42 protein-coding genes and 2 pseudogenes (1 of these 44 cut by a window edge) are annotated in these 45,639 nt (G+C 40.9%); 28 read left to right on the top strand and 16 right to left on the bottom strand.

The features are described 5' to 3' along the window. Positions 1 to 373: 373 nt before the first annotated feature. The 5 genes from V7L29_RS20490 to V7L29_RS20470 all read right to left on the bottom strand — a co-directional run bounded on the left by V7L29_RS20490 (position 374) and on the right by V7L29_RS20470 (position 5,141). A complete protein-coding gene (locus tag V7L29_RS20490) occupies positions 374 to 1,378 on the bottom strand; it encodes a zinc-dependent alcohol dehydrogenase family protein (protein WP_334736639.1) in 1,005 nt (334 codons plus the stop codon). Positions 1,379 to 1,682: 304 nt separating this feature from the next. Beyond that, a complete protein-coding gene (locus V7L29_RS20485; protein WP_334736638.1) occupies positions 1,683 to 1,847 on the bottom strand; it encodes a hypothetical protein in 165 nt (54 codons plus the stop codon). Between the two features lie 96 nt (positions 1,848 to 1,943). Continuing rightward, entirely contained in the window at positions 1,944 to 2,126 is a 183-nt protein-coding gene (locus V7L29_RS20480) for a hypothetical protein (protein ID WP_334692883.1), read from the bottom strand. A gap of 226 nt (positions 2,127 to 2,352) precedes the next feature. Continuing rightward, positions 2,353 to 3,030, bottom strand: coding sequence for a hypothetical protein (locus tag V7L29_RS20475; RefSeq protein WP_334736637.1), 678 nt, complete (start codon positions 3,028 to 3,030; stop codon positions 2,353 to 2,355). A 116-nt stretch (positions 3,031 to 3,146) separates the two neighbouring features. Beyond that, positions 3,147 to 5,141 carry a heavy metal translocating P-type ATPase gene (locus V7L29_RS20470; RefSeq protein WP_334736636.1) on the bottom strand — a complete coding sequence of 665 codons (1,995 nt, stop codon included), beginning with the start codon at positions 5,139 to 5,141 and terminating at the stop codon, positions 3,147 to 3,149. 224 nt (positions 5,142 to 5,365) lie between these two features. Between V7L29_RS20470 and V7L29_RS20465 the strand changes: the two genes are divergently transcribed. Continuing rightward, positions 5,366 to 6,727 (top strand): Nramp family divalent metal transporter, encoded by a 1,362-nt coding sequence (locus tag V7L29_RS20465; RefSeq protein ID WP_334736635.1) that lies wholly within the window; start codon positions 5,366 to 5,368, stop codon positions 6,725 to 6,727. 234 nt (positions 6,728 to 6,961) lie between these two features. Here the strand turns inward: V7L29_RS20465 and V7L29_RS20460 are convergent, their stop codons facing one another. Beyond that, positions 6,962 to 10,837, bottom strand: coding sequence for a PAS domain S-box protein (locus V7L29_RS20460; protein ID WP_334736634.1), 3,876 nt, complete (start codon positions 10,835 to 10,837; stop codon positions 6,962 to 6,964). 1,313 nt (positions 10,838 to 12,150) lie between these two features. Next, positions 12,151 to 12,372, bottom strand: a complete 222-nt coding sequence (locus V7L29_RS20455; protein WP_334689624.1) for a DUF4327 family protein — start codon at positions 12,370 to 12,372, stop codon at positions 12,151 to 12,153. A gap of 307 nt (positions 12,373 to 12,679) precedes the next feature. On the opposite strand from V7L29_RS20455, the gene V7L29_RS20450 reads away from it, so the two are divergent. Next, entirely contained in the window at positions 12,680 to 13,912 is a 1,233-nt protein-coding gene (locus V7L29_RS20450; protein ID WP_334736633.1) for a cysteine desulfurase-like protein, read from the top strand. Positions 13,913 to 13,964: 52 nt separating this feature from the next. On the opposite strand, the gene V7L29_RS20445 is transcribed toward V7L29_RS20450, so the two are convergent. Further along, positions 13,965 to 15,230, bottom strand: coding sequence for a molybdopterin molybdotransferase MoeA (locus V7L29_RS20445; protein WP_334736632.1), 1,266 nt, complete (start codon positions 15,228 to 15,230; stop codon positions 13,965 to 13,967). Between the two features lie 23 nt (positions 15,231 to 15,253). Continuing rightward, the gene (locus V7L29_RS20440; protein WP_334736631.1) at positions 15,254 to 15,880 is read right to left on the bottom strand and encodes a PEP-CTERM sorting domain-containing protein; all 627 of its coding nucleotides are present in this window, start codon (positions 15,878 to 15,880) and stop codon (positions 15,254 to 15,256) included. 310 nt (positions 15,881 to 16,190) lie between these two features. Between V7L29_RS20440 and V7L29_RS20435 the strand changes: the two genes are divergently transcribed. From V7L29_RS20435 to V7L29_RS20415, 5 genes are all read left to right on the top strand, one after another. Beyond that, positions 16,191 to 16,748 (top strand): RDD family protein, encoded by a 558-nt coding sequence (locus V7L29_RS20435; protein WP_334736630.1) that lies wholly within the window; start codon positions 16,191 to 16,193, stop codon positions 16,746 to 16,748. A 43-nt stretch (positions 16,749 to 16,791) separates the two neighbouring features. Then, positions 16,792 to 16,986: a 50S ribosomal protein L33 gene (rpmG, locus tag V7L29_RS20430; RefSeq protein WP_334689629.1), complete on the top strand. Its 195-nt coding sequence runs from the start codon at positions 16,792 to 16,794 to the stop codon at positions 16,984 to 16,986. 2 nt (positions 16,987 to 16,988) lie between these two features. Further along, a complete protein-coding gene (rpsR, locus tag V7L29_RS20425; protein WP_012411240.1) occupies positions 16,989 to 17,204 on the top strand; it encodes a 30S ribosomal protein S18 in 216 nt (71 codons plus the stop codon). Positions 17,205 to 17,321: 117 nt separating this feature from the next. Further along, complete coding sequence (locus tag V7L29_RS20420) at positions 17,322 to 19,382, top strand: ribonuclease catalytic domain-containing protein (protein WP_334736629.1); 2,061 nt, start codon at positions 17,322 to 17,324, stop codon at positions 19,380 to 19,382. Between the two features lie 261 nt (positions 19,383 to 19,643). Then, on the top strand, positions 19,644 to 19,928 hold the full coding sequence (locus tag V7L29_RS20415) for a type II toxin-antitoxin system ParD family antitoxin (protein ID WP_334736628.1): 285 nt from the start codon (positions 19,644 to 19,646) through the stop codon (positions 19,926 to 19,928). Between the two features lie 105 nt (positions 19,929 to 20,033). Here the strand turns inward: V7L29_RS20415 and V7L29_RS20410 are convergent, their stop codons facing one another. Continuing rightward, entirely contained in the window at positions 20,034 to 20,444 is a 411-nt protein-coding gene (locus V7L29_RS20410) for a GNAT family N-acetyltransferase (protein WP_334736627.1), read from the bottom strand. 233 nt (positions 20,445 to 20,677) lie between these two features. On the opposite strand from V7L29_RS20410, the gene V7L29_RS20405 reads away from it, so the two are divergent. The 3 genes from V7L29_RS20405 to V7L29_RS20400 all read left to right on the top strand — a co-directional run bounded on the left by V7L29_RS20405 (position 20,678) and on the right by V7L29_RS20400 (position 23,070). Continuing rightward, on the top strand, positions 20,678 to 21,736 hold the full coding sequence (locus V7L29_RS20405) for a hypothetical protein (RefSeq protein ID WP_334736626.1): 1,059 nt from the start codon (positions 20,678 to 20,680) through the stop codon (positions 21,734 to 21,736). Between the two features lie 251 nt (positions 21,737 to 21,987). Next, complete coding sequence (locus tag V7L29_RS35560) at positions 21,988 to 22,110, top strand: hypothetical protein (protein WP_442944226.1); 123 nt, start codon at positions 21,988 to 21,990, stop codon at positions 22,108 to 22,110. Between the two features lie 117 nt (positions 22,111 to 22,227). Continuing rightward, a complete protein-coding gene (locus tag V7L29_RS20400; RefSeq protein WP_334736625.1) occupies positions 22,228 to 23,070 on the top strand; it encodes a 2-isopropylmalate synthase in 843 nt (280 codons plus the stop codon). A 27-nt stretch (positions 23,071 to 23,097) separates the two neighbouring features. On the opposite strand, the gene V7L29_RS20395 is transcribed toward V7L29_RS20400, so the two are convergent. Next, positions 23,098 to 23,616, bottom strand: a complete 519-nt coding sequence (locus V7L29_RS20395) for a GrpB family protein (RefSeq protein ID WP_334736624.1) — start codon at positions 23,614 to 23,616, stop codon at positions 23,098 to 23,100. A gap of 115 nt (positions 23,617 to 23,731) precedes the next feature. Here V7L29_RS20395 and rpmI point away from each other — a divergent pair, with 115 nt between their 5' ends. The 9 genes from rpmI (at position 23,732) to V7L29_RS20350 (ending at position 31,707) form a co-directional block, all read left to right on the top strand. After that, the gene (gene rpmI / locus V7L29_RS20390) at positions 23,732 to 23,929 is read left to right on the top strand and encodes a 50S ribosomal protein L35 (RefSeq protein ID WP_334689636.1); all 198 of its coding nucleotides are present in this window, start codon (positions 23,732 to 23,734) and stop codon (positions 23,927 to 23,929) included. A gap of 19 nt (positions 23,930 to 23,948) precedes the next feature. Beyond that, complete coding sequence (gene rplT / locus V7L29_RS20385) at positions 23,949 to 24,305, top strand: 50S ribosomal protein L20 (RefSeq protein ID WP_229453438.1); 357 nt, start codon at positions 23,949 to 23,951, stop codon at positions 24,303 to 24,305. 12 nt (positions 24,306 to 24,317) lie between these two features. After that, positions 24,318 to 25,136, top strand: coding sequence for a transporter substrate-binding domain-containing protein (locus V7L29_RS20380; protein WP_334736623.1), 819 nt, complete (start codon positions 24,318 to 24,320; stop codon positions 25,134 to 25,136). A 137-nt stretch (positions 25,137 to 25,273) separates the two neighbouring features. Beyond that, positions 25,274 to 25,798 carry a tetratricopeptide repeat protein gene (locus tag V7L29_RS20375; protein ID WP_334689638.1) on the top strand — a complete coding sequence of 175 codons (525 nt, stop codon included), beginning with the start codon at positions 25,274 to 25,276 and terminating at the stop codon, positions 25,796 to 25,798. A 408-nt stretch (positions 25,799 to 26,206) separates the two neighbouring features. Beyond that, positions 26,207 to 28,213, top strand: coding sequence for a primary-amine oxidase (locus V7L29_RS20370; RefSeq protein WP_334736622.1), 2,007 nt, complete (start codon positions 26,207 to 26,209; stop codon positions 28,211 to 28,213). Between the two features lie 120 nt (positions 28,214 to 28,333). Further along, positions 28,334 to 28,903, top strand: a complete 570-nt coding sequence (locus V7L29_RS20365) for a peptidylprolyl isomerase (RefSeq protein WP_334689640.1) — start codon at positions 28,334 to 28,336, stop codon at positions 28,901 to 28,903. 521 nt (positions 28,904 to 29,424) lie between these two features. Beyond that, a complete protein-coding gene (bchB, locus tag V7L29_RS20360; RefSeq protein WP_334689641.1) occupies positions 29,425 to 30,951 on the top strand; it encodes a ferredoxin:protochlorophyllide reductase (ATP-dependent) subunit B in 1,527 nt (508 codons plus the stop codon). A 165-nt stretch (positions 30,952 to 31,116) separates the two neighbouring features. After that, positions 31,117 to 31,452, top strand: a complete 336-nt coding sequence (locus tag V7L29_RS20355; RefSeq protein ID WP_334736621.1) for a DUF6883 domain-containing protein — start codon at positions 31,117 to 31,119, stop codon at positions 31,450 to 31,452. A 3-nt stretch (positions 31,453 to 31,455) separates the two neighbouring features. Beyond that, positions 31,456 to 31,707, top strand: coding sequence for a DUF4926 domain-containing protein (locus V7L29_RS20350; protein ID WP_099101239.1), 252 nt, complete (start codon positions 31,456 to 31,458; stop codon positions 31,705 to 31,707). A 323-nt stretch (positions 31,708 to 32,030) separates the two neighbouring features. Here V7L29_RS20350 and V7L29_RS20345 read toward each other — a convergent pair whose 3' ends face one another. Continuing rightward, positions 32,031 to 32,312: a DUF2281 domain-containing protein gene (locus V7L29_RS20345; RefSeq protein WP_334736620.1), complete on the bottom strand. Its 282-nt coding sequence runs from the start codon at positions 32,310 to 32,312 to the stop codon at positions 32,031 to 32,033. 264 nt (positions 32,313 to 32,576) lie between these two features. Here V7L29_RS20345 and V7L29_RS20340 point away from each other — a divergent pair, with 264 nt between their 5' ends. Further along, positions 32,577 to 35,720, top strand: coding sequence for a plasmid replication protein, CyRepA1 family (locus tag V7L29_RS20340; RefSeq protein ID WP_334736619.1), 3,144 nt, complete (start codon positions 32,577 to 32,579; stop codon positions 35,718 to 35,720). A 37-nt stretch (positions 35,721 to 35,757) separates the two neighbouring features. On the opposite strand, the pseudogene V7L29_RS20335 reads toward V7L29_RS20340, so the two are convergent. Further along, positions 35,758 to 36,063 (bottom strand): annotated as a pseudogene (locus V7L29_RS20335) (DUF2470 domain-containing protein). Positions 36,064 to 36,316: 253 nt separating this feature from the next. On the opposite strand from V7L29_RS20335, the gene V7L29_RS20330 reads away from it, so the two are divergent. After that, complete coding sequence (locus tag V7L29_RS20330) at positions 36,317 to 37,072, top strand: metallophosphoesterase family protein (protein ID WP_334689644.1); 756 nt, start codon at positions 36,317 to 36,319, stop codon at positions 37,070 to 37,072. Positions 37,073 to 37,132: 60 nt separating this feature from the next. Here V7L29_RS20330 and V7L29_RS20325 read toward each other — a convergent pair whose 3' ends face one another. After that, a complete protein-coding gene (locus V7L29_RS20325) occupies positions 37,133 to 37,996 on the bottom strand; it encodes a M48 family metallopeptidase (RefSeq protein ID WP_334689645.1) in 864 nt (287 codons plus the stop codon). Between the two features lie 393 nt (positions 37,997 to 38,389). Here V7L29_RS20325 and V7L29_RS20320 point away from each other — a divergent pair, with 393 nt between their 5' ends. After that, a complete protein-coding gene (locus V7L29_RS20320; RefSeq protein WP_334689646.1) occupies positions 38,390 to 38,923 on the top strand; it encodes a DUF4330 domain-containing protein in 534 nt (177 codons plus the stop codon). Between the two features lie 93 nt (positions 38,924 to 39,016). Here V7L29_RS20320 and V7L29_RS20315 read toward each other — a convergent pair whose 3' ends face one another. Continuing rightward, positions 39,017 to 40,009: a metal ABC transporter solute-binding protein, Zn/Mn family gene (locus V7L29_RS20315; RefSeq protein ID WP_334689647.1), complete on the bottom strand. Its 993-nt coding sequence runs from the start codon at positions 40,007 to 40,009 to the stop codon at positions 39,017 to 39,019. A 772-nt stretch (positions 40,010 to 40,781) separates the two neighbouring features. On the opposite strand from V7L29_RS20315, the gene V7L29_RS20310 reads away from it, so the two are divergent. The 3 genes from V7L29_RS20310 (at position 40,782) to V7L29_RS20300 (ending at position 42,325) form a co-directional block, all read left to right on the top strand. Continuing rightward, the gene (locus V7L29_RS20310; protein WP_334689648.1) at positions 40,782 to 41,117 is read left to right on the top strand and encodes a hypothetical protein; all 336 of its coding nucleotides are present in this window, start codon (positions 40,782 to 40,784) and stop codon (positions 41,115 to 41,117) included. A gap of 309 nt (positions 41,118 to 41,426) precedes the next feature. Continuing rightward, positions 41,427 to 41,777, top strand: a complete 351-nt coding sequence (locus V7L29_RS20305) for a YtxH domain-containing protein (protein ID WP_334736618.1) — start codon at positions 41,427 to 41,429, stop codon at positions 41,775 to 41,777. A gap of 11 nt (positions 41,778 to 41,788) precedes the next feature. Continuing rightward, positions 41,789 to 42,325, top strand: coding sequence for a DUF948 domain-containing protein (locus V7L29_RS20300; RefSeq protein WP_334736617.1), 537 nt, complete (start codon positions 41,789 to 41,791; stop codon positions 42,323 to 42,325). Here the strand turns inward: V7L29_RS20300 and V7L29_RS20295 are convergent. After that, a pseudogene (locus tag V7L29_RS20295) lies at positions 42,291 to 42,470 on the bottom strand (hypothetical protein); the annotation flags it as partial. The gene V7L29_RS20300 and the pseudogene V7L29_RS20295 sit on opposite strands and share 35 nt — an antisense overlap. A 210-nt stretch (positions 42,471 to 42,680) precedes the next feature. Here V7L29_RS20295 and V7L29_RS20290 point away from each other — a divergent pair. The 3 genes from V7L29_RS20290 to V7L29_RS20280 all read left to right on the top strand — a co-directional run. Then, a complete protein-coding gene (locus V7L29_RS20290) occupies positions 42,681 to 43,490 on the top strand; it encodes a TPM domain-containing protein (RefSeq protein WP_334689651.1) in 810 nt (269 codons plus the stop codon). A gap of 112 nt (positions 43,491 to 43,602) precedes the next feature. Then, the gene (locus V7L29_RS20285; protein WP_334689652.1) at positions 43,603 to 44,232 is read left to right on the top strand and encodes a precorrin-8X methylmutase; all 630 of its coding nucleotides are present in this window, start codon (positions 43,603 to 43,605) and stop codon (positions 44,230 to 44,232) included. Positions 44,233 to 44,338: 106 nt separating this feature from the next. Next, on the top strand, positions 44,339 to 45,639 hold the 5' portion of the coding sequence (locus V7L29_RS20280; protein ID WP_334689653.1) for a right-handed parallel beta-helix repeat-containing protein. It continues 115 nt past the right edge of the window; only the first 1,301 of its 1,416 coding nucleotides appear in the window; it begins with the start codon at positions 44,339 to 44,341; the stop codon falls past the right edge of the window.

Here is a 45,639-nt window from a genome sequence, read left to right as displayed (position 1 = left end):
GGCATTCAAGTACTGTGGCGAGGTTGGTTAAAATTACACGATCTCTGTGAGGGTTGGCAGCTTGCAAAAGAGACTTAACGGGAAAAGTCAGGTTGCCACATATACCCAAGGTAATGCTGGGGTTGGATGCCCTTCTAGGCAACTACTAAACTTGCAAAGAGACATTAATTCGCTATCGTCAATTACTCCCGCCGCTCGATAAATTGAGTACAACAGCGGTGATGCGTGTCCTTGCACTCACATGCTAGTCAACACGAACGATTGTTTACTCTAACAAATGACAGAGTTAACAGGCAGAAATTTATCAACTATCAAGCTCTATGTTTAGGTATTTGCAAAGAAAAATATCTTTTCCCTACTTGCTGCCGATTTTTCAACTAGAACCTTTGCCATCAATGACCAATACTACCGAACCATCAAATAAGCCATTGCGAAGTGCATTCAAAGCCTCATTAGCTTCAGCTAAAGGGAAAAGACTTACTTGTGTCTGGATCGGAACTTTGGGTGCTAAAGCGAGAAATTCTTCTCCATCTTTGCGAGTCAGATTAGCAACAGACCGTAATACCCTTTCTTGCCAAAGAATTTCATAAGGAAAAGCAGGAATTTTGCTCATGTGAATCCCTGCACAAACTACAGTGCCGCCTTTGACAACTGCACGCAAAGCTGCAGGAACAAGCTGACCCATCGGGGCGAATATAATCGCTGCATCTAAAGGTTCTGGCGGTAATACATCTGAATCACCAGCCCAACTTGCACCTAATTGTCGAGCAAAATTTTGACCTTCAATATCCCCAGAACGTGTAAAAGCAAAAACCTGCCGCCCCTGATAGCGTGCCAGTTGAATTAAAATGTGGGCAGAGGAACCGAAGCCATAAAAACCAAGTTTTTGGGCATCACCAGTCATTCTATAAGCCCGGTAGCCAATTAAACCAGCACACAACAAAGGGGCAACTTGTAAGTCAGAATAACTAGGGTCTAAGGTCAAGCAAAAGCGATGGTCAGCGACAGTATACTCGGCATAACCGCCATCAAAATTGTAACCAGTAAACCCAGCATAATCACAAAGGTTTTCCTGATCAGAGAGACAGTAACGACAGTGAACGCCGCAAGTGTAGCCTAGCCAAGGAACACCAACACGTTGACCGATAGTAAATCCTTTAACACGTTCGCCAATATCCTCAATAGTACCCACAATTTGATGTCCAAGTACCAAAGGTAGTTTCGGCTCTATTAATTCTCCATCAACTATATGCAAATCTGTGCGACAAACAGCGCAAGCATGAACGCGAATTAGTACTTGTTCAGGATTGGGTTTTGGCAGTGGCAAGTCAATTAAACGTAAAGGCTGACGCGGTGCTGATAAAATCATTGCACGCATAATTTATTCAATATTTCAATATTTCAATATTTCAATATTAAGATTAGACTTTTTCTAAAAATCCACTCTTGGTAACTCTTGGTAATATTCAGAACTTTAGATATATACAATTAGATATAGGACTCCTATTTGATTTTTGAACAACTAAGCTGCCTAAAAGCTTGATATACAAAGCTTTCCTTCTCAGTACACTGAGCAAGATTCAAGTAGGATTCCTATATCGCTCTTCCATCACTCTCATAAAACAATAATTGAACTTTCCCAGAGGGAAAACAGCCGTCTACAGCCCCAGAATCCCAGTTGATTAGACCTTTTTCATCAGCGTAGGCGTAGCCTGCCGCAGGCATCCTAATATACGTGCTTCAACATTTCCCGTCATGATATTGGGGACATTTTGTACTACTAACCGATTCAACAACCAGCGTTGACCATAGTAAAGTGAACCGTGGATTAACTGAATCAGTCTCAATAAATCTCCGAAATGCTCACGTCTGCTCTCGATAACCCAATTTCAACAAAGCACAATACACTCATCACTAGATAAAGCTCGTTCCAGATCATCAAGCTATTGAGCCAATTCGTTTAGTTCAGTTTCCGTTTGTTCAATTTGCTTTTCTAATTGGAAGCGAATGAGAGTATCTGCTGCGATCGCATAATCGTGACGCAACCTTTTTAACTTCTCGGCTAGCAGGTCATAATGTTCCTGTAGTGCATGGCGTTTGTGCTGTAGATGCTGCTCGGAAGACATCCAGGTTTTTGAATCAATAATCTTTATTCAAGACGACTAGCCAGATTATCGATCTAGCAATCTGGTTTACTGTGTTTGGTTTCAATAGCTGAAACATCATTGTGACACGAGATGTCACTTATGTAATTTCTTCTGTCAGTAATTTACCAGTTCCAGACTTAGTATAAGAACGTCGTCTCCATAGTTCCTCTACGCCCTAGCAAGCAAACTGATGTTTAGCATACCACTACTCACTTGGATTCAGTACAACGATAATTTCTGCTAGCTTAATTCCCAAAGATTTCCAGTGGGGATTGGTGGAGGAAAAAGTACTATCCCCAGACACTGATTGGTAGTCATTGGGGAACTTTTCGTAAGCATTAGGAGCAGCGTCTACTCGGAAAATAAGTTTGCCTTGATAGCGGGATAATTTACTACTATCTAACAAAATTGTACCGCCGTAGTCCCAGGCTAATCCATACAGTTTAAAGTTACCTAATTTCTGGCGTAACTCGCTCAAGGGGGTTCCTACACCGATACCTTCACGGGTTTTCCAAGCTGAATCCAAGTTACGCACATCTAAAGGTTTGGTGCGGGTATTATCACTCCAGACTACCAACAGCGATCGCCCCTGATTTAGGTTTACCTGAGTAGCTGCAAAACTACCCATTCCTTCAGGGCCTGAAATGGTTTTATCAACGAGATGAGATGCACCAAACAGCTTGACTAAATCTTGCTTGGTGGTTGTACGTGTTATCGGCCCTACTCGTTCGCCAGGAACAATCAAGGTGTCTGTTAATGGTTGCGATTTAGCAACAGTAACTGGATGATTGGTTTTCTGGGGTAGTGCAAAGGCTGGGTTTGCTGAATAGTTTAGCAGTAAGGCTAAAGTAGCTGTAGCAATGCCTTTGATTGATGAATTCATGGGTTCTATTTTGGATAGCAGCTTATGAGTGAGAAGCGTTAAAAAAAACAACTTCTTACTTTTCAGTTTTAACTACTACAATTTCCCAATTACAGATTCCAGATTTTCCAATAATTTTATTTCATCGCTCTAGTTGCATTTAAAATTGCAAGCATTGCTACTCCGACATCAGCAAAGACAGCTTCCCACATTGTCGCTATACCTAAAATACCCAATCCAATAAATACACCTTTAATTGCTAAAGCAAACCCAATATTTTGCCAAACAATTTGCCTTGTTTTTCTGGCGATTTGTATTGCTTCTGCCACTTTTGATGGTGCATCTGTCATGATTACAATATCGGCAGTTTCTATGGCTGCATCTGAGCCTAACCCGCCCATTGCCATACCAACATCTGCTCTAGCAATCACTGGCGCATCATTAATGCCATCTCCAACAAAGGCAACTTTACCATGCTTACCGGCAGTGCTGAGTAACTTCTCAATGGCATTAACTTTTTGTTCAGGTAATAACTCTGCTTCATAGGTATCGATGCCGAGCTGTTGAGCAATCCGGGAAGCGATCGCTTGATTATCTCCTGTCAACATTACTGTTCTCTTTACACTCATTTGCTTGAGTGCTTGTATAGCAAGTCTTGCATCTTCTTTGAGTTCATCAGCAATGACAATATACCCAGCGTAAATATTATCCACTGCTAGATGAATAACTGTTCCTTCTAATTGGCAATTCTCATGAGCAATCTTCTCTCTATGCAAGAGGCGATCGCTTCCCGCTATTACTACCTTGTTTTCAACTTTGGCTCTAATTCCATAGCCTGCTATCTCTTCATAATCTCTCACCTCAAATTCATCGATTTTTCCACCATAAGCCTTGCGGATAGATTGAGCGATGGGATGATTTGAGTGCGATTCTACTTTGGCAGCTAATTGCAGCAATTCTTGTTCATTTAAGCCATTTAATGGTACTATTTTTGCTACTTTAAACACCCCTTGAGTTAACGTTCCGGTTTTATCAAAAACAACTGTTTTAACTGCATTTAAAGTATCTAAAAAAGTAGAACCTTTAATCAAAATACCGCGTTTAGCAGCACCTCCAATACCTCCAAAGTAACCTAATGGAATACTGATAACCAGTCCACACGGACAGGAAATAACTAATAAAATTAGGGCACGATAAAGCCATTCTGAATAAATTGCACCAGGAATGAATAAAGGAGGTAATAGTGCAACTGCTAGAGACGTAAAAACTACGATTGGTGTATAATATCGGGCAAATTTAGTAATAAACTTTTCTGTTTCTGCTTTTTTACTTTTGGCATTTTGCACTAAGTCTAAAATCTTAGCAATGGAAGATTCATCAAAGAGTTTTGTTACTTTAATGCTGATCACACCCATTTTATTAATCATCCCAGCCAAAACTGTTTTTCCCAGCCTCACCGTTCGCGGCACAGATTCTCCAGTTAATGCAGATGTATCAACTTGCGAATTACCATCTATAATTTCGCCATCTAAGGGAATTTTTTCTCCAGGCTTTACAACGATAATATCCCCAATCTTTACTGTTTCTGGCGATACTTTCTTGAGTTCTCCCTTTATTAAAATATTGGCATAATCTGGGCGGACTTCCAATAATGCTTTGATGGAATTACGTGAACGACTAACGGCAATATCCTGGAACAATTCCCCAATTTTATAAAATAACATGACTCCGACAGCTTCGGGTAATTTATGAATTGCGATCGCCCCTAATGTCGCTACTGTCATCAAAAAGGTTTCATCAAATACTCTACCTTTGAGTATATTGCGCCCAGCAGTTTTTAAAACACTCCATCCACTTAATAAATAGGCAGGGATGAAAAGCAGATATTCACCTATTGAGTAAAATGTATTGTGTAATTGATTTTCAAAAATTACACCAGGCGCATATAAACTTAAAATCATTACCAAAGGCAATATCTCATTTTTCAGATTGGATTCTCCACCGTGGTCGTGATTGTGGTCATGGTTATGACTCTGATCATGATTGTGATGATGATCATGGTTATGATTCTCATCATGATCATGTTCACAGTTGGAACAACCTGAAAATTCTGAATGTACTTTTCGCTTCATTTTTTTTGTTGAGGTTAGTAAGTTATTTGATATATGAGCCTTTTTTCAAATGTAATGAAAAAAAGAAGTTTTTACAAGTTGATAATTTAAGAACGAGAATCTATATCAATACAAAATTTAGGTTTGTTGTTGAATCTTTCTACTAATATTTAGTGAATATTAAGATTTGTAACCTGATAAAAGTAGCTATTCCTGTCAGTTTTTGAAAAAATTATGACAGAATTATGAAAAATTCCGAGTGTAAGCAAATGCCCTTTCCAGAAAAACCCATTAGGAAGCCCAGCCTACCTGAAGTCTACCGGAGCATTAAAATTCCTAACACCAAAAGCATCTGGCGTAAGATGCTGGCTTATGCAGGCCCAGGATATCTCATATCTGTAGGGTATATAGACCCTGGTAACTGGGCGACTGACTTAGCTGGCGGGGCTAAATTTGGTTATGCGTTGCTAACGGTAATTATGCTTTCCAACTTGATGGCGATTTTAATGCAATCTCTGTGTGTGCGGTTGGGAGTAGCAACGGGGCGAGATTTAGCGCAGGCTTGTCGAGACAACTTCAGTTGGCGTGTCAACTTCGGGTTATGGGTACTTTGTGAAATAGCGATCGCAGCTTGTGACTTAGCGGAAGTTTTGGGAAGTGCGATCGCGCTGCAACTGCTTTTTGGCATTCCCCTGAGTTGGGGCGTGTGCATAACAGCCCTAGATGTAATTGTATTGTTACTGCTACAAAACAAAGGCTTTCGCTATACAGAAGCCTTGGTAATTTTGTTGGTAGCAACTGTAGGCATTTGCTTTGCAGCAGAAATCATCTTTTCGCGTCCTGATTTAGGCGGAGTTTTATTAGGATATGTTCCCAAAATAGAAATTGTACAGAATCCAGAAATGCTCTACATTGCTATTGGCATTTTGGGGGCAACGGTGATGCCACACAATTTGTATCTGCACTCATCAATCGTGCAGACGCGAGATTGGGAATCAACATCTCAAAAGAAATGGGAAGCGATTAAGTTTAGCACAATCGATTCTACAGTTGCTTTATGTTTTGCCTTGTTTATCAACTCAGCAATTTTGATTATTGCTGCTGCCACTTTTCATTTTTCTGGTTATCAAGATGTTGCAGAAATTCAAGATGCTTATAAATTGCTCTCTCCCTTATTGGGTGTAAATGCCGCTAGTGCAATTTTTGGCTTGGCATTACTTGCTTCTGGACAAAGTTCAACTCTTACTGCAACCTTAGCAGGGCAAATTGTCATGGAAGGCTTTTTAAATCTGCGTCTAAAACCTTGGTTACGTAGGTTATTAACTAGATTAATTGCGATTATCCCAGCATTAATTTCAATTATGCTTTTGGGAGAAAAGAGTACAGGCGGCTTACTAATTTTCAGCCAAGTTGTTTTGAGTTTACAGCTATCATTTGCCGTAGTGCCGTTGGTGATGTTTACAAGTAATAAACGCTTAATGGGTGAATTTGTTAATCCTTTGTGGCTGAAAGTTTTATCGTGGTTAGTAGCGATTGTTATCAGTAGCTTAAATGCTTGGCTGTTATTGCAAACTATTTTAAGCTACCTGTTTGGGAGTCCTAGCTAGTAGTCTATCAAGTCAACTTTGCTGGGTGAGATCGTGGGATATAACCGCTCCATCTTTGTCCGTGCATCAGTGGTTTTGAAGCGCCAATTTACACTAGCAGATCCATCATTCCGTTGTTGTTCCCAAGTGGCAATAAAATACTAGTACGCCACGGCGTAAATAAGCAGACCATTGAAAAGCCCTAAAGAGCTTATTCCATAATACTTTTGAATGAGTGACTTTCGCCTTGCGGTACTAGCCTCTGAATAATTGGTGCAAACTTTTCAATAATTCTCTGGCTGTATAGGGTTTTGATAAAACTGCTTGCACATTAGCATCAGCAGCTTGAGCAAACATCTCCATTGAGTTCAGTCCGCTACAGGCAATAATTTGAACCTGCTGATTCATTTTTTGCAAGGTGCGAATAGCAGTGATTCCATCCATCTCCGGCATCATTATATTCATCAATACAGCATTGATTTGATGCTTGTGTTCGGCATAGAGTGCGATCGCTTCTATGCCATTACTAGCAGTAAGTATCTTATAGTTATGGTTTTCTAGAATGATTGTGGCAATCTCACGAATTTGGGCTTCATCATCTACAACTAAAATCAACTCTCCCTTTCCTGGGAGCAGATCCAGCTCTTCTATCCCGAACGCTTGGGTTGCTTCCACTGCTGGTAAAAACAGGTCAAATTTGCTGCCTCTACCAACATTGCTAGACACTTTGATAAAACCGTCGTGGCTTTTAATGATGCCAACCACTGTTGAAAGTCCGAGTCCCGTACCTGCATTGATCTCTTTTGTAGTAAAAAATGGCTCAAAAATTCTATCTAATATGTCTGGCGGTATGCCAATTCCGTTATCGGCAACAGTAATTACAATATAATGTCCAACTTTGGCATCGAGATTCATTCTGGTATAAGCTTGATCAATAAACTTATTTTCCGCAGAAATTTTGATCTTGCCGCCATCTGGTAAAGCATCGCGGGCATTTACTACCAGATTCATCAGCACTTGATGCAGTTGTGTGGTGTCCGCAGCGATCGCCCACAAATCTTCTGGGATAACCGTAGAAAATTCAATAGATTTGGGAAATGTCTGTTTACCAATTTGGATAATTTCTGCAATCAGGTGCTTGATTTGGATAATTGTCCGCTCTCCTTTAAATCCTCGCGCAAAAGACAAGACTTGCTTGACTAAAGCTGCTCCACGTTTGGCGTTGCTTTCTATGAGTGCCATCAATTGCCTAGAATGCTCCTCATCTTGGAAAAAGTTTCCCTGTAGCAATTGAGCTGCTGCCAAAATTGGTGTCAATATATTATTCAAGTCGTGGGCAATACCACTTGCAAGGGTACCAAGGTTTTCCAATCGCTGGGTACGAAAAAACTGCTCTTCGAGTTGTTTCTTTTCGGTGATGTCAGTGTCAACAGTCAGGATAGATTTGGGTTCTCCCTCAGGATCACGCATCAATGTCCAGCGGCTTTCCACAATAATTTTATTACCGGATTTTGTAACTTTAGATAACTCACCTTGCCAGGAGCCACTCTCAATTACGCTTTTTAGCGGTACTTGCAGTTGTTGAGTTTCTGCTGGGTACAAAATCTCCCGGAGGTCTTTTCCTATAACCTCTGTAGAAAGCCAACCGTACATCCGCTCTGCACCTTTATTCCAGAATAAGGTTTGAGACTGAAAATCTCGAACTAATATGGCGTCGGTGGCGATATCAAGTAGAGCGGCTTGTTCGGAGATTTTTTGTTCCGCTAGCTTGCGCTCAGTGATATCTCTATTTGTGCCGATCATCCTGATCACCTCACCGATTTCATTATAGTAGACCTGAGCTTTGCAGTTTAACCAGTGTAGGCTGCCGTCAGGCCAGATAACTCGATAATCTGTAGTTTCCCTTCCTTCGGCAATCATGCGAGGTATACTCGCAGCTACAGATTCGTGGTCTTCTGGATGGATTAAATTAACATAGCCTTCTATGGTTGGACACAAGGTACCGCTCGGCAGACCATAAAGTGGCCCCATATTGGCAGACCAAAAACTAGTATTGGTGATCAGGTTGCGATCCCATATACCCATTTCGCCAGCTTCCAGAGCTAAACTCAATCGCGCTTCACTTTCTTGCAGTGACTGTTCGGCCAGTTTGCGTTCGGTGATATCTTCGGTAATGCAACCATAGTAGTCAACTTCTCCTTGGTCATTATAGACAGCAAAGCCCCGATTGCAAATCCAGCGTAACGAGCCATCAGGTTGCAAAATCCGATATTCTACTGAACTAGATTTAGTACTAAGTAATTGCTCTACTGATTTGGTAGCACAATCGCGATCGTCTGGATGAATTGCGTCTAGCCAAGAGTGTGGCTGGTCGTAAAGACTTTGGCAAGAGCGACCCCAAATATTCTCATAAGCAGGACTAATGTACAAGGGATGGAATGAATCTGCGCTAGCAATACTGATGATGGCGTGGCTATTTTCGGCAAAATTGCGAAATTTCTCCTCGCTTTGGCGCAGTGCTGCTTCGGCAAGTTGGCGTTCGTGTAGGGCGGCTTGCTGTTCGGTAATATTTCTGCCTACCCCTTGGATTTCAACAACCTCTTTTTTGTCATTAAGAATGGCGATCACATTCCATTGAAACCAGCGGATACCATTGACTGTGAATGCACGTCGCTCACGATTAGTCAAGGGATGGAATGAAGATCCTAAAGTTGTCATATCTTCCATCACTTCAGCCAAGTCATCTGGATGAAGAAACTGGAAAAATGACTGACCACGAAACTCATCTTGTTTCCAGCCGAAGGTTTGACAAGCAGCCAGATTGGCAAAGGTAATCTGCCCTTGTAAATCAATGCGGATAATTATGTCAATTTGGCTTTCCACGACATGACGATAGAGGTTTTCGCTTTGCTGTAATGCTGCCTCGGCGCGTTGCCGTTCAATAATTTCTTGTTGTAACAGGACGTTGGACATGACAAGTTCTGCTGTCCGTTGCGTCACTCGTTTTTCTAACTCTTCGTTAGCTTGGCGCAGTGATTCCTTTGCCTGTTGGCGAGCGCTAATATCGCAGAGTAACCAGCGCCAACCAACTTGCTTCCCCTCTGAATCGTAGATGGCAGCAGCTCTGATGCTAGCCGCAAAAGTTTTACCTCCCCGGGGTTTTAGATAAACTTCCCACTCGTGTTCCTGCTGCTTATTATTTAGTCGAATCGTAAAAGTCTGGCGGTCTTGTTGAGCAATAAATAAAATTAATGGTTTATTTACCAAATATTTTTGGTGAACAGCCAGCAAGGTTGCTGCTGCTCGGTTAGCCTCTTGAATAGTACCTCCTGCATCAGTTACCAAGTAACCATCTGGAGCGAACTCAAACAAATCCTGGTAACGCTGGCGCTCCAATTCTACTAGCTCACGGGCAACGGACAACTCTTGGTTTTGTTCGCGTAGTTCTTCTTCCACTACCTGGAGTTCTTCGAGGGCTTGCTGAAGTTCGTGATTAACTTGCATGATTTCAGCCGATTGTGCTTCAACCCATAGTTTTAAGTTATTTTGAGTTTGGCAGCGTACTTGCTCGATCTCAATTGGCTGATTAACCTGCTTGAATTCATCTTTGGGTTTTTGTAAATATTGCTGCAAGCCTTCGACGATCCCAACCATTTTTATCATGTCAAAGGCTTGTAGCAAGCTAGTCTCAGTGATGATTCCTAGCAATTGCCCGCCATCGTCCAAAACGGGCAAATAGTGAGTTTGATGCTCACGTAATAACGATAAGGCGATGAAAATATCCTGAGAATCTGATTGTCTAAGGGTAACGACTGGCTGCGTCATCACTTCAGCTATTGTCACCGTGGATAAGTCCATTCCAGAAGCTATAAGCTTAACTACATCTTTTTCAGTAAAAATGCCTAACAAATTTCCTACCTCCATCACCAAGACACACCCACTTAATGGTTGACTTTCGAGATTTAAATCTAATGAGGAATTTAAAGTGGTAGGTACATAATTAGTACATCTTTCCTGACTCATCAAGACAATAGCTTCGATTACAAAACTATCAGGGTTAATCGTTAATGGAGAACGATTAATAACATGATTTAAGCTAGGTAAGTTAATCAGCTGATCGTTTAATCGCATAATTAATTCGTCAATTCTAAGGATTTTATTGAGATCACGACGAAGTAGCAGAAGCTAGATGAAGTTAACTGTTGAAAATAAAAAGTTATTCTACAAAAAAATAAAATCAAGCAAATATATGATAAATACCCCCTAGAAATCTTACAAGGCCTAATACAGGGTACACAATGCAAGTTAGTCACTAAGCCAGGAAGTAAATATAGTCTTACAGTCACCAAACTTATTTTATTGTCAAATTAGAGATAGGATCTCAAGAGATAACCTTAATTAATAGTCTTGGTAGTCTTAATAGTCTTGTTAGTGTGAAATCTTTGAAATTAATTGATGAGTGAAAATATTAAATCCTTGCTCTTGAACGTCGCCAAAAGTTCGTGCTTTCAGTTTTCTTGATAAACCTCCAGCAAGACTTTCAAGAAATAAGGCAGGAGGTGAGCCAGGTGCTAACAGCGGGTTTCCCGACTTGTACTCCTTCCTTACGGGACGCTTTGCGAACAAAGAAGCGACTGGCGGCTATCTTCTCTTCTCTACCTTGGGCTGCGCCCTAAGCGTAGCTATGCCGCAGGCTTTACGAGACGCTCCGCAAACGTAACGGTAACGAGTATTCGAGTGTCACCCGTAAGGGTCTTGAGGGTTTCCACATCACTTGACGCCAGTCTGCTTAAGTCGGGAGACCCGCTCACAAGGCAAGCTTCTTTATGCCTCTTAACCCGTCCACCGCAGTGACTGTTCATGAGCAACTGCCGTTAGTGATGTACCCCTATGGGGAAGCAAGCTATACGTTAAGTTGACACCTATGTACCCTGCCTTAAGCCGCTTCTCTACGAGACGCTTTGCATAGCTTGCTTGCAATACGCTTGGGTTAAGAATTTCTTCCTTCTCTTTGCGTCCTTTGCGTCCTTGGCGGTTCGTTAAAAAAATTGACTTGAAGAAAGAGTTTTAGCCTTAACCCAAGCGTATTGAGCTTGCTTGGACGTAGGAGTATGCGTCTACATGAATTGCCCCTACGGTAAATCAAGGCTTTCACTGCCTTTTTGCGTAAGTCCTAGAGTAAAGGTGAATTTAAATCCTGCTTCTTATCTTCAGAGGGGCCCCACCTTTCCCTCTCCCCTTTAACAGAAAAGTATTGCTACACTAGTAGTGGTTCTCTCATCCTCTCAACCACCTAACCTATCCATCAAGATTTATTGCTTAGTTTAATAATCTATTATTTATAACCCCCGACTTAATTCGAGGGTTTTTAGTGCTGAAAAATTAATTTATAATTTTGATTTTATTAGAATGCTGCTAATGAGGTTCACCTTTTAAATACAGCTTCAATCGTCTTCCCACGATTCGTGATTCAATAGGTCGATAATTCTATCTCTGAGTAGAAATTCGTTTTTTTCTAACTCAAGTTCAAAATTAACCCAGTCACAATGAGGAATATATTTACAGAGAGTATAAATTGGCTGCTGACGGTTAACAAATCCCTTTTTAACAAGTTGAAGTGCTTCTTGCTTGATAATCTCAATGTCATATTTAACCGTAGTGTTCATAGGTCGTTCCTTTGTTTTCAATCAAGGAATTAAGAATCAAAACAATAGTTACTTTGACTCTCCCTTAAACTTATCAAAGAAAATTGGCGAGAATTGTGAAGAATCAAGACATTAACCCTTGTTGGAAGTTAGATATATCAGTAAGATACTCTTTGAGTCGCCACGTATACCCCCTTTAGGGAGATTCTTGCTTTGCAAGAAGGCTGGCACAACAAGCTGTAAACACCAAAAGAGGATGTAGATGCTCTCTGTGCGACTTGCCAAAAGGTAGGCTAGGGTAAAGAACATTCTCTAGAAGACTTATACTATGCTCTTGAATCTTGATGAAGTTCGTCAATATTTTCCCAGTCTAGCTAACAAATGGACTTTTTTTGATAATGCTGGCGGGTCACAAACCCTGAAAAAAGTAGTAGATAGAATTAGCGAATTTCTCCTGAGTTCTGATGTCCAGTTGGGAGCTTCTTATGGGGTTTCTCAACTTGCAGGAGAACGATTGGCTCTAGCAACTAGGGGAATGGCTACTTTCATTAACGCCAATTCTTCTAAAGAAGTGGTCATGGGCCCGTCTACTACACTGATGTTGAAAGTTCTCTCAATTTGTCTGGGTCAAACCTTCACCCCTGGTGATGAAATTATTGTTACTAATTGTGACCATGAGGCAAATATTGGTGCTTGGGTCGCTCTGGAAAAACAAGGAATGAAGGTTAAAGTGTGGCAAATTCGCCCAGATACCTTGGAACTTCATTTAGCAGATTTAGAACCATTGATCAGTCAGCGCACTAAACTAGTAGCCTTGACTCATGCTTCTAATGTTCTGGGAACCATCAACCCTATTAAAGAAATTGCTGCATTTGTGCACGATCGCAACGCGATGATTTGTGTGGATGGTGTAGCTTATGCACCCCACAGATTAGTTGATGTTCAAGATTTGGATGTTGATTTCTATGCTTTAAGTTTTTATAAAGTCTATGGACCGCATCATGCCTTACTTTATGGCAAAGAAGAACATTTATTAAGATTGCCTGGTCTGAACCATTATTTTATCGAGCAGACAGATATACCTTATAAATTTCAGTTAGGGAATGTCAATTTTGAATTAAGTTATGGAATGTTAGGTTTATGTGATTATCTAAGTGAGTTAGCACAACTGCACTACGGCAATCAAACTGCACCTGATTTGAGAAATCAAATGGTGCAGGCGTTTGATTTAATTAGTATACATGAAGAAAAGATTAGCGATCGCCTTTTAAACTACCTCAACAGCAAGTCTAATGTGCGAGTGATTGGTCAATCAAAAGCTGACCGTCAATCCCGTGTGCCAACTATATCTTTTGTGGTAAATGGAATGAATAGCTCAACCATTCCGGCAAAAATTGACCAACATTACATTGGGATTCGCTACGGAGACTTTTATGCTAAACGGCTCATTGAATACCTGGGGTTAGGATCGCAAGGTGGAATAGTCCGGGTAAGCATGGTGCATTACAATACGCTTGAGGAAGTTAACAGCTTGATTGAGGCTTTTGAGCAGGTATTTTAGCTAATTGGTAATTCGTAATCGTCATTACGAATTACCAATTATTTCGACCTACTTACCCGTTAACAAGCTGCAAAACTTGCACCTCTTCCTGTGGGGAAATTAATGTTTTACCCATCGGTAGAACAGCTAAGACATTGGTTTGAGCTAAATTAATTAAATTGCCGGAACTTTGACTACCACCAGCTTTGTGAAATTCGTAAACTCCATCGATTAAATGTAATTTACCCCAAAGGTAAGTTTCGCGCTTGCCATCTGATCGCAATTCATCATGCGATCGCACTTTCAAAAATACTGGTTCCCAACCTTCAGTAATTCCCGAAAGTTTCTTGATTGCTGGTAGCACAAAACGCCAAAAAGTTACTAAAACAGCACCAGGGTTTCCTGGTAAACCAAAATAGAGGGCTGAACGGGTACAGACGCGATTAATCGCGTCTGTACTGGGGAAAGTGGCGACAGTGAGCGGTTTTCCTGGTCTCATCTCCACAGCCCGAATGTGGATTTTTGCTCTTAGTGACTCTAGAATTTTGTCAACATAGTCATAATCTCCCACTGAGACACCACCAGAAGAAAGAACTATATCAGCGATCGCAACGGCGTGGGCAATGACTTTTTCCAGAGCAACTGGATCATCCTTAACAATACCTAAAATTAACGGTTCTGCCCCACTCCGCTTTAGCAAAGCTGCCAGCGCATACTGATTAGAATCCACAATTTGCCCTGGTTGCAATTGTTTATCAACTGATACCAACTCATCACCAGTGGAAAAAATTGCCACACGCGGACGGCGGTAAACACTTAATTGCAGAGATTGTGCTGCTGCCAATACGGCAATTTCTGGGGCATTTAACTTAATTCCTGCTGGTAGTAGTTGTGTTCCAGCTTGATAAAAAGATGCTTTGTGTCTGACAAATTCTTGTAGTTTTGGCGTATCCAGGATAAATACGCGGTTTTCTTGCCGACGTGTATTCTCTTGTATGACTACAGTATCCGCACCTGCTGGGATCACCGCACCTGTGAAAATCCTTGCTGCTTGCCCTGGTTGAATCGTAGACTTAGGCTGATACCCAGCCGGAATATCTTCAACAATTTCTAAAACGGCTGGTTGTTCGGTGCTAGAGTGCTGTACATCTTCGTAGCGAACTGCATAGCCATCCATTGCCGAATTATCCCAATGGGGAAAATCTAGCGGACTGGTGACAGGTGTTGCCAAAATCCGACTATCGGCTGCTAATAAATTGACAACTTCTGTATCGCGTTGATGATCCAACGGTTGCACCAAATTTAAAATAATTGCTTGTGCATCGCTGACTGATAACATAGCGATCGCCTCCAACTTTTCTTTTATTCTTGGGTAGCTTTATCTAGATTTCTACGAGCGGTAAATCCCAAACTACACACTGCTAGTAAACCGATAATTATGCTTCCTTCAGGGACTTTGGATACCTGAACCGAATTGTTGCTTAAATCTAGTATTTGCTTTGTGCCTGCTGCATCTCTATTGTTAAAACCAAAGTCTTTAGCTAGAACCTCATTACTAAAACCTTCATCTATGAGTGCGAGATTATTATTAAGCCATGAGTCACCAAGAAGACTATTATCCTTGCCAACATCAAAGGGGCCAAAGATTTGCTGGGTAGTGTTATCAAAGTTGAATCTCAAATACCTGTAGTTAGATACACCACTAAGCACTGGAGTGAAACTATTTATGAAAGTATTCAAGGGATCAAAGAAGGAAATTGAAAGAGACTGCAAGTTCTTCGTAGCCCCTAAACCTGCTTCAGAGATGACGCTTGGAGCAGTTGTTGTATCGTAGTTAAATGAACCTTTAGCTGAATAACCGGTGTCTCCTTTCCAGTTAAAGTTGAACTCAGCAGCATCAGCTAGGTCGTTAGTGATTATGGCGATCACTAACGCTAAAGCAGTAGTCATCACCAGACTAATAGCTGTTCTAGTAAACAGATGTGTCATCAATGCAACCCCGAAATTAATTTAAATTAAGTTTCTACAACAATACAATACAGATGTACAACCCTACTGTGTGTTGCATCCATGACGTGTAATGGTTACTTTGTGAGATGCTTACTAAGTATCAGCAGAGTATCAAAACCGCCATAGGAGCTTAATCCTATTTTTGAGTTATGCAATTGTTAGTTGCACAAATTTTTGTTGACTGGTTTTTGTTCTTTTATAGCGCAGCAACTAGCCGAGTCATCATCTTAATATTAAAAACAAGAGCGATCGCTATTTCCTAACCCCTAAATAAAAATACCTGTTTTGTATGACAATCGAACGAGTTCCCCAAAAACACTATCCCAAGGCTGATATTGGGCGGCGAGGTATGGCATTGGGGCTTGATTTCCTTGGTGTCTGGTTAGTCAGTTCCCTACTGGGAAGCGGCGATATCGGGATTCAATTTATTGAAATCTTAGTTTTCGTAATACTTTGGCTGGTTTTGCGGGTGCTGGTGGTATACAACAATCATGGGCAAAGTTTAGGGCGTTGGGCGTTCGACTTAAAGGTGTTGTCAGTTGAAGATGGGGAAGTAATGGGCAGAATTCCAGATTTGCCCTCACTGCTGAAGCGAGAGGCGATTATCGGCTTGGGTGCCCTTTTAGTGTCAATTGCCTTGAGCAATATTAGAGCCAACCCCACTGCTATACTGCTAGTACTTCCCCTAGCAATTGATTGTGGGACTGCCTTCTCTGATACCCAGATGCAGCAGGCTTTACACGATCGCTATTGTGGAACTTTCATAGTTTCGTCGCGTCGTGGCTACTCGCTCGATATAAAAGTCAAAAGATTAGTTGAAAATATGCAGCGGAATGTGAGAAGATAGTCATTTGTGTTAATTCTCTTCAGGCTTTACTGTTTGTAAGATTATGGCTAAGAGTAAAGGTGTCCGCATAATTGTCACACTAGAATGTACCGAGTGTCGGACAAATTCAGATAAGCGTTCTCCTGGTGTTTCCCGTTATACCAGTACCAAGAATCGCCGCAACACCACTAATCGGCTAGAACTGAAAAAGTTCTGCACCCACTGCAACAAACATACCGTTCACAAGGAAATTAAATAGAGATGAGTTATTTCCGTCGTCGCCTTTCTCCGATCAAGCCAGGAGAACCAATCGATTATAAAGATGTTGATTTATTGCGTAAGTTTGTCACCGAGCGGGGTAAGATACTGCCACGTCGGATTACTGGGCTTACGTCTCAGCAACAGCGAGAGTTGACATTAGCAATTAAACGTTCGCGGATTGTGGCTTTGTTGCCATTTATCAATGCGGAAGGCTAAAAAGAGTGATGAGTAGAGACGCGATTAATCGCGTCTGTACAGGAGTTAAGAATCAAAACTTCTAACTCCTAACTTAAAACTATTTAAACTGTTCACCAAAATTAAAGTGCGAGAGTTGTGGAGAAGGGGACGCTAGTTGAATTTAGGGTTCAAGGCGATCGCCGTCTGGGCATCGTAGAACGTCCAGACGGTAAAACCCGCTGGTTTGTGGTAGATGAACGTGGTCAATCCCACAGCCTCGCGCCTAGACAAATAACCTATACAGTTACCAAAGAGACCTACAAACCCTCTGAAATTGCTAGCTTTTTGGAGCAGGTCAAGCCTTATTTAGATCCATCTAGCTTGGAAGTAGCTTGGGAATTACTGTTTGAAGATGGGGAAACAGTCACCCCAGACCAAATGGCGAATCTGCTATTTTCAGAATCAGCCGCGCCTCATTGTTACGCCGCCTATTGCTTGTTATCAGACGACAAACTTTATTTCAAGCAAAAAGGAGATGCTTACGAGCCGCGAACTGCTGCTCAGGTGGCAGAACGCAAGCATCAACTGGAAGTAGAGGCACTAAAAGTTAAGGGACAGCAGGAATTTTTAACTCGTGTAAAGCAGGCGCTCAAAGGTGAAGCAGTAGAGTGGGGGCGCCACGATCGCCAGCGCTTAGAAGGACTAGAAAAATACGCAGCGCTGATTGCTGACACCGTGCGGACAGGGGTCAATTATGACTCCTTAGCTCGCGCTTATCCGCCAAGCGCTCCAGTTTTAGAAACTATGACCATGCTGGGGCGACCCACAACACCCCAAGGAGCATTTCAACTGTTGGTGGATTTGGGTTATTGGAGTCCTTATGAAAACTTGTTCCTGCGTCGTTCTTCAATTCCGATTCAGTTTCCTAGTAAGGTATTAGAAGTGGCGCAACAGCGTTTGGATTTCCCGCCGATTGACTCAGATACAAACCGCCTGGATCTGACTCACCTGAAGGTCTACACCATTGATGATGAAACTACCACCGAGATTGACGATGGTCTAAGTTGGGAAGTACTTCCCGATGGACAAGAACGCCTATGGGTGCATATCGCTGATCCCACTAGATGGTTAGTCCCGGAAGATGAATTAGATTTGGAAGCTAGAAAGCGGGGTAGTACAGTCTATTTACCTACGGGGATGATTCCCATGTTTCCAGAGGTATTGGCAACTGGGCCAATGAGTCTGATACAGGGACGGGTTTGTTGCGCCCTCAGTTTCGGGATTGTTTTAGGTGCAACTGGAGCGGTAGAAGATTACAGCATTCATACCAGCTTGATTAAGCCGACTTATCGCCTCACCTACGAAGATGTAGATGAAATGCTGCAATTACGGGTACAAGCAGAACCGGAAATTGCCGCGATCGCTACTTGGGCACAGCGGCGCAAAGCTTGGCGTTACGCCCAAGGGGCAATTAGTATAACTATGCCGGAAGCGACGATCAAAGTCAAAGGTGACGAGATCAACATTGACATTTTGGACGATTCCCCGTCGCGGCAACTGGTAGCAGAAATGATGATTCTTGCCGGTGAAGTTGCGGCTCGTTATGGTAAAGCTCATAACATACCTTTGCCCTTTCGCGGTCAGCCGCAACCAGAATTACCTCCAGATGAGGAATTGCTCTTACTTCCAGCCGGATTCGTTCGCGCTTGCGCTATGCGTCGTTGTATGCCCAAGAGTGAAATGAGCATTACGCCTTTGCGTCATGCTGGTTTGGGTTTGGATACTTATACCCAAGCAACCTCTCCCATCCGCCGCTATAGTGACTTACTTACCCACTTTCAATTGAAAGCTCATTTGCGGGGTGAAGTTCTGCCATTTTCCGCAGAACAACTAAAAGAAGTAATGATGACTGTCACCGCCGTCACCCAAGAGGTGACGATGGTGGAACGGCAAACTAATAGATATTATGCTCTAGAGTATTTACGCCGTCATCCAGAAGAAACTTGGGATGTGACAGTGTTGATGTGGCTGCGGGAAGACAGTAACTTGGCCCTAATTTTGTTAGAAGATTTGGGCTTGCAGTTGCCAATGACTTTCAAACGTTCTGTGAACTTGGGCGAACAGATATTAGTGAAAGTTAGCCACGCCGATCCGCAAAAAGATATGATTCAGTTTCAAGAAATAATTTATCAAGAAGCCCAAACAGCAGCGAATTAATTCGTAATTCGTAATTCGTAATTTGTAATTCTTAATTCGTAATTACGAATTTTTTAACTTGGCTCCAACTACTTTCGGACTTTTCACGATATCTGGAAAACCTCTCTCTAAATCTCTCTCCTTTTAGGAGAGAGACTTTGAATTTTCCTCCTTCTCAACACGGCAAGGGGGTTAGGTTTTTTGTGGGCTTTTCCAGATGACCTGAATTGTCAGCAACCTCTTTCGGTTAGCATATAGAGTAAATGGAATGAGGTAATAGTTGTGAATATATCTTTGACCCCAGAACTGGAACAGTTGGTTAAGGATAAGGTTAATAGTGGTCGATACCACTCAGTCAGTGAGGTGATGGGTGAAGCATTGAGATTGCTAGATGAACGCGATCGCATTCGAGATCAGCGTCTAGCAGAATTGAAAGCTAAAATCCAAGTTGGTATTGAAGAACTCGAACGTGATGAGGGAATTGATGGTGAAGAGGTATTTGCAGAAATAGAGGAAGACATTCGACGCGCTGAAGCTCAAATGCAACAAGTAGAGGCTGCTAAATAATGAGTAGGTGTATTTTAGCGCCTTCAGCTAGATTAGATTTGAAAGAAATTAGCAGCTATATTATCGGCATCACCGATTTGCTTGATGGGATGTTTTAGCAGGCGATCACCCAGGTTGTAAAACATAAAAGGTTTTTGGAAACCCAGGTACTTGAGTTTCTTTGAACCCTCTTCTAATCAACCATGAAAAAAATTCTTCTTTTTTAGTTGGGAAAATCTCAATATGGCTGCGTTTTATACTCCACATCTCCTGACTTATATATTTGATAAGACAAGAACCATACCCGTTGCCTTCTTCATCTTTATAAATTAAAAATCTATCTATTTGCCAACAAGCTAAACTATTATTATACCGATAACTGGCGTTACCCACCTTTTTACCTTCAAAATAAATATTGTAGTAAGTGTAATCATCAGGATTTGAATCGTCGCCTAGTGATTCTTCGTAGTCATGTTTAGAGCCTTTTTTTATCTCAATGCCTTGTGGACACCCTTGTGGTAATTCATTGCTATTCATAAGTGGCTAAGTTGGGTAAATTACTAGATATTTTTTTTACTTTAGATAATACCAGATTCTACACAAGAGAAATCACACGGGTTTATTTACTGAAAAATATACCAAGCTGAATGCTCGACTTTGATTGAATTTTGATTGGGAGGATTTGTGATAATGAAACAGATTTTGGGAATACTATGCGTAGTGTCCTTTTAATTGTTTGATAACTATTATTTTTTATAGATAAAAAAAAGATGGTACAGCCAGAAAATCTATATTTCGATATCTATAAAGAGCTTGTGAGTTATTGCTATAGATTGATAAAAATTGACGAAGAATCGATCATATCAAGAGTTGATAGTGATTTTGAAAGATATTTTGAAAAAAATGATTTACGTAAAAGTATACAACATTGCTTTAGGGATGTTAGTATTTTTTATCAAGATATTGATGTTTTTGATATTTCATTAAAACGAAAGTGGTTAAGTAATTTTCGTCACCAATATACTAATTATGATGAAGTATTAAACTACCTCACTACTCAGAAAGTAAAAAGCCTCACATCTCTTAGGTATGTTCAGATGTACGACATTGATGACTTAGATGAGCTATCTAAGTTTGACTCTATTCCTGTTAGACAGGCTATTTATATAGATATAAAATCTGCTGTTAGCGGCAGTATAAACACAACTTGTACGTTACGGATTTATGAAAAATACAAAATTTTAGAAAATGAGCGATTGAGAAAACAGGAGATAGCGCGACAAGGATACATAGAGAAAGAAAAACTTTTAGAAGAATCCATTAAAATTCAGGAAGATATAACCAATGTAGAGAACATATTACATGAGAAGTTGAACAGCTTTTGTCTCAATACCACTTATCCAATTGAGTTTAAGAGAGATGCAAACAAAAGCTTAAATAATGCCATTATTTGGGGTATATTTTTACCTACATCTTGGTTATCGTTGATGTTTTTATTTGCAATTGCTGTTACTATTTCAAATCCATCATCAGCAACATCTCAGGATATACCAAGAATGTTTGGTACTTTTCTTTTTTCCATTATTCTTGGCTTACCCTATTTAATACCTCTTACAAAATACTTGATTTTTTATTTTCAGTATCTAGAGCAAAAACCAATTTATCTGAGAAATTTACAAAAATATAGAAATTCTTGCTACTATTTAATAAGTCAATATGATGAAAAAAATGATAGATTTTATCGTAATACAGGTAAGCGTCCTCAACATAAATATTACTTATATACTCTAAAGGAAATAGATATAAAAATAGAAGAGTTGCAGAAATAATACCTTGAATTTATAACAAATTTGGCGAGTAGGGAAAATTTGAGTCCGCAGTTTGGGGGGAGTAGGGGAGTGGGTAGGTTGCGATCGCCTCCCGCGTGACTTTGCCCATCGAGCATTAAGAAAGGCAATACCGCGCAGAGATATTACGCGATCGTAACTCCGAATTTTTCTTAGCGTACAATTTTCCCAAATTGGCATGGTGATGCCTTACCCGATTTAATCCTGGTGCGGCTCGAAGACTCAACAAAAAAATTATACAGCAGTGTAAACTGTTGGCTGATTTTCCTAATATGGGGCAAAGTTGCGATAATTTTGGCAGTGGTTTAAGAACGTTTTCCAATCGAAGATTACTTGATATTTTATCGTCCCATTGATGGCGGTGTGGAAGTTGTACGTGTTGTCAGTGGTTATCGAGATTTAGAGACAGTTTTTTTAAGTGAGGATATTCCTTAAAATTATATTGATGTAAGCGATCGCTTTCTCTGACGAATATGTCAACAAGTCATAACAAAGTAATTATTTTTGACACAACCATGCGTGATGGAGAATTGACGCCTGGTGTCAAAATGAATTTGCAACAAAAAATCACCATATCTCAATTGCTCGAAGAAATGGGAGTAGATATTATTGAAGTTGGTTATCCAGGAAGTTCTCAAAAAGATTTTGATGAAGTATTTCATATTTCTAAAATCATTAAAAATTCTACTATTTGTGGGCTAGCGAGTTCCAATCCAAATGAAATAATCACTCTTGCTGAAGCAATTAAACCAGCTATAAGAGGTAGAATTCACACTTATACTCCGGTAAATATTAAAAATCAATCTAAATTAAGCAAAGAAGAAGTATTAGTAACAATCAAAGAGAGTGTTTCTCTGGCACGCAATTTCTGTGATGATGTAGAATGGAGTGCTTTTGACGCTCCCAGAAGTGAGCCAGATTTTTTGTGTAAATCTATTGAAACTGCAATCAAGAGTGGTGCTAATACTATTAGTATTCCTGATAGCTTAGGTTTGGCATCGCCAGAAGAATTTTCACAACTTCTGCAAATGATTTTTAATCGAGTACCAAATATTTATCAAGCTGTCGTTTCAGTACACTGTCATGATGATTTAGGCATGGCAGTAGATAATTCACTTATTGCTTTAAGTTGTGGCGTGAGGCAAATTGAATGTGCAATTAATGGTTTGGGTGCGAGGAAAGGTAAGGCAGATTTCAAGAAAGTTGTGATGGAGGTTTTAAAACAAGGAAATTATCAAATTGATATTGACACTTCATTAATGAGTAAAGCAGCAGAGTTTATTTTTAAAATAACTGGAATTGTCAAGGAAAAATAGTTAAGATAATCACTCTTTTTTCCCCATTTACTCACATCGTGCTTTTGACATCACAGCCAGGATATAGTCATTTTTACCATTGGTATAAGCCTCGCGATCGCTCCGAAAACTTGCCGCCAAATCGCGTTTTAAAGCTTCATATCGTTTCGCCTCTTCAGGATGCCTTCTCAGATAGTCGCAAAATAGCTTGTGTTCCTCCCAAAATTTGCTGTTAACCTCGACTATGTGAACATGATGAGTCCGTTGCTTTCCGTATGGTGGCATTCCTTTCACAAAAAACATCCGTCCAGGACGTGGGTCTTCACGCCAATAAACGTATCCTAAAGATTCTAATATCAAAACAGCAGATTTCCCATCTACTAAGGAGCATATTCCTACCATAATGTCAATAACTGGTTTGGCTGCCATTCCTGGTACTGCGGTACTACCAATATGTTCAATTTCCACAACTAAGTCATTGCCTAGTGCTTGCCAAATACGCTCGGCTTCTTGTGCAAACAAAGTCTGCCACCGTGGGTCATATTCGACTATATTTACTTCATCCATCGGTGAAATTAATTTGATTTACAGCGATCGCGGCTGGTTAAATCGTTTACTTAATTTCCATTCAAGCAATTTTATTAGTATATAATTATGGATCGTGTCGAATTAAAGCTAGACCATGCCTAAACTAAAGACTCGTAAAGCCGCAGCGAAGCGATTCCGTGCCACCGGCACCGGCAAAATCGTCCGTCGTAAAGCTTTCAAAAACCACCTTTTAGAGCACAAAACTTCCGATAAAAAGCGTAGCCTGTCCAAGAGTACACTTGTACATGAACGCGATGAACTCAACGTGCGCTTGATGCTCCCATATTTGTAAGTATTTCAGGAAATAAGTTATGACACGGGTAAAACGCGGTAACGTAGCTCGGAAGCGCCGCAATAAAATTCTCAAACTAGCTAAAGGTTTTCGCGGTTCCCACTCAACTCTGTTTAGAACTGCCAACCAACAAGTGATGAAGGCACTACGGAGTGCCTACCGCGATCGCAAAAAGAAAAAGCGCGATTTTCGTCGTCTGTGGATCACCCGCATCAATGCTGCTGCAAGGCAACACGGCTTGAGTTACAGTCAATTGATCGGTAACTTGAAAAAAGCTGATATCCAACTAAATCGCAAGATGTTGGCACAATTGGCAGTCCTCGATCCAGCTAGCTTCGGCAAAGTTGCTGAACTAGCAAATCAAGCTAAAGGATAAAGGTGGCAAAGGATGTATAACGGATGTAACAGATGGCAAGTAATTACTCGGTTACATCTGGTATTATCCGCCACTATTTTTTGGATATCTTGCTTTTCCGTAGTGGGTACAGGATTAGCTGCATCTGCCGCCGAAATGCCAGAAATTCAGCAACGGGGCTATTTAACTGTTGCAGTTAAAGACAACTTGCGTCCCTTGGGATTTAAAGATGCCAAAGGTAATTTACAAGGCTTAGAAATTGACTTGGCACAGCGCTTGGCAGTTGATTTGGTTGGTAAAGCCACCGCTAAGGTCAAGTTTAAACCAGTAGCGAATCGCGATCGCCTGTCTGTAGTCTTAGACAAGAAAGTTGATTTTGCGATCGCTAGGGTAACAGCAACCTCCTCACGCGCCCGCATAGTTAATTTCAGTGTTCCCTACTATTTGGATAGCACTGTATTAGTTACAAAAGATGCCTCTATCCAACAGTTGAGTGATTTGGCAAAGCGCAAAATTGCCGTACTGAATAACTCCAGCACCATTGCTAAAGTGCGGTACTATGTGCAAAATGCCGAGTTAGTAGGAGTGGATTCCTATGACGAAGCGCGAGAGGAAATAGAAAATAATGCCGCCGTAGCCTTTGCCGCAGATGCTAGCGTTCTGAGTGGTTGGGTGCAACAATATCCCGAATATCGGCTACTACCAACCAAGCTATCTACTGAACCTTTGTCTGTAGTCATGCCCAAGGGATTGAAGTACGATGAGTTAAGACGAAATGTAGATCAAGCGATCGCTCGTTACTTAGAAGAAGGTTGGCTCCAGCAACGCTCTCTATATTGGGGTTTACCTTAAGAGACGCGATTAATCGCGTCTGTACAGGAGTTAGGAGTAGAGACGCCATTAATCTCGTCTGTTAAGATCATTATCCTCATGCCCAATAGGCTGATAATAGATTACAGAAGCAACTTTTAATATTTGTATTTACAGCAATGGATAACAGTCTAGCCGTTGTTTATCTCTCAATTTTGGTGGTAATACTCACAATTGCGGCCGTGGGTGTTTTTCGCCAGATTTTCAAAACTCGCAAGATTGAAGGCTCCTTTGGAAAATTGCGAAAGAAGTTAGAGAAAGAAAAGGGTACGACTCAAGAATATTATGAGTTAGCCAGTATTTATTCAGAAAAAAAATTGTATTCCCAAGCGATCACGCTGTTTCAAAAAGCTCTGAAAGTTGCCGAAGAAGAAGGAGAAGAAAATATTGCCCCCATTTACAACGGGCTGGGTTATGTTTATTTTATCCAAGAGCAATATGACCTAGCAATTCGTCAGTATAAAGAAGCTCTCAAATCTAAACCAGACTACGTAACAGGGTTAAATAATCTCGGTCACGCTTACGAGAAAAAAAAGTTAACTACTCAGGCGTTACAAACTTACGAAGAAGCACTAAAATTTGCTCCAAATAACTCTATTGCTAAACGCCGTGCTGAATCTTTACGTCGTTTAGTTTCTGCATAAATTAAGACCTAACAAGAACAGCCCCTTCCGTACTAGCGTTAGGGAGTAAGATTCAAAGGAGAGAGGAATGGGGAGCATCCCAATTTTGCAAATTTACCAAGATAATAGATTGTCATTGCGAATGAAGCAATCGCAACATCTAGACTTTGCGATTGCTTCTCTACGAGACGCTCCGCGAACGCTCCATTTCATTACGCTCGCAATGACAAAATATGTTTTTACACATTTGGGATGCTCCCGAGGAATGGAAGTCAAGTCAGTGTGTATTGTATACAAACGAAAAGCGCTATAGTCTCCAGTCCCCCCAACTATTAGCAAATTAATTTAGCTTTAGCTTGCTTAATTTATCGGGTTTCAGGCTTCGGCCTAGAAATAGATAACTATACGTCTTTTGTAAGAATGTAAAAGATGATTAAGCGGCTAAGGCGTTTTTTGTGGTTAGCTATTCCCATCATTGTCGTCATATCTATCTCACTAGGATTAATGGAAATATTGACGGCTCAACAGCCTTCAATTTCCCATCCTCTCACTTCGCTAACAGAGGCAGAAATTAATACAGCTGTTTCGGTGATCAAAAGAGAAAAAACTTTGAGCGAAATGGCAGCTTTTCCACTTATTGCTTTACAAGAACCAAATAAAGAAGAAGTTCTTAAATTTACACCCGGTAAAGCTTTTGGGCGAAAAGCTTTTTTGGTAATCTATGAGCGATGCCTGCGGCAAGGACTCTGTCCTACGCAAAACAAAACCTTTGAGGGAATTGTTGATCTGACAAGCAAAAGCTTAAGTTCTTGGAAAGAAATACCGTCTGTCCAACCTGCGATCGTCAATTCAGAATATGAACTGGCAACTCAGGTAGTTAAAGCCGATCCTCGATGGCAAAAAGCGATGCAAAGGCGGGGAATTACCGATTTCAATCGAGTCAAAATTAGTTCATGGGGCCCAGGCATCCTGAGTCAACAGGAAGAAGCAACAGGTAATCGTTTTTGTCGCAGTTTATCTTACTACAAGGGTAAAGGCTGGAACTATTACGGTAGTCCGATTGAAGGAGTTGTAGCAACAGTCAATTTGAACACGGGTAAAATCGCCAGTTTTGTTGACAGAGGAAATGTCCCTTTCTCTCAAGAAAACTGGAACTATGATGTAAAGTCCTTGGGCAAATTACTTTCACCACTTAAAGCATTAAAGATTCTCCAACCAAATGGTGCAAGTTTCCAGATCAAAGACAATGAAATTAGCTGGCAAGGTTGGAAGTTTCGCTATTTAATGCATCCTCGGAATGGATTAATGCTATACCAAGTGACGCACAAGGACGGGGAAAATATCCGACCAGTTTTATACCGTGCTAGCCTATCGGAGATGGTAGTACCTTATGGCGACCCTGAGCCTACTTGGTCATTTAGAAATGCCTTTGATGTTGGAGAATATAACCTTGGTTTGCTAGCAAATACGATGGAGTTAGGTAAGGAAATTCCCGAAAACGGCCTGTTGCTAAATGCTGTATTTGCTAATGAGCAGGGAGAACCTTATGTAATGCCAGGGGTTACCGGGATCTACGAGCGCGATAACGGAATGCTTTGGAAGCACTATGAGTATAATACTCAGCGCAATGATGTCCGTCGCAGTCGAGAACTAGTGATGACGATGACTGCGGCCATTGACAACTATGATTACAGCATCAATTGGATTTTTCACCAGGATGGAACTTTAGAAGTACAGAACGAATTAACAGGTATTGTACTGGCGCAGGGAACGGATGCCGAAAAACAGGCTGAAGATAATTCCTATGGTCGGCTAATCGCTAAGAATATCTTCGGAGTAAATCACCAGCACTTTTTCAACTACCGCCTAGATTTCGATGTCGATGGTCAGGCTAATTCCGTGATGGAAATGAATGTGAAAGCTTTGCCGATGGATGAGAAAAATCCTTTAGGAAATGCGATCGCACTTGCAGAAATCCCGTTAGCAAACGAAACGGCTGCTGTCCGCGATTTGGATATGAAAAGCAGTCGGGAATGGATGATTGTTAGTGCAGATAAGAAAAATACGCTAGGGGCTGCACCTGGATATATGCTAATGCCTGGGGGAAACTCCACATTTTTCCCTGTAGAAGGCTCGAAAATCCGTCAACAAGCAGAATTTGCGACTCATCACGTTTGGATAACAAAATATAAACCTGCTGAACTTTATGCTGGCGGTGATTATCCCAACCAGACTCAACCTGGACAGGGTTTGCCAAAATATATTGCAGACGATGAGTCCTTGATAGGTGAAGATATCGTGCTGTGGTACACAATGGGCGTGACTCATATTCCGCGATCGGAAGATTGGCCTGTAATGCCTGTTCACCGAGTTGGCTTTAAGCTAGTCCCTAGAGGATTCTTTAGCCGTAATCCAGCAATTAATTTACCAGAGTAAAATATTAGTTTTCTCAAGTTTCCTTCGTTCAGTTTTTTCACAATCTGCAAACCTGTAACTTGAATGCTGATAAGCTTATCGTAGGTAAAATACTGGCAGTTTTCATTCATAGGATACCTCATGAATTTTCCAGAAATTAATATTCCCGGTGATGGCACACTGCACGCTCGTTTAATTACTTCCTTAGGTGAAATTATAGTTCTTTTGGAGGAAGACAAAACCCCCAACACCGTCAAAAATTTTGTAGGTCTAGCAACCGGAACAATCGACTGGAAAGACCCTAAGACAGGTCAATCTCAGAAGGGGACTCCTGCTTACGATGGAGTTCGCTTTCACCGAGTCATCCCTGATTTTATGATTCAGTGTGGCGATCCGCTGGCTCGTTATCCAGATATGGCCAACCGTTGGGGTACTGGTGGCCCAGGATATCAATTTGAAGATGAGTTTCATCCTGAATTGAAACACTCTAGTGCAGGTATCCTCTCAATGGCAAATGCAGGACGCGGTACTAATGGTTCCCAATGGTTCATTACAGAAGGGCCAACGCCTCATCTTGACCGCAAACACAGTGTTTTTGGTAAAGTTGTCGAAGGTATGGATATAGTCAACCGCATCGCCAATGTGCCTACGACTAGAGATCGTCCGAATCAAGACGTAGTGTTAGAAAAAGTAGAAATTTTTCGGCAGTAACTAACACCTCTTTAGGTTAATTTCTACTCCCTCGAATGAACAAATTGCGTTAGTGTTATTCCCCCCTTTTTTCCTAGTTTAAGGAGGGTTAGGGGGGATCTTGATACAACCTGATTCTTTACAAAGCACAGATGTACCAAATAATAACTAATTAACCGCACATGATATCAGAGGATCTTTGGATTTTTTGAGAAGTTGTACATAAACTTTCTAAATTTATTGGTGATGGTTAACACACCGCCCCAAATTGAAAACAAATTTGCCGAAAAATTAAGATTTATTTTAAAAAATCAACAGTAATGTTGTTAAAGTTCAGAAGCTAGATTCAAATCAGGCACGAGGTTTGGGCGATGCCTACCCTGGACAAGCCGGGAGCACTTCAGACAAAATCCTTACAAGTCTTCACTTCATCAGGGATACAAGTTTTGAGACAATCAGAAACGATTTAATAATAATCAAGCACTTATAGTCCACTCTTATCGGACTCCGTGTTATTTCTGTTGAAAAGGGAGAACACAAACATGAAATTGGCTTACTGGATGTATGCAGGCCCAGCCCACATCGGCACTCTGCGAATCGCTAGCTCTTTTAAAAATGTCCATGCGATCATGCACGCCCCACTTGGCGATGACTACTTTAACGTCATGCGCTCCATGCTATCGCGGGAGAGGGATTTCACTCCAGTGACAACCAGTGTCGTTGACCGCAACGTTTTAGCACGTGGTTCTCAAGAGAAGGTGGTAGATAACATCACCCGCAAGGATGCCGAGGAACACCCAGATTTGATTGTGTTAACTCCCACCTGTACTTCCAGCATTTTGCAAGAAGACCTGCACAACTTTGTGGAACGGGCGCAGTTGGAAGCGAAAGGAGACGTAATGCTGGCGGATGTGAACCACTACCGTTACAACGAACTGCAAGCCGCCGATCGCACTCTCGATCAAATCGTCCAATACTACATTGAAAAAGCCCGGAAGCGGGGCGAATTGGCTGAGGGCAAAACTGCAAAGCCCTCAGTTAACATTATCGGTACTACTACCCTCGGTTTCCACAATAATCACGATTGTACCGAACTAAAACGGCTGATGGCTGACTTGGGAATTGAGGTAAATACCTTAATTCCTGAAGGTGCTTCGGTAAATGACTTGAAAAAGATGTCCCAAGCCTGGTTTAACTTAGTACCTTACCGTGAACTCGGTTTGACCACAGCTCGTTACCTAGAAGAACAATTCGGCACACCTTATATAGATATTACTCCAATGGGTGTAGTGGAAACTGCCCGTTGTATTCGCAAGATTCAGCAGGTAATTAACGCTCAAGGCGCAGAAGTTGACTACGAAGACTTCATCAATGAGCAAACCCTCTATGTATCTCAGGCTGCTTGGTTCTCCCGTTCCATTGACTGTCAAAACTTGACTGGCAAAAAAGCTGTGGTCTTTGGTGACAACACCCACGCCGCCGCAATCACCAAGATTCTGGCGCGAGAAATGGGGATTCATGTTGTTTGGGCTGGAACCTACTGTAAATATGATGCAGACTGGTTCCGCGAACAGGTGAGTGAGTATTGCGATGAAGTGCTAATTTCCGAAGATCATGGTGCAATTGGGGATGCGATCGCTCGTGTCGAACCCTCTGCCATTTTCGGAACCCAAATGGAACGCCACGTTGGTAAGCGTTTGGATATCCCCTGCGGCGTAATTGCTGCACCAATCCACGTCCAAAACTTCCCGATTGGTTACAAACCATTTATGGGTTACGAGGGTACTAATCAGATTACAGATTTGATCTACAATTCCTTCACTTTGGGAATGGAAGATCACCTATTAGAAATCTTCGGTGGTCATGATACCAAAGAAGTAATTACTAGAGGAATTTCTGCTGATTCTGATTTGAATTGGACAAAAGATGGTCAAGCAGAATTGAACAAAATTCCTGGATTTGTTCGCGGGAAAGTGAAGCGTAATACTGAAAAATTTGCCCGCGATCGCGGTTTCAAAGAAATCAACGCTGAGGTATTGTACGCCGCGAAGGAAGCCGTCGGGGCTTAGATTAGAGTTTAATTGAGAATATTGAGGGGTGAGGAGTTATGTATACTCTTTACCCCCATTTTTTTTGCTTTAGTGATAAAAATTAAGTGATGAGATATCATAAATGTAATATTAATTTTTATATATTTCTCTCAATAACTATTTAAAATAACCAAATTAAATATAATGAAAATACCATTAGGTTTAGTAATTCAAGATGAAAAAATCACTAAATACCTACTTGTTTATCAACCTAAAAGTGATAAATCAAGATATCTAGCTTTAGCAGGATATAATCTTGACAACTGGGAACTTCTTAAGAACGATATAATAAATGCTGTAGAAGGTTCTGAAATTAGAAAAGTTACGCCTAGTGATTGGGGGACTCAGTTTGAGGTTAAAAGCGAGTGGACTGGGCCTAACGGTCGATTAATTAAGGTAATTACTATCTGGCAACAAGATGAAGAAACAGAATTTGTTAGATTTATAACACTATATCCTGATAAATCACAGGAGACTTAAACGATGACAACAGCTAGTTTATTTCAGTGGGTAGAACTGAAGCACAATGTTCCTAATAGTCCTGTAAAAGCTGGCGATAGAGGGGTTGTGTTGGATCATCTGCGTCCTACTAAAACTCAGCAAGAGCCAGGATATATTTTAGAAATCTTTAAAGACAGTGAAACTCTAGATGTTGTTTCTGTGCCTATTTCCTGGGTCAATCCTCTACCTGAAACCTGGGGAAGTATTGAACATGATACAAGACAGACAGTTTAAAGCAGAAAAAATCAAGCTCATTGCTAAATTTCGTCTGCGATCGCGGTTTCAAAGAAATCAACGCTGAGGTGTTATACGCCGCGAAGGAGGCTGTCGGGGCGTAAGTTAGCGGGTTTGCGATTCTTAATAATAAAGAGCATATCTTAATAAATGCCTTTTATTATTACTTATTCTAACTATTAGAAAGTATTAAGCGATCACATTACCTAAAATAAGAAATGTATTATTTACTTTGGATAAATGAGAAGGATATGATCGCCTTCTTATAAACTCAAGGACTAATCATACGCTGAAGTCCAACTAAAATTGTAAATAACGAGTTGTCATTCCTCAACAATAACTACTCCCATCCCAGCAACATACTTGACAGGCAAACCCTTATCTAACTCGCCGGGTTGCCAATCATAAGGTTCATAGCTACCTAAATTTGATAAGTCAGTCTCTAGCCATCCTGCATCCGATTCTTCATTGACTACAGATAACTGAGATTCCTGACGATTCTCTTTTCGCCACTCTAGAAACTGTAAGAAATCTAGAACTTCCTGCTGTGCATTTTCTGGAAGGCATTCTAGTTTCTCTAAAATCTTTTCTTTGAGAGAATCCATGCTTGCTGCAACCCTTCGGGCGATCGCATTTCTTAACGCAGAAATTTACTGATAAATAAAAATTAACAGCGAATAAATATCACAATACAAAATTATTACTTCGGGGATCTAATAGGCAGAATAACCCACTAGAGTCAGAACCGATGTGTCTCCCATTACGAAGTAAAAAAAGCATCATGTAAGCCTCGCAATCTCTCTTAGAGAAAAAAAGTAGATGCATGTTAATGTTTTAATCTCATTGACTTTCCCTTCACACCTTTTCCTATGCATCTGCACTATTTACACCCCCAACACCTTGAAGAATTAGTCAATAGTAGTGGTATAGACTTACACCTAGTGCAACTCAATTTTAGGTCACTCCAAGGCGTAACAGCTTATGAGTACCTATTGATTTCTGAGCTACTTCCCCGCACCAATACCGGAATGGTGAAAAGTGGATGGTTGCAGCGTTATGCTCATATCACTGAAGGTGGTTGGTGGTGTTCGGGGCTAGACCCTTTGAATAATTGGCAAATGATGGAATGGGGATGCTTTAAGCCAAACCAACCTCGACAGAATCACAATGGTAAGTCCATCAAATACGAGCATCCCCCCAGCACGCCAACGCGGGTGTTTTGTTTGCGGGTAACGCTGCAAGTGTGGCAGCAAGTCGCTGGACGTTACAATCTGGTCATGCCTGACGATATCACCATTACTGCTGATGGTGAAGCTGAAGGCTTTTGGCAATGGGTAATGCAACAGAACATTCCCCTCATTCTTTGCGAGGGTGTGAAGAAAGCAGCCACACTGTTGACGCAAGGATATGCAGCTATTGCCATTCCCGGAATTACTAGTGGTTATCGGGTTGTTAAAGATGAATTTGGCAAAGTTACCTGTCGTCAGCTAATTCCTGATTTAGCAGCGTTTGCAATTACAAAGCGTAGCTTTTATATTTGCTTTGATTTTGAAACTCAACCTAAAACAATTGCTGCTGTAAATAATGCTATTTCTCAACTTGGTTGTTTATTCCAGCAAGAAAAATGCACTGTTAAAATTATCGAACTTCCAGGAATAGAAAAAGGAGTTGATGAGTTTATCGTTGCTAAAGGTGCAAGTAGTTTCGAGAAACTTTATCGGCAAAGTGTTGATTTAGAAATTTATCTTGCTCAAACCAAACCCTACACTGAGTTAAGCATTCCTGCTGCATTCACCTTTAATCGCCCTTATATAGGTGAAATTTCTTTCCCAACTTCTGGATTATTAGGAGTCAAATCAGCAAAAGGAACAGGTAAAACTACAGCACTGCAAGCCGTTGTTCAGCAAGCAAAAATCCGAAATCAACCCGTTTTGTTAATTACTCATAGAATTATACTAGGACGATTTTTATGTGAAAAAATTGGTATTCAATGGGGAATAGAGAAAAATTCAAAATTCCTAACTCCTAACTCCTATACAAACGCGATTAATCGCGTCTCTACTCCTCTAAACTCCCTTGGATTGTGCGTTGATTCTATTTGGAAACTTAACCCTGAAACTTGGCGGGGAGCAATAGTTATTTTAGATGAAGTAGAGCAATCTTTGTGGCATCTATTAAACAGTAATACTTGTAAGCACAACCGTGTAAAAATATTAAAATTATTCCAGCAACTAATTTCCACAGTTTTAACAACTGGAGGGTTAGTAATTGCCCAAGATGCTGATTTATCAGATGTGTCACTTGAATATTTACAGGGATTAGCAGGAATTAAATTAACACCTTGGTTAGTTCTCAACCAGTGGAAACCTCAGCATGGGTGGGATGTGACTTTTTATGATTCGCCGAACCCAACACCGCTAATTCACCAACTGGAATTAGATTTACTTGCTGGACGTAAATGTTATGTTACTACCGATAGTCGCGCTGGGCGTTACAGTTGTGAAACAATTGAACGTTATCTGAAAGAGCGGTTACAAAAATTACGACGGCAATTTCCCAAAACCTTGGTAGTTAGTAGCCACACTACAAACACACCTGGCCACGCAGCGGTTGATTTTATCGCAGCTATTAATCAAAAAATATCTGAATATGATGGCGTTTTTGTTACCCCTAGCCTTGGTACAGGAATTAGTATTGATGTCCAACATTTCGACCGAGTTTATGGCATTTTTCAAGGAGTAATTCCTGATTCGGAAGCAAGACAAGCATTAGCAAGAGTGCGGGATGATGTTCCCCGTGTTGTCTGGTGTGCTAAACGAGGTATTGGCTTAATTGGTAGTGGTAGTACAAATTATCGGTTGCTATCTGATTGGTATCAGGAAAATCAAAAAGAAAACTTAGCTTTGCTTAGTCCACTACATAAAATAGATGTGGATTTACCTTTAATTTATGACCCGATTCATTTGCGAACTTGGGCCAAGTTATCTGCACGCGTAAATGCTTCTATCCGCCTCTATCGTCAATCGATGCAAAATGGTTTGATTGCTGATGGGCATCAAATTCAGATGCGGAGTAATGCTGTTCCCAATAATATTATTCGAGATTTACGCCTGGCCTTTTTGGCAACTGATGCTGATGATTTAGCTACCCGCAGAAGATTAATTTTAGAAATTGTCAAAGTTCAAAAAGATTGGGCGCAAAGCCGTCAAAAAGCTAAAGAAATTAAACGCAAAATTAAAGATATTAAACAGCAAAATCAACTATCGGTAGCAACTGCTGTAGCTAATGCTCAAGATATCGATTATGTAGAATATGAGCAGTTATTAGTGAAGCATTCCCTGACTGATCGAGAACGCAACCAAATCAATAAATATGTTCTCAGACAAAAATATGAGGTAGAAGTTACTCCTTGGCTGAAGTTGCAGGATGACCACGGATATTATCCTCAACTGTTAATTCACTATTATTTAACTCACGAAAGCGAGTATTTTCATGCTAGAGATGAGCAAGAATGGCATCAGCAATTATCTTGGGGTGAAGGGAAAGTTTTTCTACCAGATTTAAAAACTTATACGCTCAAAGTTGAGGCGATGAGAGCCTTGGGAATGCTTCAGTTTCTTGATGCAGAACGAGAATTTACTGAGAGTAATCCAGATTTGATATTGCTTAAAAATGTTGTTTTTCAGCATAGTAAGCATATTAAAAGAGCGCTTGGGATTAACTTAGTTGGGGAGAAAGAGCAGGTTTCAGCAATAAAAATACTTAGCCGACTATTAAATTTGTTGGGCTTGAAACTAAAGCGGGTAAATGAGGTTTATCAAATCGACCTGGAAACGCTTTATGATGGCAGAGAGAGAATATTTGCAGTTTGGCATCAACGGGATGAGTTGATGTTGACTGATGTTAAGAGGGTTGGCTATGAGTTGCCTGATTATTCTTCAGACTGGAAGCTTGAAATTCTACAAACCAAGCCTTATACCGCAGTCGTCAATATCCTGTACCCTACTATCTAGTGGTGATGCGTTTCACACTGTGCTAATATCCCAATTTCTACTTTGCCTTCACCTGTGCCTGCTTCACCATCGCTATTAGAGTTTGATGGGCATCTTCCGCATCTGCTAAAACATGATCAAACTGAATGCGAACTGGTACAGCTTCCCCATTTACTTGCGCTGTTAAATCCATACCTTGTGCATCAATTGACAGCATTTTTGCTGCAATGTCTCCGACGGGCTACGCCTACGCATCTGTTATACCGCCAAAAGCTTTAGCATAAAGAACTATGGCATCAGCATGATCATCATTCATATGCTTGTAGATGCGCGAACTAATATCAGCAAAGAAATCCTTTGACATTGTGAGATTGAAAATGAGCAATACAGTAACAGCTTAAATTTTAAGCTAACAACGTGAATGAAATTGGCTGATTTTCTTTCTTTGCGCTCAAGAATATGAATTTTACGCCATTGTTATCATAAATTAATTTTATTTTTGGGTGAATAATTAAATTAAAATAAAACTTATTCAGTATTTTTACCTTCCATTACGGAAACCAGACAGCTTAAACTGTAGCAGAAGTATTAGCCAAAACTATTGAAGCTAAGAGACAATGAGCGAAATTAGCCCCAGACGAATTGTAATTGGGGATGTGCATGGTCACTATGAAGGTTTAATGACGTTGTTGGAGGCGATCGCCCCCACCTCAGACGATCAAGTCTATTTTTTGGGAGACTTAATTGATCGAGGACCTCATAGTGCACAAGTAGTTAATTTTGTCAAGCGAAATAACTACCCATGTTTGCTGGGAAATCATGAGCAGATGTTATTAAACATTCTCACCAATGAAAGAACCTCATCCCCGACGATGCAAGCATGGCTGTACAGTGGAGGGCAAGCTACCGTAGCCAGTTACCACGAGGCTTCAATCCCTGATGACCATCTGGATTGGTTCAAGAGTTTGCCTACATATCTCGACTTGGGGGATATTTGGTTAACTCATGCTGGTGTTGACCCTTCCAAGTCGGTGACAGAACAAACTGCCGATCAATTGTGTTGGATACGAGAAGAATTTCATAGTATTAAAAAACCCTATTTCCCAGATAAGCAAATTATCATCGGTCACACCATTACTTTTACTCTGCCGGGTGTTTGTCCTGGTAAACTGGCACAAGGACAGGGATGGCTAGACATAGATACTGGCGCTTATCATCCCCGGAGTGGCTGGTTGACTGGACTGGATGTCACGAATAACTTAGTTTATCAAGTTAATATTTTTAAAAACTATCACCGTGCCCTGCCCTTAGAAGATGTAGTGAACCGAGTTGATCCAGCCAAAATCAAAGTCGATCGCCGCAATCACAATTGAGCAATATTCGAGATCAGGCGGAGTGGGGGAGCAGCGAAGAATAACTAACGTCCTATGCCCTCAAGACCTCGCTAATGGTCGAATATTAGCTTTATAACTAGCTTTATCCAAGCCATACTTTCCATTACTAGGTTGAGAGTTAATTTCACGTCTGAGGGCATCAATGCGATCGCTGGTTCCGGGATGCGTACTCAAAAATGTTGGAGCAGAACCACTCTTTTTTAGCAGCTTTTGCATAAAGGAAACCATTGCAGACTGAGCATAACCAGTACGTGTCAAAGTTCGTAATCCTCTTTGATCAGCCTCAAATTCATTTTTACGACTGCGTGGCAAGTCTCGCGCTAACTGTACACCAATTTGCACCGCCGTATTTCGGTCTAAGCCAGCAGCTGTTAATAGGCCACCTTCGAGAGCTTTTTGCTGCATCTGTTTGACTACGTGTTTCCCGCCAATGTGACCAATTTCATGGGCGAGTACACTTGCTAGTTGCGCTTCATTGTCTGCGGTTTTCAGCAAACCCGTGTGGACATATACATAGCCGCCCAAGGTAGCAAAAGCATTAATACTGTCATCCTGAACTACTTGGAAGGTATAGGGGAGATCGGGGCGATCGCTATTTGCTGCTAAACGCCGACCAACTTGTTCCACATAACGATTAACTTCCCGATTGCGGTAAAGCCGGACTTGACTGCCGACTAATTCCTGATTAATCTGCTTACCAAGATCAACTTCTTGGTTAGGGGATATATTAGAAAGTTGAAATGCCTGAACTCCTTGGAGTAGAAGAGGCAAGAAGTCTAAAGTTCTTCCAGGCAAGGGTGTACTCAGACACAGACTCAGGGCAACTACCACCGAAATTAAAGGATAAAACCAGCGACGCCGCCATAGAGGGGAATTTGCAACAAAACCTTTCCAATTCAACATAATCTGCACTGAAGATAATTTTGGGAGAACATAAAATGATGGGACAAATGATGAGACGGTTTTAGATCATTCTAAGTTGCATTTTGAACTCAAGACCAAAGGGGTTGTTATACAGCCAATGCTCACGTCAATCTCCCGAATTGTGGGGGGCTAGAGATTCCCTCTAGGCATAGGCTTAAACACTAGATTTTACCTTCTGGATGCGTCAGTCCTAATAGGCAAAAGTTTGAGAGTCATCTGCCGTCACTTTGAACTTACGAACTCGTGATCAACTGTCGCATAACCGCAACGCCTAGCCGCTTTGAGTTATTACAAAATAGGGAAAATTGCTATTCCCATTGAAAACTTTCTTGCTACAATCAATTACTTCACTATTACCTCGGAAAAATTTTTATGGCTATTTTAGATTCAAAAGGTCGTTTGTTCGGCAAAATCAACCTCTTAGATTTAGGTGCTGCACTGGTAATTCTGCTAGTTATATTTGGCATCTTTGTCTTTCCTGGCACTTCTGGTTCTGTTGCCCAAGTCGGTGCGAAAACAATACCCATAGAAGTAGATTTAGTAGTCCGTGGTTTGAATGTCCGTGACCCTGAACAATTATTCAATAACGGATTAAAAAAAGGCGGGAAAACTAATGTGATTATTCGCAATCAACCCTATGGGGAGATTGAGATTAAATCTGTTCAACAGCTACCTAGAACAATCAATATTCCTCAACCTAATGGCACTGTTAAAGAATTGCTAGATCCGAAGACCAATAATTTTAGTACAGATTTGATTTTGACTTTAGATGGCAAGGCCCAGGTGACTGAGAATGGCCCAGTTCTGGGTAACAGTAAAGTGAAAATTGGAATGCCATTTGAGTTGGAAGGCTTTAATTACAACTTCAATGCAACTGTTATTGATATCAGATTAAAAAACAAATAGCATTTGCCTTTTCCTCTTTAAAAGCAGGCTGATAAACCGAACTTTATAAAATCAAAAAACTCGGTTTATCAGATTATTCAATTGAGGTTATAACTACTGAGCAGCTTTCGCTTCAAACATTAAATACGTCCCTTCTAACCCTTCTACAATTGTGCGTGTATTGGCAATCATCATTTTCTGATAAGTGTCAGCCTCACTTCCTGGTTCACCAAGTCCCTCAGCATATAACTTCCGGCGAGAAATTTTTACTTCAGCTTCTCTTGCTACAGATTGAAGAAAATTAGGATTAATTGCCGCCTCAGTAAAAATTGTTGACACTTTAGCCTGTTTAATATTTGTTACCAAATTTTTCACTTGTGCAGCCGTCAGGTTTTTGTCAGTACTAATACCTTGTAATCCTCCTGCTGATGAAATACCGTATGCTTTGGCGTAATAACCCAGTGCATCAGAGGTTGTAACTAACTTGCGTTCTTTGACAGGAATACTGGCAATTCTTGACTTAATCCAGCTATCTAGTTGAGCGAGTTCATTTGTAATTTTTTTGGTATTGCTGGTATAAACCTCTGTATCACTAGATTCTAATTTTATCAGGTTACTATTAATTACCTTCACCATTCTGATAGCATTTTTGGTATTGTGCCAAAGATGAGGATCAGTTATATTTTTACCGCCTGCCTGAAATTTTTGTGGTTTAGGCACTGCCAGTTGACCGACGGCTATTTTCGGTGCAGTGTTTTTAGTTGCTTTAATTAATTTGATCAGATTTGGTTCAAAATTGTAACCAGTATAAAGAATAAGATTAGCTTGCTCAATGGCTTTACGATCTTCCGGTTTTGGTTTATAAAATTGGGGGTCGGCTGTAGGGGAAATTAAGCAGGTAAGGTTAACTGTATTCCCGGTAATCTGTCTGGTTAAGTCACAAAGTACACTTGTAGTCGCTACGACTTGAGGAAGATTATCATTTACCTGCGTAGTAGTCTGAGTGAATGCGGTTCTTGTAGCTTGATTTCCACACCCAACAAATCCAACCGTCAAGGCAACAAGAATAGCTCGGAAGCAATTAGTTGATGGTAATTTTTTTGACATCCTCAACTCCTACTGGATGTATTGAAATAATCATTATCAGTAACAGATTAGTGAAATACCAGGGGGAAGCCTTCAACAAGGAAGAGGTTAAAGGTTGAGGGAAAACGGGTAAGCCTCCGGCTGGGAAAATTGTAAAAGTTAAGGCAAGAGGAATTAATCGACTCTCTCCTTTCACACTTTCCCTTTCCCCAGCTCACATCCAGCAATTTTTGCTTGGTGAACCATTATTAAGGTTTTTACAGGCAAAATGTTAGTTAACTTTACGCAACAGACTGGAAAACTGGTAGAGGTAAGAGCACAATAATAAAGGCGATGCTGGGGAGCCTCTGGTAAGAAGTGTAGTTCTCTCCCCGTTTGTTGAAGGGGCTATGCCATTGTGCTTACATGCCACAAAGGTCACAAATTGATTAGGACTATCAGGTTAAGGAGTGCAACGTAGTAATGCTGGGGCTTATTGAACATACGGGTTGATTTCGCAAACTGAGTCGTGAATCTAAGGCAATTGTAGCTGTGGTTTTGTGAAGTGTGGGCATATGGTTGTTACAAAATTGGCGAATTGGCGATTTTTTAGCCATTAGCCTTTGTTAGACTAATTTTCACCTAGTAAAGCCTTTCAATAGCGCTCAGAGCATCATCTAACTGCTCTTTATTACTATAATCCCGGCTGTACTTTATGCCATAATTTTTATCCTTTAGTTTCTTCATCATTAAATAAAAACCAACTCAAGTATATTGAACAATTCCTCAAAGCTAATATTGGTGAAGATAAACAATGGTAATTTTAGTTATCCTCGTTAACACCCTGATTTCGCTGATACTACTCTATGTGGCTTGGCGGGTGTGGCAACTCAAGCAGCAGTTAGCATACATAGCAGATAGGTTAACCGTCTATGAAAGTTGTACCCATGCAGCACTGAATAAAGCCCCTGAAAATATTTATCTTAGCCAGGAGAATATTTATAACTTACGGCAGAAAAATCAAGCGCTACAAATGCAAATCCAACAAGTGCGGCAAATTATCAGTCTACTTTTGTTAGGACGACAAATTTGGCAGCGTTATTTTCGGAGGCTAGAGTTAACATCTGGGAAAAGAACTTTTGCAAAATGAGTTATGTCAGGTTTACATGAACATTTATAATTAGGGCTGATGCGAGGACACCGGGATGTGGTGACACAAAGAGAAGTTTAAGCGCCGATTTGGGACTTATAAGTCCGCCATCAGGCTTACCGTCAGCATAAAAACTTTGACAGATACGGGGAGTTTTTAATTATAAGTAATTAATGATTTTAATATTTAATCAATATAAGCAACATTTCTGGCTGATATTTTGTCACATAGATTAACTGGATAAAATCGGTGGAGTCTTACAAGGAGAGAAAACCCACCTAAAATGGGTGTAAGGAGAGAAACAACAAGATGTCTAATAACCGTTCTGGAGTATTTATTGGCGGTTTGATGCTGGGAGCTACCATCGGTGCTTTGACCGGTTTGCTCGTGGCTCCACGCACAGGGCGCGAAACGCGTAAAATTTTGAAAAAATCTGCCAATGCTATCCCAGAATTGGCAGAAGATTTATCAACGAGCGTGCAAATCCAGGCAGATCGTCTCTCTGCCAGCGCACTGCGAAACTGGGATGAGACTTTAGATAGATTACGGGAAGCGATCGCAGCAGGTGTAGATGCTACTCACAAGGAAAGCCAAATCTTAAAGCGGCAAACATCTGTTGAAGACTCAGATTCTCTTCCCCAGCAATTAGAACGCTTATAAATGGCATAACCGTGATTGACCCCCTGTTTTGGTTGGGACTTTCCTTACTCTTAGTCGCCACAAGTTTGACTGCGGTTTTAGTGGCGGCACTACCGGCTTTGCAGGAGTTAGCACGCGCTGCTCGCAGTGCAGAAAAGCTATTTGATACACTATCACGGGACTTACCGCCGACTCTAGAAGCTATCCGTGTGACTGGTTTGGAAATCACTGACTTAACTGATGATGTAAGTGAAAGTGTAAAAAGTGCTAGTCAAGTAGCCAAACAAGTTGATCAAAGCCTTGATAGTGCAAGAAAACAGGCTCAAAATCTGCAAGTAGGTACACGCAGCATTTTTGTGGGTGCGAAAGCTGCTTGGAGAAACTTCACGCGGCAAAAACCCACGAAGCGAAATAACGATCGCTTACTAAGCAATGAACAACCACTAACGTTGCGAGAAAGAGAAATGCTCAGGCCAGAAAATCGCCGGATAAAAACAGAAGTATACCGCGCTAATGACGGTTACAACGATGCTGCTAACTGGGAAACCAATTTTGATGATGAAGATTGACCAAAAAATGGCATAGGTTTTCGTCATCAATTTTAGCTTGACCACGGGTAGCATATACTGCTTGAAGGCATTCTTCAAAATCATCACCTTCCCAAGTACCAGCGTGTCGAAGGATGCAGCGTCCCGAAGCCGGACGATATGTAAGTTACTCTTGAACGCCAGAGGTTTCGGTAGAAAATACACTTTATATTAAAAATTCACAAATACCACTGCCTAGTCCCTATTCCCTAAAAACTCTTTGCTTTGATCCCCTAGATTAGAGTAAAGTAAACAAGTGTAAAGAACTATCATTTTTCTAGTACTCTTTTAAAATAACTTGTTCACTTTTAGCGTTGATATTTGTATAAAAACGTCCATGCAATCTTGTTTTTGGCGACGAATTCTGGTATCCATTGCAGTATTTTTCCTAGCTGGGTCAATTTGGGTCATGCATTCTCCCCCAGCACTGGCTTATGACAATCCTGATTTACTTCCTAACACCTTTACTCCAGTTGTAGACTTAGCTAAATCTCTGCCTGTGCTGCAAGAAGAAAAGCTTGTCAAAGATTTAGAGCAGTTTGAAGCCGATACAGGCTGGAAACTGCGAGTATTGACTCAGTATGACCGCACCCCAGGTCGGGCAGTCATAAAATATTGGGGTTTGGATGACAAAAGCATTCTACTAGTTGCCGATTCTCGTGGCGGTAACATCCTCAGTTTTAGCGTCGGCGATGCTGTTTATGAACTTTTACCCAGGACATTCTGGATAGAACTGCAAACCCGCTTCGGTAATTTGTACTTTGTCCGCGAACAAGGTGAAGATCAAGCCATTCTGCAAGCTTTAGAATCGGTTAAAGGCTGTTTGCTCAAAGGTGGTTGTAATGTTGTCCCCGGACTGCCACGAGAGCAATGGATTCTCACCTTGATTACCTCAGTTATTGGTGGGGTGATTTGTGGATTTGCAGCTCAACCCCGCGAAAAAGGACAAGTATTCGCTTGGCAATGGGCTTTAATTTTCTCACCTTTGTGGGGAATCTTGTTTATTGCCTTTGGCATTGGGCCAGTGGTGACACGTACAAGCGACTGGTTACCTCTAGTTCGCAATATCTCTGGGTTTATTATTGGCGTTTTGGTTGCCTACTTATCTCCTATTTTCAGTCGGTCTTCTTCCAGTAATGAGTTATGAGTGAGGAGAAACGCGATTAATCGCGTCTGTACAGGAGTTATGAGTTTTTAATTAACTCTTAACTCTCTGAAGCTGATAAGCTAAAAGCTAATATTTGAAAAGCTCAACAAAAATGGAATGGCATGTAACTGATGCTCAAAGTTTAGCAATTATTGATAGTGAAATTGACACTCATGTCTTTTCACCCGCAGAGTATGAAATTGTGCGTCGGGTAATATACTCTACAGCTGACTTTGAGTATAAGTTTTTGATTCGTTTCTCTGAGCGTGCCTTGCAAGCTGGAGCAGCAGCACTAGCCGCGCGTACCACAATTGTTGTAGATGTGCCGATGGTACAAGTAGGTATTGCTTACCAGATTCAAAACACCTTTGCCAATCCGGTGTATTGCAGTATGGAAGCTCTGACACGCCCTCAAAAAGAAAAAACTCGCGCAGCATGGGGAATAGAAACCTTAGCAAAGCGTTATCCAGAGGGCATTTTTGTGGTGGGTCAAGCGCAAACAGCACTAATAGCACTGGTGGATTTAATTGAAGCTGAAGAAATTAGACCTGCTTTGATAATTGCGACTCCAGTAGGATTTGTAAATGTTGATGAAGCAAAAGGGCGCTTACAAGACTCTCTAGTGCCTCACATTACGATTGACAGTCGCAAAGGTAATGCAGTTGTAGCAGCTGCGATCGTTGATGGATTGGTAGACTTGGCTTGGCAAGCCTATGGACAAGATGGAAATCGGGGTAGTTAGGAAAGTCGGCTCTATCATAACACTTTATGCCAAATAGTATTTAAAAGTATTGAATATCCTGATATTATATTTTTGTTAAGTAGTGCCTAGAAAGGAGCCTTTTGTTGTGGTAAATCGAGGTTTCAGGTTAAGCGCATATCTTGCAATTCCCGTGCTATTAGGTCTTTTTGTTGAGCGAGAAAGGATAAAAGTATATTTAGTTGAAAACGTCCCTCAGCTATCCAATAACAAGGAAATGATCCTATCTAGCCGCCAGCTAATCAGCACGAGTTCAACATCGAAAACATACTACGTTAGTGGTTCTGGAAACGACAAAAATAGCGGACTCTCTACTTCATCCGCTTTTAGGACAATTCAAAAGGCAGCAGATATTACGAACCCTGGGGACACGGTACTGATTATGAACGGAGTGTACACGAATGCAAAACCGACTGGGCAGGTAGTATCAATTACTCGCTCTGGAACTGCAAAAGCATGGATTAAATTTAAAGCATATCCTGGCCATTTCCCAAAACTTCAGCACAATGGATGGAATGGAATTTTGATTAGCAAGAGAGCCTCATATATTGAGATAAACGGACTTGAGGTAATAGGGAACAATGCCAATATAACCCTTGATTATGCGATGAGTCAGAAGACTAACAAACTAAACCCACTGACAAATGGAAACTGCATCAACGTTGATGGACGAACTAATGGTCATGTTCATCACATCCGTATTCTGAACAACAAAGTGCATGACTGTGGAGGAGTAGGCATTGCAGCGATTCAATCCGACTATGTGACAGTAGATAATAACGTGGTATTTAATAATGCCTGGTACAGCGTTTATGGTGCTAGTGGCATTTCGATGTTGAGCAATTGGAATTATGACACCAAACGGGGATACAAGATGTTCGTGACCAACAACAAGGCCTACAACAATCGCATGTATATCCCTTGGATTGCAGTCGGAAAGATTACAGACGGTAATGGCATTATTATCGATAGTTCAAGAAATGATAATAATAACTCTAAATTGGGTGCATATAAAGGTTACACTTTAGTTAAAAATAATCTTACCTTTAATAATGGTGGATCAGGTATTCATACATTTTTAAGTGATCATGTTGATATTGTAAATAACACAGCTGTTTTAAATAATCAGAGTCCAGAAATTAACGATGGACAAATATTTGCTAATATGTCATCTGATAGCAGAATTTTAAGGAATATTCTCTATGCTTATCCTGACAAGGTTATTAACAGTAACAATAGAAATAGAAACGTTATTTATGATTATAATATATACATCAATAGCTCTAAGATAAATGTTAAAGGTCCTCACGATATTGTTGCAGACTCAGAGTTTTTAAGAAAATATCCCACTTTAGAAAAAATATCTGGCGATTGGAAATCACAGTTAGA

Source organism: Nostoc sp., from assembly GCF_036916575.1.
Lineage (GTDB): Bacteria > Cyanobacteriota > Cyanobacteriia > Cyanobacteriales > Nostocaceae > Nostoc.
Note: the sequence above shows the minus strand (reverse complement) of the source record. Positions and strands in the feature narration are given on the sequence as shown.

What these genes read in the sequence shown, in the direction of transcription:
- rpmG (WP_334689629.1), top strand. Translation starts at nt 16,792, where the DNA reads ATGGCTAAGAGTAAAGGTGTCCGCATAATTGTCACACTAGAATGTACC.
- V7L29_RS20480 (WP_334692883.1), bottom strand. Translation starts at nt 2,126, where the DNA reads ATGTCTTCCGAGCAGCATCTACAGCACAAACGCCATGCACTACAGGAA.
- V7L29_RS20445 (WP_334736632.1), bottom strand. Translation starts at nt 15,230, where the DNA reads ATGTTATCAGTCAGCGATGCACAAGCAATTATTTTAAATTTGGTGCAA.
- V7L29_RS20355 (WP_334736621.1), top strand. Translation starts at nt 31,117, where the DNA reads ATGAAAATACCATTAGGTTTAGTAATTCAAGATGAAAAAATCACTAAA.
- V7L29_RS20440 (WP_334736631.1), bottom strand. Translation starts at nt 15,880, where the DNA reads ATGACACATCTGTTTACTAGAACAGCTATTAGTCTGGTGATGACTACT.
- V7L29_RS20305 (WP_334736618.1), top strand. Translation starts at nt 41,427, where the DNA reads ATGTCTAATAACCGTTCTGGAGTATTTATTGGCGGTTTGATGCTGGGA.
- V7L29_RS20320 (WP_334689646.1), top strand. Translation starts at nt 38,390, where the DNA reads ATGGCTATTTTAGATTCAAAAGGTCGTTTGTTCGGCAAAATCAACCTC.
- V7L29_RS20490 (WP_334736639.1), bottom strand. Translation starts at nt 1,378, where the DNA reads ATGCGTGCAATGATTTTATCAGCACCGCGTCAGCCTTTACGTTTAATT.
- V7L29_RS20310 (WP_334689648.1), top strand. Translation starts at nt 40,782, where the DNA reads ATGGTAATTTTAGTTATCCTCGTTAACACCCTGATTTCGCTGATACTA.
- V7L29_RS20400 (WP_334736625.1), top strand. Translation starts at nt 22,228, where the DNA reads ATGTCAACAAGTCATAACAAAGTAATTATTTTTGACACAACCATGCGT.
- V7L29_RS20370 (WP_334736622.1), top strand. Translation starts at nt 26,207, where the DNA reads ATGATTAAGCGGCTAAGGCGTTTTTTGTGGTTAGCTATTCCCATCATT.
- V7L29_RS20375 (WP_334689638.1), top strand. Translation starts at nt 25,274, where the DNA reads ATGGATAACAGTCTAGCCGTTGTTTATCTCTCAATTTTGGTGGTAATA.
- V7L29_RS20405 (WP_334736626.1), top strand. Translation starts at nt 20,678, where the DNA reads ATGGTACAGCCAGAAAATCTATATTTCGATATCTATAAAGAGCTTGTG.
- bchB (WP_334689641.1), top strand. Translation starts at nt 29,425, where the DNA reads ATGAAATTGGCTTACTGGATGTATGCAGGCCCAGCCCACATCGGCACT.
- V7L29_RS20340 (WP_334736619.1), top strand. Translation starts at nt 32,577, where the DNA reads ATGCATCTGCACTATTTACACCCCCAACACCTTGAAGAATTAGTCAAT.
- V7L29_RS20470 (WP_334736636.1), bottom strand. Translation starts at nt 5,141, where the DNA reads ATGAAGCGAAAAGTACATTCAGAATTTTCAGGTTGTTCCAACTGTGAA.
- V7L29_RS20290 (WP_334689651.1), top strand. Translation starts at nt 42,681, where the DNA reads ATGCAATCTTGTTTTTGGCGACGAATTCTGGTATCCATTGCAGTATTT.
- V7L29_RS20325 (WP_334689645.1), bottom strand. Translation starts at nt 37,996, where the DNA reads ATGTTGAATTGGAAAGGTTTTGTTGCAAATTCCCCTCTATGGCGGCGT.
- V7L29_RS20285 (WP_334689652.1), top strand. Translation starts at nt 43,603, where the DNA reads ATGGAATGGCATGTAACTGATGCTCAAAGTTTAGCAATTATTGATAGT.
- V7L29_RS20330 (WP_334689644.1), top strand. Translation starts at nt 36,317, where the DNA reads ATGAGCGAAATTAGCCCCAGACGAATTGTAATTGGGGATGTGCATGGT.
- V7L29_RS20410 (WP_334736627.1), bottom strand. Translation starts at nt 20,444, where the DNA reads ATGAATAGCAATGAATTACCACAAGGGTGTCCACAAGGCATTGAGATA.
- rpmI (WP_334689636.1), top strand. Translation starts at nt 23,732, where the DNA reads ATGCCTAAACTAAAGACTCGTAAAGCCGCAGCGAAGCGATTCCGTGCC.
- rpsR (WP_012411240.1), top strand. Translation starts at nt 16,989, where the DNA reads ATGAGTTATTTCCGTCGTCGCCTTTCTCCGATCAAGCCAGGAGAACCA.
- V7L29_RS20435 (WP_334736630.1), top strand. Translation starts at nt 16,191, where the DNA reads ATGACAATCGAACGAGTTCCCCAAAAACACTATCCCAAGGCTGATATT.
- rplT (WP_229453438.1), top strand. Translation starts at nt 23,949, where the DNA reads ATGACACGGGTAAAACGCGGTAACGTAGCTCGGAAGCGCCGCAATAAA.
- V7L29_RS20365 (WP_334689640.1), top strand. Translation starts at nt 28,334, where the DNA reads ATGAATTTTCCAGAAATTAATATTCCCGGTGATGGCACACTGCACGCT.
- V7L29_RS20460 (WP_334736634.1), bottom strand. Translation starts at nt 10,837, where the DNA reads ATGCGATTAAACGATCAGCTGATTAACTTACCTAGCTTAAATCATGTT.
- V7L29_RS20315 (WP_334689647.1), bottom strand. Translation starts at nt 40,009, where the DNA reads ATGTCAAAAAAATTACCATCAACTAATTGCTTCCGAGCTATTCTTGTT.
- V7L29_RS20455 (WP_334689624.1), bottom strand. Translation starts at nt 12,372, where the DNA reads ATGAACACTACGGTTAAATATGACATTGAGATTATCAAGCAAGAAGCA.
- V7L29_RS20350 (WP_099101239.1), top strand. Translation starts at nt 31,456, where the DNA reads ATGACAACAGCTAGTTTATTTCAGTGGGTAGAACTGAAGCACAATGTT.
- V7L29_RS20345 (WP_334736620.1), bottom strand. Translation starts at nt 32,312, where the DNA reads ATGGATTCTCTCAAAGAAAAGATTTTAGAGAAACTAGAATGCCTTCCA.
- V7L29_RS20465 (WP_334736635.1), top strand. Translation starts at nt 5,366, where the DNA reads ATGAAAAATTCCGAGTGTAAGCAAATGCCCTTTCCAGAAAAACCCATT.
- V7L29_RS20380 (WP_334736623.1), top strand. Translation starts at nt 24,318, where the DNA reads ATGTATAACGGATGTAACAGATGGCAAGTAATTACTCGGTTACATCTG.
- V7L29_RS20395 (WP_334736624.1), bottom strand. Translation starts at nt 23,616, where the DNA reads ATGGATGAAGTAAATATAGTCGAATATGACCCACGGTGGCAGACTTTG.
- V7L29_RS20475 (WP_334736637.1), bottom strand. Translation starts at nt 3,030, where the DNA reads ATGAATTCATCAATCAAAGGCATTGCTACAGCTACTTTAGCCTTACTG.
- V7L29_RS20450 (WP_334736633.1), top strand. Translation starts at nt 12,680, where the DNA reads ATGCTCTTGAATCTTGATGAAGTTCGTCAATATTTTCCCAGTCTAGCT.